41 protein-coding genes (1 of these 41 running past the window's edge) are annotated in these 57,671 nt (G+C 67.1%); 15 read left to right on the top strand and 26 right to left on the bottom strand.

Features of this window, described 5'->3' with window-relative positions; all coding sequences use genetic code 11:
- The 7 genes from urtB to LFM09_RS33850 all read left to right on the top strand — a co-directional run.
- On the top strand, window positions 1–79 hold the 3' portion of the coding sequence (gene urtB / locus LFM09_RS33880) for an urea ABC transporter permease subunit UrtB (RefSeq protein ID WP_382379873.1). Its footprint begins 806 nt before the window's first position; only the last 79 of its 885 coding nucleotides appear in the window; its start codon lies off the left edge, out of view; the stop codon is at window positions 77–79.
- Window positions 76–1,188 carry an urea ABC transporter permease subunit UrtC gene (gene urtC, locus LFM09_RS33875; protein ID WP_112267866.1) on the top strand — a complete coding sequence of 371 codons (1,113 nt, stop codon included), beginning with the start codon at window positions 76–78 and terminating at the stop codon, window positions 1,186–1,188. Before urtB ends, urtC begins: the two co-directional genes overlap by 4 nt.
- Window positions 1,185–1,961 carry an urea ABC transporter ATP-binding protein UrtD gene (gene urtD, locus LFM09_RS33870; RefSeq protein ID WP_414100663.1) on the top strand — a complete coding sequence of 259 codons (777 nt, stop codon included), beginning with the start codon at window positions 1,185–1,187 and terminating at the stop codon, window positions 1,959–1,961. Before urtC ends, urtD begins: the two co-directional genes overlap by 4 nt.
- Window positions 1,962–2,654 carry an urea ABC transporter ATP-binding subunit UrtE gene (gene urtE, locus LFM09_RS33865; protein ID WP_112267871.1) on the top strand — a complete coding sequence of 231 codons (693 nt, stop codon included), beginning with the start codon at window positions 1,962–1,964 and terminating at the stop codon, window positions 2,652–2,654.
- A 19-nt stretch (window positions 2,655–2,673) separates the two neighbouring features.
- Complete coding sequence (locus LFM09_RS33860) at window positions 2,674–3,396, top strand: GntR family transcriptional regulator (RefSeq protein ID WP_112268248.1); 723 nt, start codon at window positions 2,674–2,676, stop codon at window positions 3,394–3,396.
- 450 nt (window positions 3,397–3,846) lie between these two features.
- Window positions 3,847–4,935, top strand: a complete 1,089-nt coding sequence (locus tag LFM09_RS33855; RefSeq protein ID WP_414100662.1) for an integrase core domain-containing protein — start codon at window positions 3,847–3,849, stop codon at window positions 4,933–4,935.
- Between the two features lie 9 nt (window positions 4,936–4,944).
- Window positions 4,945–5,349 carry a hypothetical protein gene (locus LFM09_RS33850; RefSeq protein WP_414100661.1) on the top strand — a complete coding sequence of 135 codons (405 nt, stop codon included), beginning with the start codon at window positions 4,945–4,947 and terminating at the stop codon, window positions 5,347–5,349.
- Between the two features lie 187 nt (window positions 5,350–5,536).
- Here the strand turns inward: LFM09_RS33850 and LFM09_RS33845 are convergent, their stop codons facing one another.
- The 3 genes from LFM09_RS33845 to LFM09_RS33835 all read right to left on the bottom strand — a co-directional run bounded on the left by LFM09_RS33845 (window position 5,537) and on the right by LFM09_RS33835 (window position 9,744).
- A complete protein-coding gene (locus LFM09_RS33845; protein ID WP_414100660.1) occupies window positions 5,537–5,860 on the bottom strand; it encodes an AbrB/MazE/SpoVT family DNA-binding domain-containing protein in 324 nt (107 codons plus the stop codon).
- 128 nt (window positions 5,861–5,988) lie between these two features.
- A complete protein-coding gene (locus LFM09_RS33840) occupies window positions 5,989–7,113 on the bottom strand; it encodes a tyrosine-type recombinase/integrase (RefSeq protein WP_414100659.1) in 1,125 nt (374 codons plus the stop codon).
- A 432-nt stretch (window positions 7,114–7,545) separates the two neighbouring features.
- On the bottom strand, window positions 7,546–9,744 hold the full coding sequence (locus LFM09_RS33835) for a cutinase family protein (protein ID WP_414100658.1): 2,199 nt from the start codon (window positions 9,742–9,744) through the stop codon (window positions 7,546–7,548).
- Between the two features lie 788 nt (window positions 9,745–10,532).
- Between LFM09_RS33835 and LFM09_RS33830 the strand changes: the two genes are divergently transcribed.
- The 3 genes from LFM09_RS33830 (at window position 10,533) to LFM09_RS33820 (ending at window position 17,824) form a co-directional block, all read left to right on the top strand.
- A complete protein-coding gene (locus tag LFM09_RS33830) occupies window positions 10,533–13,409 on the top strand; it encodes a CHAT domain-containing protein (protein ID WP_414100657.1) in 2,877 nt (958 codons plus the stop codon).
- A gap of 281 nt (window positions 13,410–13,690) precedes the next feature.
- Window positions 13,691–14,830, top strand: coding sequence for a macro domain-containing protein (locus LFM09_RS33825; protein WP_414100656.1), 1,140 nt, complete (start codon window positions 13,691–13,693; stop codon window positions 14,828–14,830).
- Window positions 14,831–14,833: 3 nt separating this feature from the next.
- Window positions 14,834–17,824 carry a CHAT domain-containing protein gene (locus LFM09_RS33820; protein WP_414100655.1) on the top strand — a complete coding sequence of 997 codons (2,991 nt, stop codon included), beginning with the start codon at window positions 14,834–14,836 and terminating at the stop codon, window positions 17,822–17,824.
- Between the two features lie 36 nt (window positions 17,825–17,860).
- Here LFM09_RS33820 and LFM09_RS33815 read toward each other — a convergent pair whose 3' ends face one another.
- Window positions 17,861–18,766: a hypothetical protein gene (locus LFM09_RS33815; RefSeq protein ID WP_414100654.1), complete on the bottom strand. Its 906-nt coding sequence runs from the start codon at window positions 18,764–18,766 to the stop codon at window positions 17,861–17,863.
- Between LFM09_RS33815 and LFM09_RS33810 the strand changes: the two genes are divergently transcribed.
- Window positions 18,767–20,479: a CHAT domain-containing protein gene (locus tag LFM09_RS33810; RefSeq protein WP_414100653.1), complete on the top strand. Its 1,713-nt coding sequence runs from the start codon at window positions 18,767–18,769 to the stop codon at window positions 20,477–20,479.
- Between the two features lie 12 nt (window positions 20,480–20,491).
- Here the strand turns inward: LFM09_RS33810 and LFM09_RS33805 are convergent, their stop codons facing one another.
- Together LFM09_RS33805 and LFM09_RS33800 are read right to left on the bottom strand one after the other, a co-directional pair.
- Window positions 20,492–22,249, bottom strand: a complete 1,758-nt coding sequence (locus LFM09_RS33805) for a CATRA conflict system CASPASE/TPR repeat-associated protein (RefSeq protein WP_414100652.1) — start codon at window positions 22,247–22,249, stop codon at window positions 20,492–20,494.
- Entirely contained in the window at window positions 22,233–22,574 is a 342-nt protein-coding gene (locus LFM09_RS33800; RefSeq protein WP_414100651.1) for a CATRA system-associated protein, read from the bottom strand. Before LFM09_RS33800 ends, LFM09_RS33805 begins: the two co-directional genes overlap by 17 nt.
- A gap of 175 nt (window positions 22,575–22,749) precedes the next feature.
- Between LFM09_RS33800 and LFM09_RS33795 the strand changes: the two genes are divergently transcribed.
- The 3 genes from LFM09_RS33795 to LFM09_RS33785 all read left to right on the top strand — a co-directional run bounded on the left by LFM09_RS33795 (window position 22,750) and on the right by LFM09_RS33785 (window position 29,360).
- Window positions 22,750–25,647, top strand: coding sequence for a CHAT domain-containing protein (locus tag LFM09_RS33795; protein ID WP_414100650.1), 2,898 nt, complete (start codon window positions 22,750–22,752; stop codon window positions 25,645–25,647).
- Entirely contained in the window at window positions 25,617–27,518 is a 1,902-nt protein-coding gene (locus LFM09_RS33790; RefSeq protein WP_414100649.1) for a CHAT domain-containing protein, read from the top strand. Before LFM09_RS33795 ends, LFM09_RS33790 begins: the two co-directional genes overlap by 31 nt.
- A gap of 144 nt (window positions 27,519–27,662) precedes the next feature.
- Entirely contained in the window at window positions 27,663–29,360 is a 1,698-nt protein-coding gene (locus LFM09_RS33785; RefSeq protein WP_414100648.1) for a CHAT domain-containing protein, read from the top strand.
- 817 nt (window positions 29,361–30,177) lie between these two features.
- Here the strand turns inward: LFM09_RS33785 and LFM09_RS33780 are convergent.
- The 18 genes from LFM09_RS33780 to LFM09_RS33695 form a co-directional block, all read right to left on the bottom strand.
- Window positions 30,178–31,401, bottom strand: a complete 1,224-nt coding sequence (locus LFM09_RS33780; protein ID WP_414100647.1) for a TIR domain-containing protein — start codon at window positions 31,399–31,401, stop codon at window positions 30,178–30,180.
- Window positions 31,398–33,032 (bottom strand): hypothetical protein, encoded by a 1,635-nt coding sequence (locus LFM09_RS33775; protein WP_414100646.1) that lies wholly within the window; start codon window positions 33,030–33,032, stop codon window positions 31,398–31,400. The genes LFM09_RS33780 and LFM09_RS33775 overlap by 4 nt, the downstream gene beginning before the upstream one ends.
- A 150-nt stretch (window positions 33,033–33,182) precedes the next feature.
- Window positions 33,183–33,593, bottom strand: coding sequence for a hypothetical protein (locus LFM09_RS33770; protein WP_414100645.1), 411 nt, complete (start codon window positions 33,591–33,593; stop codon window positions 33,183–33,185).
- A complete protein-coding gene (locus tag LFM09_RS33765) occupies window positions 33,580–34,743 on the bottom strand; it encodes a nucleotidyltransferase (protein WP_414100644.1) in 1,164 nt (387 codons plus the stop codon). The genes LFM09_RS33770 and LFM09_RS33765 overlap by 14 nt, the downstream gene beginning before the upstream one ends.
- A complete protein-coding gene (locus LFM09_RS33760) occupies window positions 34,740–35,981 on the bottom strand; it encodes an SAVED domain-containing protein (protein WP_414100643.1) in 1,242 nt (413 codons plus the stop codon). The genes LFM09_RS33765 and LFM09_RS33760 overlap by 4 nt, the downstream gene beginning before the upstream one ends.
- Before the next feature lie 82 nt (window positions 35,982–36,063).
- Complete coding sequence (locus tag LFM09_RS33755; protein WP_414100642.1) at window positions 36,064–37,104, bottom strand: ImmA/IrrE family metallo-endopeptidase; 1,041 nt, start codon at window positions 37,102–37,104, stop codon at window positions 36,064–36,066.
- The gene (locus tag LFM09_RS33750; protein ID WP_414100641.1) at window positions 37,104–38,036 is read right to left on the bottom strand and encodes a hypothetical protein; all 933 of its coding nucleotides are present in this window, start codon (window positions 38,034–38,036) and stop codon (window positions 37,104–37,106) included. The genes LFM09_RS33755 and LFM09_RS33750 overlap by 1 nt, the downstream gene beginning before the upstream one ends.
- A gap of 90 nt (window positions 38,037–38,126) precedes the next feature.
- On the bottom strand, window positions 38,127–38,996 hold the full coding sequence (locus LFM09_RS33745; protein ID WP_414100640.1) for a hypothetical protein: 870 nt from the start codon (window positions 38,994–38,996) through the stop codon (window positions 38,127–38,129).
- A 192-nt stretch (window positions 38,997–39,188) separates the two neighbouring features.
- Window positions 39,189–40,502, bottom strand: coding sequence for a TIR domain-containing protein (locus LFM09_RS33740; RefSeq protein ID WP_414100639.1), 1,314 nt, complete (start codon window positions 40,500–40,502; stop codon window positions 39,189–39,191).
- A 32-nt stretch (window positions 40,503–40,534) separates the two neighbouring features.
- A complete protein-coding gene (locus LFM09_RS33735) occupies window positions 40,535–43,717 on the bottom strand; it encodes a hypothetical protein (RefSeq protein WP_414100637.1) in 3,183 nt (1,060 codons plus the stop codon).
- Window positions 43,714–44,343 (bottom strand): hypothetical protein, encoded by a 630-nt coding sequence (locus tag LFM09_RS33730; protein ID WP_414100636.1) that lies wholly within the window; start codon window positions 44,341–44,343, stop codon window positions 43,714–43,716. Before LFM09_RS33730 ends, LFM09_RS33735 begins: the two co-directional genes overlap by 4 nt.
- Before the next feature lie 5 nt (window positions 44,344–44,348).
- The gene (locus LFM09_RS33725; protein ID WP_414100635.1) at window positions 44,349–44,993 is read right to left on the bottom strand and encodes a hypothetical protein; all 645 of its coding nucleotides are present in this window, start codon (window positions 44,991–44,993) and stop codon (window positions 44,349–44,351) included.
- Window positions 44,986–46,353, bottom strand: coding sequence for a hypothetical protein (locus LFM09_RS33720; protein WP_414100634.1), 1,368 nt, complete (start codon window positions 46,351–46,353; stop codon window positions 44,986–44,988). Before LFM09_RS33720 ends, LFM09_RS33725 begins: the two co-directional genes overlap by 8 nt.
- A gap of 27 nt (window positions 46,354–46,380) precedes the next feature.
- Window positions 46,381–47,808 carry a Wadjet anti-phage system protein JetD domain-containing protein gene (locus LFM09_RS33715; RefSeq protein ID WP_414100633.1) on the bottom strand — a complete coding sequence of 476 codons (1,428 nt, stop codon included), beginning with the start codon at window positions 47,806–47,808 and terminating at the stop codon, window positions 46,381–46,383.
- A gap of 453 nt (window positions 47,809–48,261) precedes the next feature.
- The gene (locus tag LFM09_RS33710) at window positions 48,262–49,119 is read right to left on the bottom strand and encodes a hypothetical protein (RefSeq protein WP_414100632.1); all 858 of its coding nucleotides are present in this window, start codon (window positions 49,117–49,119) and stop codon (window positions 48,262–48,264) included.
- A 115-nt stretch (window positions 49,120–49,234) separates the two neighbouring features.
- Window positions 49,235–50,233: a tyrosine-type recombinase/integrase gene (locus tag LFM09_RS33705; protein WP_414100631.1), complete on the bottom strand. Its 999-nt coding sequence runs from the start codon at window positions 50,231–50,233 to the stop codon at window positions 49,235–49,237.
- Window positions 50,223–50,672, bottom strand: a complete 450-nt coding sequence (locus tag LFM09_RS33700; RefSeq protein ID WP_414100630.1) for a hypothetical protein — start codon at window positions 50,670–50,672, stop codon at window positions 50,223–50,225. The genes LFM09_RS33705 and LFM09_RS33700 overlap by 11 nt, the downstream gene beginning before the upstream one ends.
- 433 nt (window positions 50,673–51,105) lie before the next feature.
- The gene (locus tag LFM09_RS33695) at window positions 51,106–52,266 is read right to left on the bottom strand and encodes a DUF5677 domain-containing protein (protein ID WP_414100629.1); all 1,161 of its coding nucleotides are present in this window, start codon (window positions 52,264–52,266) and stop codon (window positions 51,106–51,108) included.
- A gap of 80 nt (window positions 52,267–52,346) precedes the next feature.
- Between LFM09_RS33695 and LFM09_RS33690 the strand changes: the two genes are divergently transcribed.
- Entirely contained in the window at window positions 52,347–55,703 is a 3,357-nt protein-coding gene (locus LFM09_RS33690) for a hypothetical protein (protein ID WP_414100628.1), read from the top strand.
- Here the strand turns inward: LFM09_RS33690 and LFM09_RS33685 are convergent.
- Window positions 55,655–56,464 (bottom strand): hypothetical protein, encoded by an 810-nt coding sequence (locus LFM09_RS33685; RefSeq protein WP_414100627.1) that lies wholly within the window; start codon window positions 56,462–56,464, stop codon window positions 55,655–55,657. The genes LFM09_RS33690 and LFM09_RS33685 overlap by 49 nt on opposite strands.
- Window positions 56,465–56,578: 114 nt before the next feature.
- Complete coding sequence (locus LFM09_RS33680; protein WP_414100626.1) at window positions 56,579–57,202, bottom strand: hypothetical protein; 624 nt, start codon at window positions 57,200–57,202, stop codon at window positions 56,579–56,581.
- Between the last annotated feature and the right edge of the window lie 469 nt (window positions 57,203–57,671).

Raw genomic sequence — 57,671 nt, 5'->3', positions numbered from 1 at the left:
GGTGCTGGCGCTCATCGTGGCGTTCCTCCAGGCACGCCCCCAGGGCATCTTCGTCGTGCGGACCCGGAGTCTCGTATGAACCTCAAGTCGTTCCTCACCAACAGGTGGGCGGTGGCGGCCGGGTTCGCCGTCGCGGCGGTCCTGCTGCTCGTCGTGGCACCGGCGCTGCTCTCGTCGTTCCGGCTCGGGTTGCTGGGCAAGTACCTCTGCTACGCCATGGTCGCGGTCGGCATCGGCCTGGCGTGGGGGCGTGGCGGGATGCTCGTGCTCGGGCAGGGCGTGTTCTTCGGGCTCGGCGCCTACATCATGGCGATGCACCTGAAACTGGCCGACGCCCCGCCGAGCACCGGCGTGCCCGACTTCATGGCGCTGATCTCCTCGGACGGAGTGCCCGTCTGGTGGGAGCCGTTCCGGTCCGGCGTGGTCACGCTCATCGCGATCGTGGTGGTGCCGACGGCGGTAGCGGTCCTCTTGGGACTCGCGACGTTCCGGCGCAGGGTGCGCGGCGCGTACTTCGCGATCCTGTCGCAGGCGCTCGCGGCGGCGTTCGCGATCCTGCTGATCGGCAACCCGCGCAGCACCGGTGGATCGACGGGTCTCAACAACTTCAAGGGGTTCTTCGGGTTCTCGCTGCGCGACCCGGCGAACCGGATGACCCTCTACGTCATCGCCGTGGTCGCCCTGCTCGCGATGGTCGCGGTGGCGCGCCAGCTGATGGTGAGCCGCTACGGCGAGCTGCTCGTGGCGTGCCGTGACGCGGAGGAACGGGTGCGGTTCCTCGGGTACGACCCGGCGGCGATCAAGACGTTCGCCTACGCCGTCGCCGCGGTGATGGCGGGGGTGGCCGGGGCGTTGTTCGTGCCGATCGTGGGCATCGTGTCGCCCAACGACGTCGGCATCGTCCCGTCGATCGGGCTGCTCATCGGTGTCGCGATCGGCGGCCGCACGACGTTGCTCGGACCGGTGCTCGGCGCGATCGCCGTGGCCTGGGCCGAGACGTCGCTGTCGGAACGCTTCCCGTCGGGCTGGACCTACGCGCAGGGCCTGCTGTTCATGCTGGTCGTGGCGTTCCTGCCAGGCGGGCTCGCGTCGCTGCGGCCGATCGTGCGCGGATGGCGGGAACGGCTGCGGCCCTCCCACACCGCCGATTCGGCTCCTGTCCCGTCGCTCTCGGGGAGCTCGCGATGAACGCCGACTACCTGGAACTGACCAACCTGACCGTGAGCTTCGACGGGTTCGTGGCGGTGGACCGCGTGAACATGTCGGTGCTGCCGGGCGACCTGCGCTTCCTCATCGGTCCCAACGGTGCGGGCAAGACCACGCTGATCGACGCGGTGTCCGGACTGGTGCCCGCCACCGGCGCGGCGCGGTGGGCGGGCGAGAACCTCGTCGGCCGCAAGGTGCACCGCATCGCCCGGCTCGGCGTGGGCCGCACGTTCCAGACCGCCACCGTGTTCGAGGAGCTCACGGTGGCGCAGAACCTCGACATCGCGGCCGGTGCGCGTCGTGGCCCGCTCACGCTGGCCCGGCGCCGTACGAGTCTGCCCGAGGTAGTCGTCAAGGCGATGGAAACTATCGGACTCACCGACCTCGCGGACGCCCTCGCCGGCACGTTGTCGCACGGTCAGAAGCAGTGGCTGGAGATCGGCATGGTGTTGGTGCAGGACGCCCGGCTGATCATGCTCGACGAGCCGGTGGCCGGTATGAGCGCTGAGGAGAAGGACGAGACGGGGCGGCTGCTGCAACGCATCGCCGCCGATCTGACCGTCGTCGTGGTCGAGCACGACATGGACTTCATGCGGGCCTTCGCCACGTCCGTGACCGTGCTGCACGCCGGGAAGGTGCTCGCGGAGGGGTCGGTCGCGCAGGTGCAGGCCGATCCGCGGGTGCAGGAGGTCTACCTCGGTCCTGGCGAGCACTCGAAGGCCGTGGCCGAGGCCGTGCTGGGGGAGGGGGCGTAGATGCTGCAGCTCGTCGACGTGGAGGTCGCCTACGGGCGGACCTCCGTGGTGCACGGCGTCACCGTCGAGGTACCGGCCGGTGGTGTCACAGCGATCATGGGCCACAACGGCGCGGGCAAGACCACGCTGTTGCGGGCGGCGGTCGGCACCCTGCCCGCACGGTCCGGGCGGGTGCTCCTCGACGGAGAGGACGTCACCGCGCTCGCGCCGCACAAACGGGTCGCGCGCGGTCTGGGGTACGTGCCGCAGGGACAGCAGTCGTTCGGGCAGATGACCACGATGGAGAACCTGCGCGTGGTCGCCGACGGGCGCCCGCGCGGCGGGGCGTTGATCGACGAGGCCCTCGACCTCTTCCCGGCGCTGCGGGGGCTGCTCGGCCGCCGCGCGGGCCTGCTCTCCGGCGGGCAGCGCCAGCAGCTCGCGATCGCCCGCGCACTGGTCGCCCAGCCGCGGGTGCTGATCCTCGACGAACCCACCGAGGGCATCCAGCCGTCGGTGGTCGCCGAGATCGAGGAGATCATCCTCGGCCTGACCAGGCGCGGAGACCTGTCCGTGCTGCTGGTGGAACAGCATGTGGGCTTCGCGTTGTCGGCCGCGCACTCGTACTACGTGCTCGCGTCCGGCCAGGTCACCTCGTCTGGTTCCGGTGGAGAGACAGCGCTCACCGACGTTCGCGCTGCGATGGCTATCTGAGAGCAGCTACACAGTGTCCATGAACGAGATCAACGCCCATGCCCCGACCTCGCTCCGTGAGCGCGTCTACCTGGAACTGCGCGACGAGGTGCTGGGCGGGCGGATCGGTCCCACCGAACGGCTGACCGAACCACGCCTGTCCAAGCGGTTCGGGGTGTCGCGCACGCCGGTTCGCGACGCCCTGACCCGGCTCGTGGGCGACGGCCTGCTCGCCCGTGAGGAGTGGGGTTACTCGGTCGTCGTGCCGAGCATGGCCCGCGTCCGCGACATCTACGAGGTGCGCATCGCGGTCGAGCTGCGCGGGATCAGCCGCAGCATCGAGAACCCGCAGGTGCGGCACGACGTCGACGCGCTGGGCACCGAACTGGAGCACTGGTACGCGCTGAGGGCCGCCCCGCCTGAGCCGTCACCGGAGTTCGTGCTCGAGGACGAACGCTTCCACACCGCGCTGCTCGCCTCGTCCGGCAACGCCGAGCTCGTCGCGGTGCTGGCGGACGTGACCCGCCGCATCCGGCGCGTCCGCATGTACGACTTCATGATCACCGGCCGCATCGAAACCTCGATCGACGAGCACATCGAGATCGCCGAACGGGTGGCCGAGGGCCATCTGGAGACCGCGCACCGCCTGCTGCACGAGCACATCGGGGCCTCGCTGGAGATCGTCGTCGAACGCGCCACCCGCTCGCTCGCCGCGATGAACGCCCTCGCCGGCCCCACTCCCATCTACCTCGGGTCGCCCTGACGAAAGGTCCGCCGGTGTTCGACACCCGACGCCGACGCCCCGCACATGCAGGCCGCCGACCACGCCGTGCGGCTGGGGCCGACTCCTACCAGCGCGCCGATGAGGTGCTGGTGGCGAGCGGGCGGGCGCGATCCACCCTGTGGGGGTGCCAAAACTCCGCACTCATACGCTGAACTGCGGTGATCAGGTTCTGTCGTCCCGAGGGCATGATCGTGGGCGCTGCGACTGCTGCACCTCGAGATTGGATTGGGCTGATCGCGCGGAGCCGGCCGTGGTGACGCGGCGGTCACCGGTGTGGTTGCGGGAGCACCAGTTGGTGTCTCTGGCACCGTGCTGCGCCTCCCACTCCCGCTTCTACTGGGGCCTGAAGCTCTATCTGGTCACCTGTGCCGCCCGGAAAGTCATCGCTGCTCTGAGTAGCGAGGTCTTCCCGGCTGCGAGCATGCCTGGGTGATCGTTTCGCTGTTGTACAGGGTGGTCTGCAAGTTGCTGTCCGTTCCGGCGGTGCTGTTTCCCAGTGAGTCAGCCAAGGATGCGGAGCTTCTCGTGCTGTGGCACGAGAACGTCGTGCTTCGTCGGCAGTTGACCGGTCCGGTTCGTTACGAGCCCGCGGACCGGTTCTGGTTCGCCGCGCTGTCGAGACTGGTGCATCGTTCGCGCTGGCAGGAGGTCTTTCCAGTTACTCCTGGCACGTTGCTCTGCTGGCACCGCAGGTTCATCGCTTCGAAGTGGGACTACACATCACGTCGGCGAACGGGTCGTCCCTCCACCCAGGCGGTGATCAGGGCGCTCGTACTCCGGCTTGCCAGAGAGAATCCGCGGCGGGGACATCGGCGGATTCATGGTGAGCTGGTTCGGCTTGGTCATCGCCTGGGTGCCTCGACGGTCTGGGAGATCTTGCGCCGCGCGGGCATCGATCCGGCGCCGCGGCGATGCGGCCCGACCTGGCGGGAGTTTTTGACCGCGCAGGCCGAGGGCATCATCGCGGCGGACTTCTTCCACATCGACACCGTGCTCGGCACACGTCTGTACGCGCTGGCGTTCCTCGAACACGGCACCAGGCGCCTGCACATCACCGGTGTCACCGCGCATCCGACGCGGGGCTGGACGGTGCAACAGGCGGGGAACCTGGCTGGCCAACTCGGAACGCGCATGGAATCTCTGCGCTTTCTGCTGCGTGACCGCGACGGCAAATACGGCGACGCGTTCGACGCCGTCTTCGAGGCAGAGGAACTTCGCGTGATTGCGACTGCACCGCGAGTTCCCCGGATGAACGCGCACTGCGAACGGATCATCGGCAGCATCCGCCGCGAGGTTCTCGACCATGTCCTCATCATGGGAGAAGCTCACGCACGTCATGTCCTCGCGGCCTACCAAGCGCACTACAACGAGCACCGGCCTCACCAGGCCCGTGCCCAGCGACCGCCAGACATCCAAGAACACCCCGCAGCGGCGCATGATCTTGATAGCCCTGGCTGCCCACCACTTCGCACGCGGATTCTCAGTGGGGTGATCAACGAGTACAGGTATGCCGTGTGAGCTGCAGCGATGACTTTTCGAGCGGTACACGGTGTCGATCCGGTCGCTTTGGTCGAGGCCATCAACGAAGCACAGGAGAAGCGCGCGGCCGCTCAAGCTGAGCCGAGCGGGACACAGAAGCCTGCTGCGCGAGTCGCCGCCGACCTCTACGCCGCGATTGATTCGCTCGGCGACGTGAAGAAAGTGACCAGGCTCGGAGAGCCGGAAGAACTGCAAAGACTGTACGAGAAGTTGAACGTAGAAATCGTCTACAACGCCAAAGAGCGGACGCTCGATGCGAGCATCCGCCCTGTTGGTAGGGATAAAGCCAGTGTCCGAGGGGGGACTTTCGCCCCCACCGTGGGGAGAATCCCCCGAAACGGTGACAGTTCACCGTTCTCTGGTGTTGCTGCTGGACTCCTGCGAGCGGGGTGAGTCTCCCCGACTGGGGAAGGTTCACCATGTCGGAGACAGTATCAGGTCCAGGGCAGTGGCAGTGCTTGTGGCACGGCGGCACTTCTGACTCTGTCGGGCTGGGGTCGGGCTGCATTGCCACTTCAGGCAGGGGTTACGCCGAGAAGGGGCAGGGGAGGGCTGGGTGCAATGAGGTGGCGCTTCACAGTTAACGCTTCCGGCGGTAATGGTTTGTTAGCATCGCTGTGACCATCGCGATCGGATGCACGAGGAGAATTGCCGAGTCCGGTATTGCGACAAGCAATAGACGATCTCCGGCGCGGATGCCGAATTGGGCTCGAGCACCTGCGGGGATGAACAGTTGTCGTCGTGAGTCGATCGCTTTCGTTGGTCGTTTGGCGGTTGTTCTCCGCACGATGATGGCATCGGCGCTCACTGAGAGGTAGGTGCGGTCATGGACGGCCCAGTTCAGAGCGGCGATGACATCGGCAGCGGGAATGCGGCCGGAGTGGTCGATCTTCGCGATGGTCATCGTTAGTGGCGAGTGTGGGCTGTTTGCGGGGATCCGCTGCAGTGGGAGTGGATCAGAGGGCACAGCCGGTCGCGCTGCCAGGGGCGGCGGCGGTAGGAACAGCGGGACGGCGGCTTCGGTCACGTCGCTCACCTCGCGGCGTTGTGAAGGGCTGGGTTGCTGATTGGCTGCTGGGGTGCCAGGGGATGTGGTTCTCCGACGAGGGCGGAGAGTGCGGCGGCGATCTCGGGTAGTTGGGCGCGGGTGTAGATGCCGGTGGTGTCGTTGTGGTGGTCGGTGTGGCCGGCGTAGGCGTGGGCGACTGCGTGGCCGAAATGGCGTTCGACCCAGGTGAGGGTGGTGTGTCGGAGCCAGTGTGTGGAGATGCCTTGGGCGGCTGCCCAGGGGAGTTGGTTTCCGACGCGGCGCCAGAGGCCGTCGTACCGTCGGCTGGTGATCGGCGTTCCGTCGCGGTAGCGGAGCAACGGTTCGGGTGATGGCCGACGGGTGCCGCGTTGCTCGCGATGCCGCAGCAGCGCTTGAATGAGGGTGGGGCTGGCTGGTTGCCAGCGGATTGTGTTGTTCTTCTCCCGCAGGCAAAGCAGGCACCAGCGGGGCTCGATGTCGTTCTCGTGGAGTGCGAGTGCTCCGCCGCGTCGGCAGGCGGTTTCGGTGTGTAGGCGCAGGATGAGTGTGTCGAGTGGAGTGTCGTCGCCGGTCGTGGCGACAACGTTGTTGATGTCGGCCAGTTCTTGGTTGGTCAGTGCCCGGCGCAACGATGGCCGTCTGCGTGGTTTCGGTATCGCGGCTGCCGGGTTGTGGTGCGGCGGGAGGATTTGGTCGCGGATGGCGTGTACGTAGATGGTGCGCATCGCTGCGAGAAGGTGTTCGCCGGTGCTGTGGCCGCCGCGGTCTGTTCGTCGGATCATGCGGAGGTCGACGATCTGGCGCATGAAGGTTTCGATGTCGGTGGCGTCGACGTGGTCGAGTGGGCGGTCACCGAAGGTTGTGATGATGTGGGTCCAGTAGGTGCCGTAGGTGCGTCGGGCGCCTGGGCCCGCGGCGTCAGCGACACGGGGGACGTACTCGGCGAAGGTAGGGACGTCGGTGGGTTCCCAGAGGAGGTCGTCGGGGGTGAGTCCGAGTTGGGCGATGAGGAACCGGGCGGCTCGGATGGTGGTGGGGTTGTTGCTCATGACGCGCCTCGAGGGCATTTGAGGGAGCCGCTCGCGAGAGGGCCCGTGCGGAGTGCAGGCGTGGCGGCGCTGCGTCACGACGGACCGCAGGACTGTTCTGCTTCGGCGGCGAGAAGCTACATCATCGTTTGGCTGGATCAGATGCGGAGATCGGCGTCGCGGGCTGTTGGTCCACCTGGCCAGATCTAGTGACGAGCATTGGGGACGATCGGGCCCTGTCGCGAGTGAGCCGTTCATGGGCTCGCCGGCCCGCCGGGCCCGCCGCGGCGCAATGCCGCGGAGGCGACCTCCTTGATCGTGGCGCGGATGTAGGTGATCGAGAAGTCAGCGTCGCTCCTGCCGAAGTGTCCGGCAGCCTGTGGTCCGTGCAGGGGCCCTGCACGTGGCCGGGTCAGCGGCGCGCTCGCTGGCAGGGGAATGCCCGCGAAGTGCTATACCTGGGCCTGCTGGCGTCCTGACTGGAGTCCTGGGAAGCGCAGGGCCAGCGGCGTTACCGGCCCTGCGTCGTTGTCAGGCCTTCCGTCGGCGACTGATCACGACCGCGCCGACGCCGAGAGCGAGGAGTACCAGTGCGGCGGCCACGAGGACTACGACGTTCGCGCCGGTGTATGAAAGGAAGCCACCTGGCTTGCTCAACGGTGGAGCCGGGGCTGGTGTGTTGGATGATGGCGTAGTGGTGGTCGTCACGGACGTGGTGGAGCTCGGGGGAGTTGTCGAGGCGGCGCCAGCCCGAATGCCGTTGCTGGTTGCGGGATCGCTTGAGCCGTATCGGCTGACGGCTTCGACCTTGAACTTGACCTCTCGATCGGTGGGAACGCCGCGGACGGTAGCGCTGCGGTCGTCTGCGGTGGTCATACCCAGCATGAATTCGTCGTCGCGGTAGATCCGATAGCCCCCGATCGGTGCGTCACCCGCGTCCGCCGGAGGCGTCCACGTCAACGTGACTGCGCTGTCTCCTGACGATGCGGCTTTCGCCGACGCCGGAACGCCGGGCGGCCTGGGGACGTGCTTGTCGGCGGCAACCTGAACCTGCGCTGTGCCGATGGCGACGTCGCCGTCAGTGGCCTTCACGGTGACGGAGGCGAGGCCGTCGTAGCCGGCGCTGTAGCTGTGAGCGGCCGTGGGGGACGGTCCTCGTTCGTCCACTGTGCCGTCGCCGTCGAAATCCCAGGCGTACTCGACGATCGCGCCTTCGGGGTCGAAGGACCCGGCGGCGGTGAAGTGGATGGTTTCGCCAATGCCTGCCGTGTAGGGGCCGCCCGCCGCGGCGACGGGTTTGAGCGAGAACGCAGTCGCCGCATCTTTGATCGCCTGGACCACCTCGTCGGCACCTGCGGCGGTGAACACCTTGCCCTTGCTGCCTTCTGCGAGCTCGGTGAAGCTGGCGACGGCCGCTGGATCGCCGCCGACCACGATCGGGTTGATCACTACCGGGTCGAGTTCGAATGCCCGAGCGAGCACCTGCGTGGAGGTGTAGCCGGTGCCAGGTTCAGGATTGTGCGCGGGTGCGTCGCCAATCGTGATGGCTAGCTTTAACGCCCCGTCGCGCCAGCCAAGGCCGAAAGCCGTCATCAGTCCCGAGTAGACGGATTCCGGGAAGTTGCCGCCGCCAGAAGCGCCGAGGGTGCTGACCGCGGTCGCGAACGCGGCGCGGTCGGCCGTGAACGGCGTGACCACCCTTGCCTGATAGGGGTCGCCGAGATCCTTGTAGTCCACCAGCGCTACCTGGGGCGAACGAGCGAGTCCGAACAACGCTGACGTCACCTGGTTGATCGACGCCTGGGCGTTGGCGATGTCGTCGCCCATGCTGCCGGTGGTGTCCACGACGAACGCGACGTCCACTTTTTCGGTCGGGCGGAGCGCGATCGGGATGACGGTGGTGACAAGGTCGCCCGCGAGATCAGGGCGGATCGAGCGGAGCTTGAGCGAGATCAAGTTCGCCGCCTCCGGCATCCACTTCCCGGGATATTCCATGTGGGCGTCGATGTTGAGACGGATGTCCAACGGGTTGAGGCTGCAGATCATGTCCCCTTTGTTGCACCACGCCGCTACCTTGTCCTTCAACGCCTCCGGCATGTACGGCATGCGGCTGCCAAGCGTGCCGCCGAGGTTCGGCCAGTTGTAGTCGCCGTGCGCCCACGCGGCCGGTCCGAGGATCCCGCTGTTGAACTTCGGATCGCCGAACAGTGCGACATAGCCGATGGACGCTTGGGCGTTCGCAGAGAGCAGTGGCAGTGCGGCGCCGACGACATCCGCGCCCTGTGAATACCCACCGAGCACAACAACCTCGCCCTGCGCCCGGCACAGCGCGGCGCGCTCGTCGAGGAACTTCACCAGTTCCTTGCGGCCGGTGGCACGGCTGTTGTTGTAGCCATCGAGAACGAGATCGGCGTCCGGATCGAAGCTGAAATCGACGCCGAACCAATGCCAGAAGTCCTTCGCCGGATAGCCACCGGCATCGACGGCGCCGTCGATGCCGAGATCGCCAAGCTCGATGAAGCTGTGTCTGACGCGGGTGCCCAGGTTGGTGTCGAGCAGCTTGCCGAACTCGGTGGCTGTCTTGTCTTTCAGTTTCTCATCGGAGCCGCGAGCGAACACTACGAGGACCTGCTGGCAGTCGGGTGCGGCGACTGTGGCTGAGGCCAGGAGGGGCGCACCGGCGACCACGAGGACGAAGGCGGCGAGCAACGCGCGTATGCGGATGGACACGACTGTGCTCCTGATGGGGATGGCGGCGGTCTGGTTCCCTTTGCTGTCCCCGACAGATACTGCGTTCGTGCGCCCGGTGGATCGCGGGACTTTCAACCCGCGTTACACGCTCCCATTCCGCGAGCGTGCGCGTTTCCTATAGCTCCACGTCAGCACCTGAGCATCGGATCTATTCCATCTACATCGGACTTCTCGCGCACATCTGCGTTCGTTGATCGTGCCACCTCACGGCACCGCGCAGGGAGGTGAACACCTTTGGGGCAGCCGACATCCACGTGCGATGACCGGCTGATCTGGCAGGACACGGCTCGACCACCGTGCATCACCTGGCTCTGAGCGGCTATGAGGTCTTCCGCTTCGTTGCCGCTGAACCGCGGTACGAAAGCGAGGTGCGGACGATGGTCGACAAGTTCCTCGGCGACTGTTCCGGATCAATGGGTCCACTTAGGACGCAACGGTGGACTGATCAACGAGTACGAACTGCGGCAGTCTCAAGTACAGGCCGGACCGTCGAGAGATCGTCGGATGGTGCCGGACCGTAACTGTGCCACCTTTTCCTGCGACACCACTCTATGTCTGGGCGCAGATCGACAAGTTGTGGATCAAAGGGAGTCGCGCTGGTGGTACATGCAGAAGGTCCGGGTGACCGCACACGGGCACTGGAAGCCCTGGCCACGGCGCTGAACAAGCTCGGCAGCCGACCTGAGTCCGCTGAGGTGTTCTCCGAACCGTTGGACGAGTTGGCTGCTGCGGTGACCCGGACCGCGTCACCCACCATGGAGCACGACTTGGACGCCCGCTACCTGCTGGGCTGGTGGCACCTCCACCGCTACCAGGTGCTGCCTGTGGACGAGAGACAGGTCGAATTGGATCGAGTGTTTGCTGTGTGGGGGCCGCTCATGATCAGTGACCCCGAACGGTTCCCTCCCAAGATCGTCCGGTACCACGAAACCTTCGTCGACCCCACCGACAAGGCGATCGACCTTTTCCGTCGTTTCGAGCGGACAGGGCACCTCCCCGAGTTGGAAGAGGCCGTCATCTTCTTCCGCGTCATCGTGACCACCACTCTCGCGGACGACCCCGACCTCGGTATGCATCTGTCCAACCTCGGCGGTGCCCTGCAGGCCCGGTTCGAGCGGACCGGTGATACGGCCAACTTGGATGAAGTGATCAAGGTTGGCCGTAGAGCGGTGGACGTCACCCCCGCCGGCCACCCCGAGTTCAGCGGACGCCTGAACAACCTCGGCAACGCGTTACGTATCCGGTTCAAGCGGACCGGGGACGCGGCCAGCCTGGACGAGGCGATCGTTGCTTTGCGCCGAGCGGTGGACGTCATCCCCGTCGGCGACGCCGACATCGGTGCGATGCTGTCCAACCTCGGTGGGGCCCTGCAGGCCCGGTTCGAGCGGTCCGGCGACGCGGCCAGCCTGGACGAGGCGATCGTTGCTTTGCGCCGAGCGGTGGACGTCATCCCCGTCGGCGACGCCGACATCGGTGCGATGCTGTCCAACCTCGGTGGGGCCCTGCAGGCCCGGTTCGAGCGGTCCGGCGACGCGGCCAGCCTGGACGAGGCGATCGTTGCTTTGCGCCGAGCGGTCGACGCCATCCACGCTGACGACGCCGACATCGGTGCGATGCTGTCCAACCTCGGTGGGGCCCTGCAGGCCCGGTTCGAGCGGTCCGGCGACGCGGCCAGCCTGGACGAGGCGATCGTTGCTTTGCGCCGAGCGGTCGACGCCATCCACGCTGACGACGCCGACATCGGTGCGATGCTGTCCAACCTCGGCTCGACCCTGCAGACTCGGTTCAAGCAGACCGGGGACGCGGCCAGCCTGGACGAGGCGATCGATGCTCTGCGCCGGGCGGTGGACGCTACCTCCGCGGACCACCCAAAACTCAGCGGGATGCTGTTCAACCTGGGCAACGCTCTGCGGACCCGATTCGAGCGTTTCGGGGGGACAGAGGTGTTGGCAGAGTGCCGTCGGCGCTATGCGCAGGCGTGGGCGGGGCGGTCAGGCCCGGTCGATGTGCGGGTGGCAGCTGCACGCCGGGCGGCGGACATGGACCTAATAGCGGGGGATGGCAAGCATGCGCTGGTGATGGCCGAACGTGGCGTTGAGTTGCTGGGATTGCTGGCACCGCGGCGGTTGCAGCGCGTGGACCGCCAACACCGCGTCACCAGCCTGGCTGGACTCGCCAGCACGGTCGCCACCGCCGCTATCGCTGCCGGGCGCCCCGACACAGCGGTCGAACTACTGGAGCAAGCCCGTGGCCTGCTCATCACCGACACCCTTGACACCCGCGGCGACCTCACCGTCCTGCACCACCACGCCCCCGACCTCGCCGCCGAGTTCACGGCGCTGCGCGACGCGCTCGACACCCTCGACCACGCCACCGCACCGCTCCCAACACCGTCATCTCCCAAACAGCGCGGCTACCTGTTGGCAGCCTGGGAACAGCTCCTGGATCGCATCCGCGCGATCCCCGACCTCGCGGACTTCCTCCTCCCGCCCTCCCTTCAACACCTCAGGAAAGCGGCCGACGAAGGACCCATCGTCTACCTCGTCACCCACCGCCACGCCAGTCATGCCCTCATCGTCACGAACAACCCACACCAGTCCGTACGCGCCCTACCCCTCTTCGACCTCACTCCCACCAACACTGCAGACCACATCGACCTCCTCCGCGAAGCTCAGCACACCGCCAACAACCCCCGCCGCAGCGCCCGCGACCGCGTCATCGCCCGCCGGCGAATCCACCAAACCCTCGGCTGGATCTGGGACACCATCGCCGAACCTGTCCTCACCCACCTCGGCCACACAGTCACCCCAGCCGACAACGAACCCTGGCCCCGCATCTGGTGGTGCCCCGTCGGCCTCGCTACCTTTCTCCCACTTCACGCCGCAGGTCATCACCTCACCACCACGGACACCGTCGCGCACAGCAACGACACCGTCTTCGATCGCGTCATCTCCTCCTACACCCCTACCGCTCGAGCTCTCCTCCACACCGCCCCCGGCACAGACGCAACCGGCGTCCCCAGCACGGTGATCATCGCCGTTCCCGACGCCGATCCCCACCCGGACATCCCAACCCAGCCAGATCTCCCCGGAGTGAAAAGGGAAGTGGCCAACCTTCGCGTACTGATCCCCACAGCCACCACACTCCCCGCACTCGGACAAGCCGCTACCCGCGACACCGTCCTCAACGGACTGTCCAACCACAACATCGCCCACTTCGCCTGCCACGGCCTCGCTGACTGGGCCAACCCCGCCCAGAGCCGACTCATCCTCCACGACCACCACACCCACCCACTCACCCTCAACCACATCACCGCACTCCGACTCACCGACGCCCGGCTCGCCTACCTCTCCGCATGCAGCACCACCAACACCAACCCCGCCCACGCCGACGAAGCCACCCACCTCACCGCGGCCTTTCAACTCGCTGGATACACCTCCGTCATTGGCACCATCTGGACCATCAACGACCACACCGCGACCGCCATCACCAGGAACTTCTACAGCCGCCTCACCGGCAAAGGCACCAAGCCACCCGACACACGGCTCGCAGCACATGCCCTCCACTGCACCATCCGCGCACTCCGAAACGCGAAACCCATGCTTCCTGACCATTGGGCCGCCCACATCCACGCCGGCCGCTAGACATCCGGTCCTCGTGCTGGTGGCCGAAGATCGGGAGCGTCGCGGTAGAAGCCGGTTAGTGAGCAAGAGGTTTCCAACAGGCTCTTGCGCAGAAACTGCTCGTCGATGACGAGACTGTGGTTGCGGTGCAGCGGGTGCGAGTGGAGGCGCCCGCCAAGGACGACGAGGTCCAGAGGAGCGGGACGCCAACGTCGGCATGAACACCCCGGCGCGAGATCGCCCCGACGGCCTACCGCAAAACACCAAGCCGGGATGGCAGAATCGACCTCCGGGGTGAGCGAATGAGCGGTGTGTTTGTCAGCTACCGGGTCCGCGAGCAACCCGGCTACGCGACCTTGGTGCATCGTGAACTGTCTACCCGGTTCGGGGCCGATCAAGTGTTCCTCGCCTCGCGTTCGATCCAGGCGGGCGAGGACTACGTCGCGTCGGTGTTCGGCACGTTGCGCCAATGCGCGGTCCTGCTTGCCATCATGGGTCCACAGTGGAGCGAGCTGCTGGGCGATCCGGAGCAGGACTGGGTGTACCGCGAGATCCACTGCGCGTTCGAGGTGGGCCTTCGGGTGATCCCGGTCCTGGTGGAGGATGCGGAACTGCCACCGTCCAAGGATCTTCCGCAAGGCATCGCCGCATTGGCCCGGTGCCAGAGCGTGCGGCTCAGGCACTATTCCATCGGCAGTGACATGAGCCATCTCGTCCGCGTTCTGCGGCCGTCGGTTCCCGCGCTGCCCGGCTCGGCGGCCGGACGCGCGCGAGCGAGGCTGCCAAGCGAGGTGAGCCGGGTCTTCAAGCACCCCGGTACAACGGTCCGAGTGGTGACCGGCGATCTGTTCGATCAGCCTGGGCAGCTGGTCGTCGGGTTCACCAGCACGTTCGACACCGACACGACCGACGACCTCGTGATCAGCGCGAGTGCGGTGCAGGGCCAGTTGCTGCACAAGTTCTACGGAGGTTCCAGGGAGGAGCTCGACCGGGAACTGGACCAGGCCTTGAGCACCCACACGCCCACCGCGGTGGAATCAGCCTCCGCCAAGCGGTTCGGCAAGCTCGCGAGATACCCGGTCGGCACGGTCGTGGTGCTGCGTTCGCACGGCAGGAGGGTGTTCTGCCCGGCATACAGCGAGATGGGCAACGACCTGGTGGCACGGTCCACAGTGGATCTTCTGTGGGCCAGCCTGCGGAAGCTGTGGGACGCGGTGGCCGAACACGGCAAACTCGAACCGCTGGCGATGCCGGTGGTCGGTTCGGAGCTCGCGAGAATCAACCCGCTCGACCGGGAAAACCTCCTCAAGATGATCCTCATGTCCTACGTGACCAGGTCCAGGGAAGCGGTGTTCTGCAGGGAGTTCACGGTCGTCGTCCACCCGAAGGACGCCGGTGAGATCAACATGCCTCAGGTCGCCGCGTACTTGCGCAGGTTGTGACACGTGGCCAGCGAGGAGATCCCGGCGGCTCTTGCAGTCGCCTCGGCCGCGGTGGTGGCCGCGGAGCCCGGTAGTGAGCACTGGGCTCGCGCGGTCGACGAGCTTGCCGAGGAGTTCGTGGCGGTAGGGGATCGGGACCGCGCGATCGAGGCACGCCGGCTGGGTGCCGCCGGACTGCCGGAGGAACTGCGCACAACGCTCGGCGCCGCACTGCTCACCAATCTCGGGGCCGACCTCATGGCGCGCTACGAGGACCGGGGAGAGATCTCCGACCTGCGGGAAGCTGTCGTACTCGCCGAGTTGGTTCTCGGCGCCGCGGAAGGCTCCGACCGGTTGGTCGCGGCTGTCAACCTGGCCGTGTGCCACATTCTCCTGGCCAGGCGTCCCGGCGAGAGCGAGACGCGTCCGCCTGCCTTGCACGCGCTCGCGGATGAGCTCGCGATCGCCGGACCTGATCATTCGTTGCGCGAGGTCGCGGTCGCGGTGCTCGCATCGGGGCACGTGGAGGCATGGCAACAGGATGCCGACCTGGAGCTGCTCAACCGCGGAGTGCTGGCCGTGACGGCAGCGTGCCCGGAGGGGGGCGGCATCGAGGTGGCCCAGCTGCTCATGAAGTTCGCCGAAGCGACGTCGAGCGGGAGCCACCTCGACTCGGCGGAGCGACGAGCCCGCGCGGCATTGTCTGACGCACCGGCACACGACCGAAGCAGCCTGCACCGGCTGCTGGCGTTGGTGCTGCTCGCACGGCACGGCTCGGGGAGTGACCCGTCCGTGCTGCCGGAAGCGCTGGCGGAGAGCGAAGCGGCGGTGCTGGCGGCCGAGGAGTCCGGCGTCCGGAACCAGGTTGCCAACGCGTTGTCGGTGCGTGCGGCGGCACGTGCGGAAACCGTTCGTCGCGGCGGCCGCTCCGCCACCCTGGACGGCGCCATCGACGATGCCCGTGCGGTGCTCGAGGTCATGGGGCGGGACAACGCGGTGGCCGAGTACATCAATCATCTCGGACTTCTTTTGTCGGAACGGTTCGACCTAGTGGGAGACAGTCGCGATCTGAAGGAGTCGATCGAGCTTGTGGACGAGGCGCTCGAATCGGGCCCGCCCGTGGGTGACTTCGTGGTGATCGCCACGAACCAGGCGACGTCGCTGCTGTCGAGGTATGAGCTTGACGGAGTCGACGCTGATCTCGATCGCGGCATCGAGCTCATTGAGCGGGCCATTGCCGCGACAAACGAGGAGTCCGCAGGACTGGCGGCGCGGCACCACACTGCGGGCCACTTGCTGGCTGCGCGTGCCCACCACCGGGGTGGTCAGGACGACTGGGTGGCTGCCGACGAGCACGCTGCGGCCGCGGTCAGGTTCGCGGGCGAGTCGAGTGACCGCGCGAACTACCTCAACAGTTGGGGCCTCGTCGCCACCGAGCTCTGGCGGCGGACTGGTGAACTACAAGATCTCGACCGGGCGATCGAGTACTTCCAGGAGGCCTCAGAGGTCATCGCCGCATCGTCTGCCACCGACCTGGAACGGTTGGGTTTGGTGCCCGCGATCGTGAAGTTCAACCTGGGGTGCAGGCTTGCCGACCGGTTCGACGTCGGCCTCACGTCCGGGCACGAGGACCTGGTGCTCCTGCAACGGGCGGCTGACCTGTTGGACGATGCCGTGGCCGCCGAATACCCGCACTTGACCGTCGAGGCGGGGCGACGCCTTGGTGACATCGCCCGGCGGGCGCAGCTGTGGTCTGAAGGAGAGCACGCGTTCAGGCTGGCGTTGGAGGCGGCCGGTGAGCTCGCCGTGCTGCGGCCGTCGCGGCCGGACAAGGAACGCGCCCGTTCCGGTGTCCAGGGGCTGGGCGCTCTGGCGGCGTTGTGCGCGGTCCGGGCGGGAGACGCGGCCGCCGCGGCCGTCCACCTCGAACAGGCGTCGGCCACCCTCATCGCCGAGGCGGTCGGCGCGCTTCAGGAGACCGCGACGTTCCAGGGCATCGTCGAATCCGCGAGCCTGATGGGGCGCCATGTCCTCCTGCTCGGGGTGACGAACGGGGAAGGCGTCGCGGTGCTCGTCGGCCCGGATGGCAGCACCCGGCACACCGAGCTGCCCGAGCTGACGGAGTCGGGGGTGGCGGCGCGACTCGACGAGTTCCGGAAAGTCGTCGACGAGACCTCGGCCGTCGGCGACGACCCTGTCGGGCATCGCCGTGATGCGGCCGACGTGTTGTCGGCGTGGACCGTCGGCGTGCTGCTCAGCCGGATTACGCCGCTGCTCGGGCACGTCGAACGCCTGGCGGTGCTTCCGTTGGGGAGCTTGGCGTGGTTGCCCATCACGACCGCGGGGCGGCCAGGAGAAGTGGCCCTGCTCTCACATCTGGAGCCGCTGCTCCTGATCCGCGCGACGATCACCCGGAAATCGGCTGTTCGCGCCGAAGGTCCGGCACGTGTGGTGGTCTGGGCAGACAGCGGACCGCCCGACCGGCTGATCCCAGGGGTGGTTCGGGAAGCACTCCGAGTCGCACGACGTCATCCGAGCGCCGAGGTGTGGATCGACGGCGGAGAGACCACGACCGGCGCGGGCCCCGCCGACCTGCTCATGGCCGACATCGCGCACCTCGCGTGCCATTGCGACGTCGATGTCGATCAACCGATGCGGACGGTACTGCGCCTCGACCCGCCCATCCGGGTCGGCGAAGACCTGGTCAGGTCCGAGGACGCCCGCGCGCACGTGGTGCTGAGCGCGTGCGACGCCGCCCGTACCGGTGCGACGCTGCCGGACGAGGCGCTGAGCGCCGCCACCGCGTTCTTGCTCGCGGGAGCCGGTGCCGTGACGGCGCCGTTGTGGCCGGTCGCCGACGGAGCTGCTCCCGCGTTCATGTCGGAGTACCACGCGCTGCTGGCCCAGGGGGTCGCCCCGGCCCGCGCGCTGACCGAGGTGCAGCGGCGTTGGGCGGCGAGCCGGCCTCGGTTCGTCTTCGGGCCGTGGGTGGTCACCGCGTGGCCGGCGGCGTGACGGGTCACTCGCTGGGTTGATCTTGCTGTTTCACGGTCATAGGCGCCCGTACCGTTGAGCCCTGACACTGCGACACGGCTGAGGTGCCCTTTGCTCGCCCATCCGAACCGGCTGGCCGTCCGGCTGTGGTGGGCGATGATGCGGTTTCAGCGGTACGAGCAGCCGCCTCACGACGTGGCGGAGCTGGACGCCGCGATCGGCTGCCTGCGCGAGTGCCTCGATCTGGTGGGTGCGGGCGAAGTCGAGGACTTGGGCAAGGTGCGCCTCCGCCTGGGAACGGCATTGTGCAGGCGTTGGGAGTCCCAGGGGGACGATCGGTTCGCTGAGGGCGTCGATCTGCTCGTGCGGGCCGTCGACGATCTTCGCAGTAACTTCGCGGAGCGGGTGGTCGCCTTGCGCAACCTGGCAGGGATGGCGCCGGCGAGGTACGCGACCACCGGGGATCAGCGCTGGCTCCGCCTCGGACTGGATGCCGCTCGCGAGGCCCGACAGCATGGTGGTAGCTCCGAGGATGTCGCGTCGAGCGCGGAAAACCTCGCGGTGATCTTGTTTCAGAGGTTCGCGCACAGCCAGGACGTCCTGGTTCTGAGGGAAGGGATGGCTGCTTTCCAGGAAGCCGTCCGGATGACCGAGGGCGAAGGTCTCGTTCTGGCGCGGCGCATCCGCGGCCTTGCCGGTGCTTTCACCTCGCTCTACGAGGTCGAGAAGGATCGCGAACACCTGGCTCTCGCGGAGAAACTGTTGCGGATCGCGGTGCGCATGGTGCCAGCAGATCATCCCGAGATGCCGACGATGCTCGATCAGCTGGCTTGCGCGTTGCGCGCGTCCTTCCGAGAACAGCAGGATGTCGCAGGGATGGAAGAAGCGGTCGAGGTGTCGGCGGCCGCCGTGGCGGCCGCACCTCGGACCGGCAGCGATCGACTCATGTTCCAGCTCACGCACGTGAGCGCGCTCCTTGAGCTGTACTCCACCACGAACGCCTCACCGCTGCTGGCAGCCGCGGACCAGATCAGCACCGAGCTGCTCGCCGCGGTTCCCGAGCGCCACGTGGCTAGGGCGACGGTGTTGCGGATCCGGGGAACGGTGGAGTTGCGGCTCGGTGATGCCGAGAAGGCGATGCAGCTTCTCGAGGCGTCTGCGCGCACACCGGACGTCCTCCCTCGCAGGCTCCGAGCCGCGCGACACGCCGCGTACGAGGCTGGGCGGGCCGGGGAGTGGCAGCGGGCGGCGGCGATGCTCGCGGACGCGGTGTCGCTGCTGCCGCAGCTGGCTTCCCGGCACCTGACGCGGCTGGACCAGGAACGCCTGCTCGCCGGGTGTGTCGGTTTGGCTCGAGAGGCCTGTGCGTACGCGATCCAGGCCGGCGATCCTGTCGCCGCGCTGCTCGTGCTCGAACACGGTCGCGGAATCCTCCTCCGGCAACTGCTGGAGGACAGGGACGACCTGTCCGAGCTGAGGCGGGTTCGCCCCGACCTGGCCGCGAGGATCGACGCGTGCCGCGCGGTGTTCGCCTCCGCCGATCCCGCCAGTCGCGACGCCGTACACGCGGCGGCTGAGGAGTGGGAGCGCGTCGAGGCCGAGTTGCGGGAACTTCCGGGGTTCGGAGGGGTCTTCGCTGGGCCGGACTTCGCCGAGCTGCGCGCTGCCGCCGCCGATGGGCCGGTGGTCGTGGTCAACGTGGCGGCGTTGCGCACGGATGCCCTGGTGCTCACGGGGGAGGGCGTCGAGGTGGTCGAGCTGTCCGAAGCCGGTGCGGCGGTTGCACAGGAGTGGTTCCGGACGCTGATCACGACCGTTCAGGACGGCAGGGGAGAGCTCGTCCCCGACGTGCTGGCGTGGTTGTGGGATGCGATCGCCCAACCCGTGCTCGACCGGCTGGGCCTCGGTCCGCACCAGGAGGGGAAGCCGTGGCCCCGGATCTGGTGGTCGCCGACCGGGCCGCTGGTCTTCTTGCCGCTGGCGCACGCAGGTCGGCACGGTACGGACGGTGAGGCGGTGATGGACAGGGTGGTGTCGTCCAACACCCCTTCGGTCCGGGCGTTGATACGCGCCAGGAGCCGGCCGGTGGCATCCGGCGAGTCGCGGCTGGCGGTGATCGCGGTGTCCGAGCCGCCGGAGTTCGACCCGCTTCCCGCCGCACGGCGCGAGGTGGACCGGGTTGTCGCCCAGGCCTCATCGCCGCCAACAGTGCTGATCAACTCCGCACGTGCGGAGGTGATGGAGGCGCTCGCGACGCACGAGCGCATTCATCTCGTGTGCCACGTGGACCAGAGCGTCCGGATGCCGACGGCGGCCTGTCTTGTGCTCGCGGACCACGAGGAGAACCCGTTGACGCTGCGTGACATCGCTCAGCTCGACCTCGAACATGCCGAGTTGGCGTATCTGTCCGCGTGCGCATCCGGGCGCGGTGGCATCGCGCTAACGGAGGAGGCGATCGATCTGGCGGCAGCGTTCCAGGCGGCGGGTTACCGGCACGTGGTGGCGACGTTGTGGCCCATCGGGGACGCTGCCGCGTGCGCCTTCAGCGGTGCCGTGTACGGGGTGATCAAAGCCGAAGGTGTGGACGGGACGGCACAAGCGGTGCACCGAACCGCCAGGGCGCTGAGGAAGAAGCCTCCGATCATGTGGGCCGCGTTCCTGCACACCGGGCCCTGAGCCGCTCGTGCCTCACGGATCAGGAGAAGGTGGTGTTCTGCTGAACGCGCTGAGGTCGCTGAACCGACCGGTGCGGTAGAGGTCGATGGCGCGGTCGTTCACCGGGCAGCCGGCCACCTCGAGTCGGCGTGCCAGCTTCAGGATCGTGTAGGGGCGTCCGTCGAACCTGATGACGTTGACGCCGCCCATGTCGCCGATCGGCCGCAGCGCTCCTGCTTCGAGCACGATCGTCCGCTCGGGAGCGACCATGAGCGACATGCCCATCTCCAGGATGACGTTGGGCCTGGCCTGGAGGTTGAGCGCCGTCTCGGACTCGGGGTCGCGGCTGCCCGCCAGCGCGGGATGAAGCTGAACGGCGTCGTCCGGCGTCATCAGCACCACGATGGCCTGCGCGATCGTCGGCGCGAGCCGCACGACGTCCATGATCGACGGGGAGGTGCTGCCGGTGGCCGCGACGAGGTCTTCCCAGTCGAACGGGCGAAGGTCGAAGGCCTGCAGGATCGAGTAGACAATCTCCTTCATCTCGGTGTCGCGCCCGTGCACCACGAACACGTTCCGCGACTTGTCCTCGGGCTGCGTGGTAGACCGGGACCGCGGTGTGATCGAGCGCGTGCTCGGCACGGCTCCGCTTCGGGTGAGCTCGTCGGCGACGAGCTCGCGGTGCCGCCTGGTCCGGTCGAGCCGGGCGCGTTGTGCGTCGTGTTCGGCGGACGAGTCCCGGACGAGTGAGCGTGCCAGCTCGGCGTCGTTGGCGATGATCGGGCACGAACCGTCGTTCCTGCCCCACGCCTTCTCCATCTGCTCGAGGCTGTCGCGGCTCGTGGTGGTCACCTGCCTGAGCCGGTCCACGAGCTCGTCGAGCACGAGCTCGCCTCGCTGGAGCTGACGGAGGTGCTCCTGCGACACGCGAAGTTCGTTTTCGCTGCCAGCGCTGAACAACCTGGTGAGCACCGCGGAGACCTCGTTCGTGGCGCTGATCGGGCCCGGCCGGTCAGACCGCCCTCGCCAGGTCTCCAGCACTTGCGACTGGTAACGCAACAGCGAGGCGTGCAGCAGATACTCCGCGAACGACGGCAGGTCCGCCGACCCGTTGTCAGACCAGACCCACGTACCCAGCTCTCGGTCCGCGTCCGGTCGGGCGACGACGAGCAGCTCCCGCGTGCCGGTGAGCTGGCCCTGGTGGGTGTCCCACACCGCGAAGCCGCCCGGTGACGTGGTGCCGCCGTGTTCCCAGCCTCGCCGGCGGGTCTCGTCGTGTGGCAGCAGAGCCGTCAGCGACGTGGCGAGCTTCTCGGTGGCGCCTTCCCACCTGCTGCGCTTGGACTGCGTGCGCCCCAACAGCAGTACGACCTCGCCGAGCACCACCTCGTTGTTGTAGCGGGAGACGCGTGACCACAGTTGCGCGAACTCTCGCCACCCGAGCACCGGAGTGTTGCCAACGCTCCGTGCGAGCCTGCCCGTGCGCTCCGGACGCGGCTGGATCATCATCACGGAGACGACCAGCACGTGACCTGCCCGGCGCAGCACACACTGCCGGTCTCGGTGGCCCGGACGTTCCTGAGCGGCGAGCAGTACGCCGCCCGGCAGCTCTTCCAACCGCTCCGGCAACTGGTCGGGGCACGCCAGTCCGGCGATCGGCGAGGTGGTGCCGAGCTGGGTGCGGCACTCGGTCCACAGCCGGCGCAGCTCCTGGTAGGACTCCTGCTTCAACGGACCGTTCTCGAACACGAAGAGATGAGCGACGAACTCCTCGTCAACGACCGGCGCCATGGTCCTCGTCCGCTTCGGGAGCCTCCAAGCCCTCATCGAGGTCGTGCACTATGTCCTTCGCAACGTGCCTGAGCCGGTCCGGTGCGGGCTCCGTGGGAGGTCCACCGATGGGTTGGATCCGCAGCGGCGCCGCGAGTTCGAGGTCGGTCACCAGTTTCTCGACCTCGGCGGCGTTTCCTGCCTGCAACGCCAGCCGCAGCCGCTCGACCAGAGCTTCGACCAGTGGCCACTGATCCCTCGGCAGCTTCCACTGGACCGCGTCACCGAGGATGTCCTGGACGTCGGAGCGGAGGTCGCTGGAAATGCCGCTGTGGGCGCTCGTCATCGCGTCAGCTTAGGAGATGTCGACGCCGGTGGTGGGGACCTCCGCCCGGCCGGGTGAACGTTCCGTCCGAGGGAGCTACGATCCGCAGTTCGCACTGGGCTCTGTGGTGATTGTCAGGTGTGGCAGGAGAAGTAGCGTTGTCGAAGGTGATGAGCGGGTTTCCGGTCGGGATGGCATGACGGTGCCGGACGAGTGGACGCAGGCCAACGCGGCGGGCCGTGAGCTCACCGCCTACCAGAACGGTGACGGCGCGGCGCTCGCGAGAGCCGTCGCCCTGGTTCGTGCGGCAGAACCATCGGCGTCCGATCCGGACGTTCTGCGGTTGTTGAGCAAGGTCCTGCTGTTCGGGGCGTCCGAAACACCTTCCCAGGCGACATGGGAGGAAGCGGAGCGAGTCGGGCGGAGTGCGGTCGACGCCGCGGAACCTCGTCATCCCGCTCTCGCGTTGGCGCTGGGGACGCTTGCGACGCTGAAGTACGAGTGGTTCGGCGTGTGCCACAACAGAAGCGCCATCGAGGAAGCCGTCGCGCTCGGCTTACGAGCGGTCGAGGTGGGGGCGGAGGAGTACGACGACCATCTGTCGATCGTGCAGAACCTGTTGGTGCACACGAAGACGCTGGCCGATTTCGGCGTGCCCGTACCTGACCGCCCGCTGCTGGTGGCGGAGACCGTCCTCGCTGACCTGCCCGCTCGTCATCCAGGATGGCCTCCGATCACGGCCGGTTACGCGGTGCTCCTCTGCGAAGTGGCGATGCGCGCGTCCTCGGCGACCGGGTTGGACACCGCGATCTCCAGACTGCGTGGGGTGATCACCGGGACGGGGGAACCGCAGCGCGTGCTGGCGGGACGTCGCGCCAACCTCGCGACGATGCTGGGCTGGCGTTACCTCCTGGGACACGAGGTCCGCCATCTCGACGAGGCCGTGGAGGAGTACCGCGAAGCCCAGGCGCAATGGCCCGGCCAGGAGATCATGACAGGGCTCGGCGAGACGTTGATGAGCAGGTTCGCCCGCCAACCCGCACAGGACGACCTCGACCAGGCCCTGCGGACGTTGAGACAGGCCGTTGCCGAGGAGGGCGCTGGTCGCGGCCGTGCGCTGGCCGGACTCAGCTCGGCGATGCAGGAGAAGCATCGGCTGACGGGAGAACCGGACCACTTCTTCGAGGCGGTGGACCTCGCTCGCCGTGCTGTAGGTGCCGCCGATCACCCTGACCTGCCCGAACGACTGGTCGATCTGGTCGTGCTGCTGGGCTCGACGAGCGCCGCGAGCGCCGTGATGGCCGCGGAGGCGGTGACTGAAGGGCGGAGGGCGGTGGCGATGTTGAAGGACGGTGACATCCTGCTTCCGCGCGCCAGGTCCGCGCTGGGCATCGCCTTGCTGGGCCACCACGAGCACACTCGCGAGCCACGTGAACTCGGTGAAGCCGTGAACCAGCTGAGGGAAGCGGTGAAGGGCACTGATCCACGAGATCCGGCGCACGCTCTGTACCGCGCCAACCTCGGACTCGCGCTGCACACCCGGTTCACCGCTCGCGGCAGGCGATCTGACCGGCGTGCGGCGCTGGCCGAATACCGGGAGGCCGCGGCGACGGCGGCTGAGCCTGAAGTGAGGCAGACCGCGGCGCGCAACCAGGGTTACCTGGCCGCCGAGACGCGCAGGCCGGCGGAGGCTGCCGCGGCACTCGCCCATGCCGTCCGTCTGCAGGCCCAAGCCGTGCCGGAGCGACTCGCCCGTTCCGACGTCCAGCGCCTGTTGGTCGGCACCGGCGACCTGGCTGAGGACGCGGCCGCGATGGCCGTGGTGCGGTACCAGGACGACCGCGCGGCCGGCCTGCTGGAGCTGGGCCGAGGTGTGCTCCTGAACCGGACGTTGAGCCTGCGCACCGATCTCGGCGCAGTGCGCCAGGTTTCGGCAGAGCTGGCCGGCGCGTTCGAACGAGCGTCTGACCATGTCGAGGCGACTGCGCTGAGCGGAAAGGTCGAGGAGCGCGCTCGCGCGTTGGCCGGCTATCGCGACGTGCTGGAGGAGATCCGGGCGCAGCCGGGACTGCGTCGCTTCCTGGCGCCACCGCGCACCGCGGAGCTCACCCGCACCGCGCGGCAGGGCCCGGTCGTACTGGTCAACGTGAGCTCGTATCGGTGCGACGCGCTGGTCCTGCTGCGCGACGGCGTAGCGTGTATCCCGTTGCCGCGACTGAACCTTCACGAGGTACGCGAGCAGGTGAGATCGGTGTGTTCGGGTGTTCCCGCCGATGCCGACCTTGTGGGTACGTTGGACTGGTTGTGGCACGCGGTGGCTGGACCGGTGCTCACAAGGCTGGCACCAGTGTTGAACGTCGGCGACCGTCTGTGGTGGGTGCCGACGGGCGTGCTGTCGTTGCTGCCCTTGCACGCGGCGACCAGTGCGCGGACCGGCGAGTCGGCGCTGGATCGAGTCGTTTCGTCTTACGCGCCAACGGCTTCCGCTATCAGACACGCCAGACGGCCTGGTACCTCGTCCTCCCTGCCGATGGTGATCTCCGCGAGATACGCGGACGACCCGTTGCCGCGCTCGGTGCAGGAAGCCGCGGAGGTCGCGGCGAGGTGGGGGACGTCCCCGCTGGACGCGACGGATCTGCCCGGTGCCGAGGTGCTTTCCGCTTTGGCATCGGCGGGACGCGCGCACATCGCGTTGCACGCGGTGTCCGATCCGCTGGATCCGTCGGCCAGCAGGCTTCTCCTTCCTCATGGACAGGTCGACGTGACCGATGTGCTCAGGATGAAGCTGGGCGATTCCGCGTTCTGCTACCTGTCGGCCTGTGAGACCTCCAGCACGACCACCGAGCTCGCGAACGAGGCCATCCATCTCACGTCTGCGTTCTTCCTGGCCGGCTTCCGTTCCGTGGTGGGCACGTTCTGGCCGATGGGTGACGTGGTGTCCGGACGTGCAGCCGTGCGGTTTCACGACCAGATCGGTCCGGCGCCGGCCGCGGCGGACATCGCGTTGGCGGTGCACCGGAGTGCGCTCGACCTCCGGCGCCGTTACCCACGCGCGCCACGGGCTTGGGCGGCGCTGCAGCACGTCGGAGCCTAGAAGCGGTGTCCAGGAACCCGAAGATCTTCCGTCCGGAAGACCTGGCCGCGCTGGTCGCTGACGTGGTGCTGCGGTTGGTGGAGCACGACAACGTCGAGGACGATGCCCTGCGCGCTGCGGACGAGCTCGCGGAGACGCTGCGCGACGGGGTGCAACGGGGCCTGGCCGAGCGGCGGAATCAGTACTGGTACTGGGTCGCCGCAGTGGAATCGGCGCTCGCGACGGTGAGGGGAGCCGACAGGAGAAGTGCGAGACACAGGGGGACCGCCTTCCGGGCGCTCCGCCTTGCCAGGCTGTTGGCGCCGGAAGGGACCCTGCTGCCGGTTCGTGGTTGGACGAACGCGAGCTTCGAGGAGTTCTGGAAGGTCAGTCTCGCTGTGCAGGCACTCGCCGTCATCCTGCTCTGCGCACCTCGGTCCGCGCCCGCGGAGGTGCGGGCTGATCTGCGCCAGATCCTCTCGATCGCGACAAGTCACGGCGCCGCCCGTCTGGTTGCGGCGACCAAGCGCGCGGCGGGCAGACTGAATGTCGAACTGCCCGCGGAGCCTGTGTCGAAGGGGAGTCCGGACAGTGTGCGCGGTAAGCATCCCGCCGAGGTCGCGAGTTCGATGATCGCCGCCGGCCGGCCCGACCTTTGCGAACCGATGCTCAAGCGCGACGTTCTCGCGGAGATCGAGGAAACGTGCGGCTCCGACGGATCGCCGGCGCGGCGATCGGCCGAACTCCTCGAAGCTGTCGCGGTGGCTGACGCGTGGCCGTTCATGTTCGGTGGCCCGCCCGAGGGTTGGGGTGCCGTCCGTGGCGATCTGCTGTTCGATTCGCTGTTCTACCGAGCAGCGGCCATCGGTGCGGGACGGCGAACCGGCGAAGCACCCTGGACAGATCTGTCCGCCCTCGTTTCCGGAATCAACGTGCTGTGGCTGCGCGAGCTGGAACCGGACTTCTCCGTGATCGCCGGAGTGTCCTGCACGACCGGCGGCGGGTGGCGCTCGTCGTTGGCACAGCTTGATCAGCACGCTCGCGGTCTGTTGCGCGACATGGCTTCCGGACGCATCAAGGACCTTCGAACGGAGGACTTCCAGAGGGTCGGGCAGGTGTTGCTGGAACCGTTGCTCGGCACCTCATCGGAACTGCGGGCGCTTACCGTGATGTTGTCTCCCCGGTTGCGCTGCGTTCCGCTGGACGCTCTCAGACCTGGAGGGCGCGAGCTCATCGCTGACACCGTGGTGTCGGTGGTCCCGAGCTTGGTGTCGATGGCGACGAGACCAGCACGCGAGTACGAGATGGGAGATCGGCTGCGGGTGTTCGGCCTGTTCGACCCAAGCCTGTCCGGCGCCGTCGCGGAGATCGAGGTGTTGCGCGATCTCGTGAGCCGTGGAAAGGCGGACGGCGTCGGGTTCACCGGCCCGGTCCGGCTGAGAAGCGCGATAGCGGCCGACCCCTGCGATCTGCTCACAGTGGCAACACACGGAACAATTCGTTGTGGTGTGCCGGTGCTGGAACCACCAGCTGGGCGATTGGGACTTCCCGAACTGCTGGAGTGGTCCCTTCCCGCGGTGGTGAACCTTGGAGCTTGCCGATCCGCTGAGCCCTCTGGTGCCGCTGTGCCCCTTGACTGGGTCACGGCCGCGCTGCGCCGCGGAGCCCGGTCGGTCATCGCCGCCCGTTGGTCTGTGCCGGATCGGAGCACTTCCCGGATCATCAGCAGGTTCTACGTCAATCTGGCTGACCGGCGGTTCGGGCACGTCGCGTCGGCGTTTCGGAATGCTGTGCTGGTGGAGCGAAAGCGACGGCCTCACCCGTGGTTCTGGGCGGGTCTCGGACTGTTCGGGGACGAGTTGACCGGCGTCCACACCGGAGCGTGGCCGTGATCGTCAGCGGCCTGTGTGGATGTGTCCGGCCCAGTGGTCGGGAAGCTGGGGCTTGGTGTCGCGCTGAGCGCGGGTGGCGTGGTGGAGGGCGTGGGCCGCGTGACCTGGGTGTCGATCATCCACAGTGGACCGTGAGGAGATTTGATGGGGTGGCTGGACGCGTGGCGGACCAGATCGCTCAATGCCAGGTACCGCGTACTGGTGGAGCGGGCGGAGCGCGACGGTGTGAACACGGTGCAGCACGAGGCGTGGCAACTGATCACGGACTGCCTGCCCAGGATGATGACGAGCACGCGCGCCGCGGTCGTCGCGTCGGCGACGATCAGGCTGTCGCTGCCCTCAGAAGCCGGCGCCCGGAACTGGCATCGGACGATGGCGCTCGGCTGGGTCAGCGCCGCCGCTGTTGCCGCTCTGGACCTGCACAGCGGCTTCAACCCGCGGCTGATGGGCGGGTTGGCGCGTGACCTCTTCAGACAGGCGGAGATCTATCACTTCGCTGCCCACCGTGCGAACGTGCCCGCCGTGGGGGCGGTGCTCGCCGAGACACTGTGCTCGCTGCGGCTCGGCGAACGGATGCTCTCGCGGTCGATCGCCGTCTCGGGCGAACGAGGTGAACTGCCGAAGGAAGCGACTTCCCTGCGCCAGAGGCTGGCGGGCGTGCCAGTTGTGGAACTGACCGAACTGCCGGCGTTCACCGGCAACGTGGACGACCTCGCCGACTGGTTCGACAGGTGCTTGCGTGAAGCCTTTCGCGAAGGCGGCGAGGAGGCCGGTCTGGGCCTCGTCCGAGTATGGGGTGTCAACGTTCTCATGGAAGCGGTCCGAACGTGCGGCCGTTCGGTTCTGTACGTGAGTGGCGGGATCGACGCCGGCGTCGCCACCCTCGTCGACGCGGCTGCGCTGGACGACCCGGCCCGGCCGGTGACCACGAGCATCGACTTGCCGGGAGCAGGCCTGATCAACATCGGACAACAGGCGGTCGGGCTGTTCACCGCGACTTCCGGGCGACGCACGGGCACGCTGGACGGTTCCGCGTTCGACAAGCACGTCACCGAGTCGCTGAACTGGGTCGGCGAGACCATCTGGCTGCCGATCCTCGAGAAGTGGCCCCAGCTGCGCACCCAGCCCGTCGCGGTCGTTCCTTTGGGGGAGTGCGGAATGCTGCCGTTCTACACGGCGATCGTCGACGGGCGACCGGCGTGCACCTTGCTCGACCTCACCATCGCGCCGTCGGGTCGTTCCCTCGTGCTGGCGGGTGAGTCGTCCGCTGCACGTGGCGAGGCGTTCGTGGCCGCCGATCCGTCCTCAGGGGCCGCCGAACTGCGCTACGTGGCTCACGAGGCCGCTGCGGTCGCAGACGTTCTTGATGCGCGGCCGTTCGTCGTGGGGCAACCCGGATCTGCGGAAACCGACGTGGTCGCGCGCATCCGGGACAGCGCCGTGGTGCACCTCGCATGCCACGGTGTCGTCCGTCCGGACGAACCTGTCAGCTCGTCGATCGTGCTCGGCGAGCACATCGCGGTCGGGACAATGCTGGAGGAGGACCTGCGCCACGGCTCCCTCGTCGTGCTGTCGGCCTGCGATCTCGCAGGCATCGGCACTGGTCTCCCGGGAGAACAACTCGGCTTTCCAGCCGTCTTGCTGGCGGGAGGTGCTCGTACGGTCGTGGCGGCGTTGTGGCCTGTACCGGATACCCGTCGCACGGTTCGGATGATGACCCGCTTCCACCAGGAGGCCCTGACAACCAGCCCGACGAAGGCGCTCGCTGCTGCGATCGGACACGCGCACAAGTCTGGTGTCCCACCGACGCTGTGGGCGGCTTTCGCCTGCTACGGGGCGTGATCTCGGGTCACGCCCATAGCCAGCCTGGTTGTGAATCGGCGACGTTCTGGCGCAGGCGGGCTGCGCGTTCATGATCGCTCGGGCGGGCAGGTAGGTGTTCGGCCAACTCTGGTGTCTCGTGCGGTCTTGGTGAGGTGCGCGGGCCACTGCACCGCGGACCGCCGCCGTCCTGGTCGCCTTGCTCGCGGAGAGCGGTCGCAGGGCCTCGGACGTGAGTTGGTGGTCAGGAACAGGCTCCGTGCCGAAACGTGCGGCAAGCCGCCGAACAGCGTCGGAGGGCGCGGTGTCGGTGCCCAAGCCCGCCGCAGCGGCCGTCTGCCACATCTGCTCCCAGAGGTCCTCCTCGATCGCAGCGGGGGAGCGCTGCTCGACGATGGAACGCCAATGGTCAGTGGGGGCACGAGTGGAAGCGGCGAGTGCGGACGCGCAGTTGTCGAGCAGTAGTTGCTCGACTCGACCCTGGACTACCGCGGCGGGATCATCGAGGTCTGCGGTGTCCAGCGGTTCCGTCGAGAGGGCCGCCGTGAGCAACGGTTCTGACTGTTGACCGCCAAGAACTTTGGCGGTGCGAAGTGCCGTCGGAACGCCAGCGCAACAGGACATCCGAGCAGCTCTGGAACCTGTGCGATGAGCAGTACGACGATCCGTAGGGTCAGGCTATGCCGTGAGCTCGGTGTCGTGAGCTCGGCGATTAACTCCACATTGGACATTGCTGCCGCGTGCCAGCGCATCCGCAGCCAGCATCAGATCTACGAAGAGGACCGTCACCTCGTTGTTAACGCAGATTGCCGCGTTCCTGCGGAGGCTGTGACATCCGTCAGTCCTCAGGTGGCGTGCGGTCGTACGCTTCCAACTCGGCGAAACGCTGCGGCGACAGCCAGTCAGTGCCGCTGGTGTCCACCGGGCACCCGGCCTGCCCGAGCCGGCCGACGAGCTTGCTGATGGACTCGGCGGACCCGTTGAACCGGATGACGTTCAACCCGTCGAGGTCGGCGATGCGGCGCAGCTGCCCTAGTTCGACGATCACGGTCTTGTTCCGGAAGGCGCTGAGTGCCATCCCGAGCTCGATCAGGACGTTAGGCCGCGCCTGCATGACCTGGGCCGTCTCGTCACGCGGCTCCTTGGGGCCGCGCAGGTCCGGGTGGAGGGTGACGATGTCGTCCGGGGTCAGCAACACCACCACCGCCTGCGCATTGCCTGGCGTCAGTCCGTTCGCGACGACTGCGTTGAGGAACGGAAGCGCGCTGCCGGTGGCGGCGACCAGTGGCTCCCATTCCTGCGGTTCCAGCCGCACCGCGCGGAACAGGTCGAACATCCGGCTCCGCACCGCTTCGTCGCGGCCGTGCACGACGAAGATCTTCCGGCTCACGTCGGTCACCGTTTTCTCGCCCTCGTCGTTCTGTCGTGTCAACTTGTCCGCCTGAACCTCCACCGCCGCGAGCGACGGGCCGCCGAACACGAGCCGCACGGATCGGCTGTGTTCTGGACGCGTAATTCTGATGCCGCCTTCGGTGTAGGCGGCGAAGCCCGCACGATGCAGGCGTTCGATGACGTCGTGGAGTTGCGCGACGGTGAGGTCCTCGCGCATGTCCGGTGGCAAGGCGCTGTGCAGTTCGCGCACGTCGCGCAGTTGATCGCCGGACTTGAGCAACTGCGCGTGCAGCACCAGCTCACTTGGGTCGAGCTCGACCGATCGCACCGAGAAGAGCAGAGACGCGACCGCGGCCAGCACTGCCACCGGGACAGAGCCGACGTCCATCAGCCACATCGCGGAGGTCGCGATGACACCGGTGAGAACCGCACGCGCGGCGGCGGGCTTGAGGTCGATGTGCCACGAGCCCGTGCGGATCTCGAACGCGGGACCCGGACCCGCGTGTTGCCGGACCAGAACCCGGATCGCGATGGTGAGATCACGGGGGTTCACGAGGAGCGCGTTGGCCAGTTCGGTGACCAGCGCGGCGTCGATCGTGACGAGGCCGACGTCTGCGGCGGAGTGCTCTGCCGGGCTGAAGAGCAGTGCGTTGAGGTCTGTGGTGTTCACTCGGCGGCGTCCTGTCCGAGTACGGACCAGGCGCCCAGCACGTGGTTGACCGCCACGTTCCACGCTCCCCAGTCCTGCCGGATCATGTCGTCGCCGATCGTCAACAGGTCTCCATGTCGCCGGCGGAGCTGTTCGAACAGCAGGGCGACCGCTTCACGGGTGCCGATGTGCAGGAACCGGCAGTTCGGCGCCCTGTCGACGGCGAACGCGAGCAGCCACAGCGCACCGTCCTCTGCCCCTTCGAGCGGGAGCAGTCCCATCGCGACTCCGGCGCCTTGCCGAATCCAGTCGGCGACGTGCCAGGCAACGGGAAGGTCCATCAACACGAACACCGGCTCCGCGCCGTGCAGCAAGGCGGCTACTCGGTCGTCGGTGAGCGTGAAGTGAGTGGTGATCGCCAGCAGCGGCACGGCTTCCAGGAGGCCCTGTGCGTGTTGGGGTGTGCAGCCGTCCGGTAGCAGCCCGAAGATGGTTCCTTCGCCCTCCGGCGTCCGTACCGGCACCATCAGTGCTGTCAACGGTTCTGGTGGCGGCATGCCCTCCAGGAACGCGAACTGCCTCGTCGCGATCTTCCTGCTCAGCCAGACTCCGCACACGTGCGGGTCTCCGTCGACATCCCACGAGTAGAAGCTGGGCAGCGAGGCGAGCGTTGCCTCAGCGCTGACGATGCCGGCGGGCCAGGGTGCGCGCAGCCTGATGTTCTGGCGGTCAAACTCAAGGCCGTCGTCGCTGATTGGCCGTCGTTCTGCGACGATGCTCAGTCGCTGGGCGAGTTCGGCGTCCACCTCGGCCACCGCGCCTTTCAGCGCCTCGGTCCAGGGCTTCTGCTCGGTCCACGGCACGGTGGCCAGGCCGAGGTCGTCAAGAACGCCAGCCGCGTAGTCGTAGCACCGGCGTAGCAGGACGTCTTCTTCGAACTCGCGCAGGTCGTCCAGTTCGTCATCGTCCGGCAGGTGACGCCAGTCCGGGTCGCCCTCACCGATTCCGCGCTCGGGAAACTCTGCCGCGAGGTCGCGGAAGAGGTCAGCGAACCCGCCGGGGCCGCCTGCTCGTTCGAAGGCGGCCAGCCGGTCGTCCGGGCAGCCGGTCCTGCTCGGCAGGCGGTGCGGCATGCGCCCAAAGCCATTGTCGACGAGCTCGAGCAACTCGGCGGGGGCCATGCAGACGCGTAGGGTGGCCGCCGCCGCCGTCTCGCGAACCCGCCAGGGCAGGACGGATGGCCCGGCGAGTGCGTGACCGCGGGTCAGGTGTGCGGTGTAGGCGACGTTGCCCGACAACAGTTTCCGGGCGCGTTCCACACCGGTGACCGATGCGGACAGAGTCGTGGCGAAGGTCTCGTGGGTCGCGGTCGAGTACTCGACCATGCTCTCGAAGAGTTCGTCGAGGGTGCTGGCGCGGTAGCCACGGCGGGCCAGCAGCGCCCCCATGGCGGCGACCAGGCCGAACGGGCTGCTGGCCTGGAACTCGTGGTGCAGCCCTTCGTGCGTCCCGACCATCAGCTGCTCGTCCCCGTTACCGATGTTACGCAGGACCAGGGTCCACGTTCCCATGCCGTCGTACCCGCCTAGCAGGCCTTCCCTCAGCGTGTCGGCCAAACCGTCGCGGTCGCAGCGGTACGCGACGCGGTGCATTGCTTCCTCCTCGCGGGCCTCGTGTCCGCGGACATCATGATGCCGGTGCGGTGGAGGATCTTGGGGCACCACGGAGGGAACGGCACGGCGTGTCCGGTGCGAGTGATCGGACGCTCCGGACGGCGAACTTCTGGTTGACGCTCAGTCGAGCTACGTGGCGGTCGGAGTGCCGTGCCCGCCGCCGTGCCAGGTCCCGGTGACCAGCCAGATCTCGTAGTAGAGCAACCACTCGCTGGTCCAGGGCACGATCGTGTCGGCCAGCAGCATCGTCGGGCGCCACTGCCCCGGCAGGTGCAGGCACAGCCTGTCGCCGGGGTAGGTGTGGGGGAGCGACGTGGCGCCGTCGCGGAGCGCCAACGCCGGATGCAAGACAGCGACGTCCGGAGCTGTTCCGTGACGGTAGTTCAGCCGCACCCGGTATCGGCGGGAGGCGCTGGTCGGCTGGAGTTCGAACGTCGCGGTGAGGGAGTCGGCCCTGAGGACGATGTTCGCGGCAGGCAGGAGTGCACGCAGCGCGAACGCCTGCCTGCCCACTCCTGCCTGCCGTTCAGGAATCCTCACGACCGAAGAACGTGTGAGTCGGGCTCCGGCGCCCGAGCCCGACTCCCAGCGCCCCGGTGCTGGCCGCGATGGTGAGCCGCCCGGTGTCGCGGAGACCGGTCGTGGTGGCGGCCCATCGGGCGGCCGACTTCCGCAGCACCTCCTGGCCGAAGGACGCGCTCAGACGGTCGACCAGGACGTCGATTCCCGCGTCACGCGTGTCGTGGGCGAGCTTGACATCCCTGCGAACCTTCTTGTGCCAGGCCATGAACTTGAGGCGCCGGTGTGCGGTATCCGGCTCGTTCCATTTGTCGCAGAAGTTCTCCTTCTCGTGCGCTGGGTTGAGGACCTCCCACCGGCCGTTCACCTGATCGATGTGATCAGGCATGCGCTCGACCACGTCGAGAAGGGCGTGGCCGAGGTTTTCCCCGCCGCGGTAGGCGCTCGCCGCGAGCGTGGTGACCAGGACGGACGGGGGCCGGTCGTCGACGTCGTCGGCGAACGCCAGATAGGCGTGCCACTTCAGGACCTGGACCAGGCGTTGCAAGGTGGAGCGCACGGCCCAGTCGGGTACGGCGGCGACGTTCGCGGCCCGGGCCTTCAGCTCGAGCTTGCGGCGCATCTCCTCGGACCTGTTGCGGAACCAGATCGCGTAGTCCTTGGGATTGCCGTGCTGCCACGGGCGGAGCTTCGTGTCGGTCAGCAGGATCCCGTTGCGCGACCTCTTCAGGCCGAGGTCCGGGATCGCCGGCAGGACGTCCAGATGGAACCCCACGCCGTCGTACGCGAGGGTCCAGCACCGCCGCTTCTCGAAGTAGTCGTCGGGAGCGTAGGGAGACGCTTCCGACGTGCACAGGTCGTAGTACTCCTCGAGCATCGCGCCGACCTGCTTCTTGAGAACGGCCTGCGTGATGCTCTCCTTCTCGATGTCGTGGTGGCACACCAGGTCGATGTCGTACTCGCTGGCCGACGTCGGCGGGCGGATCACGGTCCCGGTGATGAACGACCCCTGTGGGTAGATGCTCCACTCCGGGCCGCCGGACGTCGCGAGGTGCGTTCCGACGTGCTCGTAGCGCGTCACGGCCGCGTCGCGGATGTCGTCGGGGATGTCCAGGATGTCGACGGCGCCTGCGAGCAACGCGGACAGGACGTCCATGGGGTCGTTGGTCATCGGGGGTCACCCTTCTGCTCGTCCGCACAGGCGGTCGAGATCGTGAACTGGTAGGTGTCGAAGTCCTGCATCCGGTCGAAGATCCGCAGCGGCGGATGGGCGACCCGCATGAGGTGCCGGCCCATGCTGACCGCGGCGGCGGCCGGAACGGCGGGGAAGACTGCGATGTCGCGGGCTCCCGGGTGTTCGACCTCGATGGTCGCCAGCAGCTCGCGCCACGTCTGGCTGAACAGGTCCAATGTGGACTCATTGCTGATCAGGGTCGGTGCCGGGGTGATCCCGTCTGGTTTCAGCTCGTAGAGGGTGCAGGAGTCGCCGACCGCTTCGCCCAGCCGTTCGGGATCGACTGTTCCCGACACCGAGAGGATGACGGCGACCTTTGTCCTGTCGGTGCCGATCCGCACCCGGTCGAACCTGAACTCGACCTCGGGCGCGTCCGGGCTCCAGCCCCACCCTTCAGAGCCGTCACGACGTTTGGGGTAGAGCTGCGTGGGCAAGGTCTCGTCCAGCATCGTGCCGAGCAGGATCAGCACCGGGATCCTGGCCAGCGCGAACACGGACAGGTGCGTGACCTGCCCCTTGCGGACCTGGGTGCGCAGGTGTTCCAGCCGGTCTTCGAGATGGGCCTTGGCAGCCGTCCAGTAGTGCGGGCTTCCGGGATCTTCACCGGGTACGGCTCGGAGGTCCACCTCGAACTCGTCGGCGCCGCGTAGTGTCCAGTCGGGGAAGCGGTCGCGTTCCAGGAGGGCGGCGATGACTCGGGTGTCGTCGAGCTCGACGGGACGGCCGTGCAGGTTGCCCACGACGCGGAGGACGGTCGTCTTCCGCTCTTCCTTGAGTGCGGTGACCTTGCGGATGCGTTGCTCGTGCGTCCGCTTCATCGCGCGCAGGGTCGTGGGGTCGTAGGTGTCCCACAACGACTTGTCGTCGATGACCTTGTGCTGGTCGTGGCAGAGCAGCATCAGGTTGTCGGCGAGGTTGCGCTGGTCGGCGTGGAGAGGATCGCCACCGCGTGGGGATCCCGGCGCGGTCGACCAGCCGACGATGTGCGCGAGCTGCCCGACCATCACGGCCTGGCCCGTGTACTCCTCGTCCAGGAGATAGCTGTTGCAGATCGTGCAGCGGCCGCCCGCCGCCACCCAGACGCGCCGGGCGATGCGTTCTGGGATCGTGCGGGACAGCCCGTCGGGTCCGATCGCGGACGTCGCGGATGCCTTGCCGCTGGCTCGTTTGGCCACGGTGCCGCCCACCTCCTGGTGAAGCCGTGCTGATCGGCTTCACCGGGGTCTGACGTCACATCTCGCGTTCTGTCCGGAAAGGTCAGTCGCAGTCGCGGCACACGGTGCCGGTACCCACGAATCTGGACGGGTGCAGCGCGAGGTTGCACTTCGAGCAGGTCTTGGTGTTGGCGGCTCTCGCCACCGTGCACCCGCAGTGCTCGTTCTTGCACTTGGGCTGCCTGCATTTCGGGCAGGGCGGCTCGAAGTTGAGAAAGAGCTCGCCGCAGGTCTCACAGGTCCACCAGGTACCGGGACGGAGCCCGGACGTACCCGGCCGCGGCGGCGCGAAGTCCTGCCAGCCGACGTTGTCCGACCCGATGATCGCGACCAGGTACTCGTCGTCGAACCACGCGGCCTGGCCGTAGACGGTGTCGCTCCGGCCACCGCCCCGATAGCTGACGTACGTTTCGTCCCGAGTGATCACGCCGGACCGGCGGGTCAGCGCGGCTTCGATCAGAGGCGTGTCGGACTGGTCGGACTTGCGCGCGGGTGGGATGAGTCCGCGCGGCGCGGCGAACAGCACGGTGCCCATGCGATCGAGGAGAACGATCGCCCCCGCGCCCTGCAGGTGCCTGGCAGCCCACACGCAACAGGCTTCCCGTGACGCCGACGAGTGCATGGCGAAGAGATCGACGACGTCCTGCGCCACTGGGCCGCGGGGCCCGAGCGTCGGAAGGAGCTGGTCATCCGGAAGGAGCACGTGCGCTGCGAAGGCATCGCACGCCTGCTCCTGGAACAGCTCCGGGTCGCTGTACTCGAAGGTGGTCGCGCCGAGGTCGACGTCCGTCTGCTGCAGGTGGTGGCCGAGCTCGTGGAGTGCCGTGAACCCCCGGCGCCGTACGGAAGCTGCTCGGGCGACGACGAGCGTCGGCGGATCCGGCTCGTAGCTTCCCGCTACGGAGCAACGGTCTGCGCCGGACTCCTCGGCAACCAGAGCCACCGCGAGGTCCGACCAGGTCTGCAGCTCTCCCAGCGGGTCGCCGCGCAACCGTTCGAGCGCACAGGGATGGTTGTGCTCGACCAAAGCGGCCATGGCCTGCACGTGCGGCTCCAGCTCTTTCGTGAACCGGCCGCGTGTCATCAGCCCGCGCTCCCTTCCTGCTCCTCCCGTTGAAAGTACTGCGTCAAACGTGCTCGCCAGTCCACTGGCCCTGATCCGGTTTCGCGTGCAGCGCGCGCGAAAAACGCGTAGCTGCCTTCCAACCGACCGGTCGCCTCGTCCTGCTCGTGCTGTTCGGCACGTCGTTGCCACGCGTGTCGCCAGCGAGGGTGGTCTGCCTCCGCGACGAAATCCCTCGGTAGCGCGAGAACGGCGGCCTCGATGGCACCGGGGTCGATCCCTGTCACCTCGGCCACGGTGGCAGCCGCGTCCGGCGTCAACGGCTTCTTGCCGTTCAGCACGGTCATGACGTCGGCCTGCGTGTATCCCAACGGCTGCAAGGCCGTGACGAGTTGCCTCAGGTCCAGGCTCTGGCCGAGCAATGCCCGCAACGTGGTGTGCTTCTCACCCGATACATGGACGGGGAGGGCCGGGACGTCGCGGAGCGCAGTCAGGTCGTCCGCCAACTCGGCCCACATCATCTCCCGTGACGCGAACGCGGGCTCGGCGGACGTGTCCACAACGGTGCCGCGGATGCTGGCGACGAGGTCGTCCTGCCACCTGTCGACGGGCTGGTCGAGCACCCGCAACGGGAACCGCCCCGAAAGGCTGATCCACGCGACCGCGTCCAGACCGAAGGCCGTCGACGTCGCATCGACAACGACCGTGCGGCCGGGTGCTGCCGGCAGGTCCAGGGTGACTGGCACAGCAGCGACCGTGAGATCTTCCACGTCCGTGATGAGCAGGAGCGCGCTGACGTCGTCCCAGCAGGCGCGCCACACTTGCCCCGCGTCCACCTCCAGATCACCCGGTGCTCCGAACCGTTCGGCGAGTCCTTCCCGCGAGAGCGCTTCAGGGACGCGAACCTGTTCGGCGAGCTGCAACAGACGCTGAAGTGCGGTCGGCTCACTCATGGTGTCCTCCCCGTCGAATCGACCTGGTGGGTCGCCACGGGAGTCTGACGTCACTCCTCGCCGGCCGTCCGGGCAATCGTGCGGCACCCATCACTGCTCAGCCACCCCTCCGCACAACCGGATCAGTTCCAGCACCACCTGTTCGGCGTCGTCCCCGTCGCCGGCGAGCTCGACGATCTTCTTCTTGAGGTTCGCGGCGTACAGGTAGGCCTGCGAACGCCCGACGTCGAGGAAGTACTGGATGGCCAACAGGTTCATCAGGTGCGGGACGAGCTTCCGTTCGTCCGGTGAAAGCACACCGCAGATCTCCGCGGCCTTCGCCGCCGCGTCGAGCTCGGCGTCGGCCGTGATCACGTACTCCTCCGGGGTGGGCGCGTCATTGGCGGGGGACGAAGCGGAAAGATCGTCCAGCGGAACGTCGATCGGATCGAGAACACCGCCGAACCGGCGCAGGAACACGTCCACGAGCTGCCCGATCTCCAGGCTGCCCGCCGCAGTCTCGAGCACCGCCCGCAAGATGGCGGTCATCGACGCTCCGTCGGTGACCGGAGCCCGTCGGGTCGCGCTCGACCACTTGCGCACCTTGACATCCTGCACGGCCCAGGCCGCAGCGACCAGAACGGCCGGATCATTCGACCAGGGTTCGCCCGTGGTCCCGCGGAGACGCCATCGACCGGCGCCTGGCTGCTTGTCGGGAACCTGCTCGAAGTCGCCCTCCGCGGCCAGCACCTTCTCGATCGACCGCCGCAGGTGGCCGACGTCGGTCTGCCTGGCCCGGTCGATCAACCAGTTCCTGATCGCCCGGCGCAGCAGCTTCGCGAACGAGGCGTCGTTGCCGGCCTGGACGGCGAGCGTGACCGTAACCGCCTGCAGCCGGTCCACCAAGAAGTCCTGGGCGAGGTCTTCCGGTTCGTGGGCCGCGGAAGCCAGCGCAGGGAACCTGCGTGCCTCCTCACCCACCAGCTTCTGGACGAGAGCGAGGCACTGGACACCGAAGTGCCCCAGCTCGCGAAGTTCTCTGAAGGCGGAGATGACGTACCTCCTCGCTGGTCGGCCAGCGACATGGGCGTCACCGGTAGCAATCAGATCGGACGCGCGTGGACGATGCGTTATCGCTGGGGCGTTGTGTTCATCCAATTGGGCTATCCGCGGTCAGAAAGCAGCGTCGATCTGCACCTTGAAGTCGTCGTACCCGCTCACGTCGTCGAGCGTCCTCAAGGTGAAGGTCTTGGTCTCCTTGGCCGCGAGGTCGTTCAGCGCGCCGTTTCCAGTTCCCAGGATCCTGCGGTCGGCGTCGTAGAAGGTGACCTTGATGATGAGGTGCTTGGTGGTGCCACCGTCGTTGTAGGCCTCGCCGTGGACCGTGTGGTCCGGCGCGACGGTGAAGTTGTCCAGCTCGATGCCGCCGCTGCGCCGCGGCCTGGGACGCGCCGACGCAGGTGCCGATGCCCGCCCCTCCGCCGCTGATGCCGGCGGTGTGAGGTCACCCGCAGCCAGCCAGTCGGTCGCGTCGGTGTCCACCGCGCAGCCGACATCTTTCAGCCGCTGGGCCAGGAGCTTGCGCTGCACCGGGTCGTTGTTCAGCTTCACCACGAAGTGGCCGTCGAGGTTCGCGAACCTGCGCCCCTTGCCCAGCTCGACCAGGATCGTGCGTTCGGGTGCCACCAGCATCGCCATGCCGGTCTGGTAGATGACGTCAGGCCGCGCCTGGCCCATCGGCTCAAGCTCTGGGTCGTGCTCGTCCTCCGCGTACTCGCGCCTGAGCTGGACGGTGTCGTCCGGCGTCGCGAGGACGACGATGGCGCAGCCCTTGCTCATCACGGCCGTGATCACGTCGGTGATCCTCGGCGAGCCCTGGCGGACCTCGGCCAGCACCTGGGTCCACTCCATCGGCTCGAGTTTCAGCGCTCGCAGGAAGTCGAACAGGCCCCGCCGGGCCTTCTCGTTCACGCCGTGGATCACGAAGACGGTGCGATCCCTGTCCGGCGACGGCATCCATTCCTCCTGCTGCTGGAGCTGATCAGGTCGTGGTACGTCCCGGGCCCGCATCGCGAGTCGGCCACGCGCCTCCATCAACAGCCGCTTCTGGGCTCTGAGGGGAGCCTGGAACCGATCCGCGTACGGGTGCTGCCAGTAGCCGAGCAGCCCGCTGAACTCGCTGGGCCGCTTGCCCCCACCGCCGAAGACCTTCAGCCTCGGCTTGACGGGCTCGTGGAGGAATTGCCTGATGCGGTACTGCAGCTTGCCGGGGCTGCCCTCGTACTCGAAGCGGAACTTCTCCCGAAGGTCGTCCGGCAGCAGCAACAGGCAGGTCGTGAACCACTCGTCGTAGGTGTCGCCGAGCTCCTTGGCGATGCGGGCTCCAGCCGCGAAGTCGTCGATCTGCACCCGCGCCGCCTGCTGGTCGAGCGCAGGGATCTGGTCGATGAGCTCGTCCAGCCTCGACAACTGGTCCTGTACCTCCATCCGCGTGAGTCTATCGAGGACGGTTCGCTGGCCTACACGAGTGGCCGTCCCGCTAGGAGCGATTCCGCGGTGAGCTCGACGCGTTCGGTGTTGCTGTCGAAGCCGAACATCCGGGTGGGCAGGTTCAGCGCCTCCGCCCTGGACGGGTAGCAGAAGTAGAGGATCTCGCGGCAGAACGCGGCGGCGTCGGGCATCACGGCGTCTTGGCAGGTGCCGAGCACGGTGATGCCGTACTTCTCCGCGACCGACGCGACCGCGGCGAGCACGTCCCGGCGGTGTTCCTCGCCGAGTGAGTCGCCGAGCTCGTCGAGGATGAGCACGCGGCCGCGCGGGTTCGGGCTCGCCAGCAACGCCGCCAGCACCAGGTGAATGCTGAAGAGCTTCTCCTGCGCCGAGTTGGTGGCGTTGTTGTAGGGCAACATCCGGCCGTTCGGCGAGCGTCGCCACTTGGGCACGACCGACCAGATCCACGGGTCCTCGGGCCCGGCGGGGCGGTCGACCTCGAAATGCAGCTCGGCGCCGTAGCCGTCGGGAGCAGACCGGTTGAGCTTGTCCAGCGCCTCACTGATCGCGACGAGGTTCGCCTCGATCCGGCGTTCGAGACTGTCCTGCACGTTGGAGAGGCTCTCCTCCATGGTGGACAGCGTGGACTCGGCGTAGTTCATCTCGCGTTCGCGATCCGCACGTGCCGAGGTGATCTGCTCGGTCGCGAGCATGTCGCGCTCGACGAGCTGAGTGAGCCAGTCGTGCAGGGCGGCCGCCACCCCCGCATACCCGTTGTCCCTTCCGCTGGACTCACTTTTCCCGAGTTTCTCCTTGCGTTGCAACGACTCGGAGATCATCGGCGTTGGTGATCCTTCGCCCGTGTGGCGGTTCACGCGCAGGTCGGCGAGGATCTCGACCAGGTAGTCGTTGGCCCTGTTGCTGAGTGTGTTCTGGTCGAGTTTCTCCATTGGCGCCGTTGCGTCGCGCGCACCAGGAGGGCGGCACACTCGGGTGTCCGAGTCGTAGTCGTACGGGTCGTCCGACCAGTTGAGCAGGACCCGTGCGGCGGCTTCGTCGGCGCCGAACTCCGTGAACCAGTAGGAGAGTTGCATCGCGTCGAGCAACCTCCGCAGGTCGGCCTGCTCGATCTTGGACGCGGTGATGCCCTCCTCGCACTTTCTCCTGGCCGCTTCGGCCAGGACCAGCGCGGACCGCGCGTTCCGCAGGTCCGCAGCCGCGGCCATGTGCGCGGCGAGCGCCGGTTCCTTGGCGTTCATTCGCCTCTCGACCTCGTCCTGTGCCGCCGGCAGCAGCTCGGTTTCGATGCGATGCTTCTCGGCGGCGAGTTCTCGGTGCTCGGCCGCAGCGCGCGCTGAGGCAAGGGCCGTCTCGGACTCCCGTTCGACCCGCTCGGCGATCCCGGTCGCGTTCTCCGCCGTTGCCCTGGCCACCTCGGCTTCGGCGAGCTGGTCCCGCAGCGACCGGATGATGTGGGCACGTCCGGTGGTGGGGCGGGGAAATCCCGCGAGTACGGTGACGCCGAGCAGCGGGTCCCGCATCGCGCTGACGCCGTCGATCTCGACCGGGTGCGTCCGGTCGGCCAGCTCCGTCAGGAACGCCAGTGCCTGGTTCGGCGCGGTCACCAGTCCGGTCGGCATCGACGGACCGCTCACCGCGGGACCGGCGACCACGATGGCACCCGGCACGCCGGCAAGCGCCGCGATCGCCTCGCGTGTCTGCTTGCCCTCCGTGACGCACACGGCTGCCCGCCAGGGATGCAGTCGAGGTTCCCAGACCGCGCGGTGGTCGGCGGCGACCTCGATGGCGTCCATCAGCCCGACGGCCTCGACGCCTTGTCCGGCGAGCGCAGCGAGTGCCGCGGCCGCGGAGCCGGAGGCACCGAGCTCTGCCCGTTCGAGCTCTTCGCGCAGCCCCTCGACCTTCTCACGCGCCTTGGTCTCCACGACAACGGCGGCCGTGTGCGCCTCCCGGTGTCTGCGCAGCTGGTCTTCAGCTTCCGGAACGCTCAGCTTTGCGTCCCGTGCGCCTCGCCGCTCCAGCTCGTTCATGCGTTCGAGATGGATCGCGATCTTCGTGGTCAACCTCGTTTCGGCGCGCTGGGCGTCGGCGACGCCGGTTTCCGCGAGCTGGAAAGCCTCTTCAGCCGTTCTCGCCTTCTCCTTGAGCGCGCGGAGATCCTGGAGTTCCTTCTCCTTCGCCCGCAGCTCGGTCAGCCGTGCGAGTTCCCGCTTCAGGTCGTCGTCGATCCCGGCGATCTGGGCCTTCAGCCAGTCCTCGCGGGCGAGTCCGTCGAGCAGACCGCGGGCGAGGTGCTTGCGCCACAACAGATCGCCCTGCCCCAGCTTGGCCCGGACAGTCTCCCTGGTCCGCACGCCGTCGAGGATCTCCTCCTCCGCCGCGAACTTCTCCGCGTTGCCGAGCTTCGTAGCCTCCACGAGCGCGATCTGGTCCGCGAGCTTGCGGCGCTGGTCCTTCTCCAGCTCCAGCGCCTCGCTGCGGCCGGTCAGCCGGATCAGTGCGGCGCCGATGTCCTCCGGCTTGAACGCGCCGGTGTCCATCTTCAACAGCGACGGGCCGCTGCGCTGGTTCCCGCGCGAGGCGACGTAGGCCAGGCAGCGAGGGCTCCGGCCGTACAGCTTCTCCACGTATGATCCGGCACCGTACTCGGGCGCGGGCAAGGACTCCCAGATGGCCTTCGCCTGCTCGTGGCGTTCGTTCTGGGTCCCCGTGTCGACCAGTTGGACGCCGGGCTGGTGGCGGACCCGGACGTACTTCGGAGTCGAGGAGATCTTCATCCAGACGGTGTGCGCGGTGCCTGCGACGTCGTCGGGTTCGGCGAAGACACCTACGATGAAACCGTGTAGGGCGGCCGGATAGCGGGTCGCCGTCACGCCGGCGGTGTTCGGTTCGAACAACAACTGCGCGACCGTTGCCGCGCCCCCGCTCGCCGCCCTCCACTCCGGGTCACCGAGCAGCAGGGACACCGCCGCGTTGAAGCTCGTCTTGCCCGACTCGTTCGAGTCGCGCGGGCCTCGGCCGGTCACCGCCACGAAGGAGGAGGGCACGATCGCCACCGGATGCGTGGTGTGCCGGGCGATGTCGAACAGCTGCACGGCGACAAGCTGGCGCTCGCCGATGATGCCGAGCACGTCGCCCATCCCCGTGTCCGGTTCGCCGTGCTGGGTAAACAACGTTGGGACGGTGGTCATTTCTCATCCTTCGCGGGCGGCTTGTGCTGGTTGCCGTTCCCACGGCGTTTGAGCAACACACGGGCATAGGGGCTCTCGGACGCGGCGAGGATCACCATGTCCTCCCACAGCGCCGCCGTCCGGCGTGGTGTGAGGCGGTGCAGGGCGGGGCCGGGAGTGATCCCCCGCGAGCCCCGGTTGACGAGGCCGGCCGCCTGCAACCGGCGCAAGGACTGCTTGATCATGGACTTCGTGAGGTGGCGGCTCTGCGCGAGCTCGTCTGTGGAGGTCGGACGTGTTCCCCTGCCGTCGGCCCACGTTTCGCCGGAGGCCGCGCCTCGGGCACGTGGTACGGCGACGCACCGCAACAGCACCAGCGTCAGCACAGCTCGATCAACGGGCTTCAGCACACCGATGCCCTCGCGTACGAGCACGTCGGCGACGTTGTCGTCGTACCCGCTCGTCCAGCCGTCACGCACCTTGTTGAGGACGCGGCCGCACTGCTCGAGCCGTTCGACCACGGCGGCGCGCAGAGCGGGTTCGGTCAGCGCGGGCAGCGCTGACTCGGGGACTATGCCGTGGGCGATCTCCAAGGCGCCGATGGCGGAATGGACCAGGCTTTCCTCCTCATCGGACAGTCGACGCATCCCGCTCACCACTCCCACTCCTCCTCCGGGTTGGGAGGCGGAACGTCTTCGGGAAGTTCCACCGACTCGTCGTCCACGGCGCTGTGCTCGCTGGCGGCAGGTCCTTCCGGCCGGGGAAGCCGATCGTGGAACCGGCGCATGGCTTCCACGAAGGCGGGCGGCAGGGCAGCGACCGCCGGGCCGAGGTACAGGGCCGAGCGACCCTCCTGGACGAGCAGCGCGGGCATGAGCTCGTGGTACAGCGAGCCCTTCACGTGGGGGAGGGGAAGGGCCATGTCGGCGGCGAGATCGAGCAGCTGGGCGTTGGTGAACGGCTCGCCGGGATGGGGGTGCAGGGTGCGGTCGGCCCAGGCGAGCCCCAGACAGCAGGCCCAGGTGAGCTGTGCCGTGGCGGTCAGCCTGCGGACCGGGTAAGCGCTGCTGTCCTCGGGAGACGGCGTCGTGTGGGGCGACCACCCGAGTGCCGTCAAGCGCGCTCTTCCTCTTTCGGGGCTGCCGGGTGGCGGCGCGCATCGCACCAGCTCCCGTCCAGCGTTCTTCGCCCTGACACGCATGGAGTCCAGCTGCGCCACGGATATGTCGTCCACCGGCCTCGCGCCGCTCGCCCTGACCGCCGCGAGCAGGACCTCGGGATCGCGCAGGTCACTCACTTCGGGGTTCCTCCTCGTCTGGCTCCGACACCACCACGAACGCGATGGGCACGCTGCCCGGACCGTCAGCTGTGTCGCCGGCGAGCCGTCTCAGGATCACCGGGTGGATGTAGGTGACCGAGCCGTCCGTGTCGATCATGAGCAACTGGCCGAGTTCGATGACGAACGGCTGATCCGGGTCGGACGAGAGGGCCAGCAGCTCCATCAGCCGGACCGCCGCCGCGTCCCACCTCAAACTGCGCAACACGCCGGTGAGCTCTATCTGGTTGGCGCCCTGCAGGTGTTGCTCGGCCCGCACTGTCTTTTCCCTGACCGACTTCTCGTGACGTGCCCGCATCACACCGATTGGGTCGTCCTCGGCACCTTCCGTGGGAACCGGTGGACGTGCCCGGAGCCGTGCTCGCGGCCGGTAGTCCTCGATCGCCTCCAGCAGGGATCCAGGGTCGGTCCAGGGCATTGGCGGATCGACGACGAGGCCGGCGCCGACGGTGGCGAGCTCTTCAAGTGTGGCTTCGCGGGCCGCGGTGAGGTACGTCTCAGCGGGCAGCACGGTGAAGTCCAGGCTGGCCCCGCCCTGGTCGAGCACACGGGCGACCGCGGCGTACACCTGCTCGCGGTAGACGAGCTCGGCCTCGACGAGCCGGAAAGCCAGGTCACCCAGCTCGTGGTCGCCGCGGAACTGCTTGCTGACGAGCAGGTTCAGCGTGTGGACGTCCCGCTCGACCCGAGCGGGGTTGTGGTTGCGGTGCTCGGCGATCAGCTCGTGGATCGGGGCCGTGCCGACCAGCCGGGCGAGTTTCGCCGCGTAGACCATGAGCAGCTGGCGGCACCGGTTCAGGTAGCGGACGAGCGTGCCGCGGTCCGAGTTCGCGCGCGTGACGAGGCTCCGCGTGCGGTCGAGGAGCAACAGCATCTCGTCGACGCCACCGCGCTTGCCGAGACGCTCGACCGCCAGCAGGCCGGCCATTCCGGACGGCTCCAGCACGTAACGCTGCTGATGCTTCTTCGGCAAGGACGGGGTGATCAGTCCCATCTCGATGAACAGGGTGAACCGCGAGTCAAAGAGCGCTTGGTCATAGGGGCCAAGGCGGGCCAGCGCGTATTCCGCCTCCGCCTTCGTCAGCCCGTTGAGTCCGGCGTTGTCGGCGAACACTTCGGCGAGGTCGCGGGCCATCTGCAGCGCACGCGGATCCCGGATGACCGCGGACCTGTCGTTGGCGATCGAGGCGAAGAACGACCGCAGGCGCTCGAGCAACGCTTCGTCCGGCGGTGTGTCGTCAGGGCCTTCCGGCTCGCCCCCGGGAAGCGGGAACAGGGAAAACTCGTCGTCCGGCTCGTCCGGCTCGTCCGGGTCGTCCATCGCAACCATGGCGGTCCAGGTCTCCGATCAGATCGAGTCGAGGAGCGCCGGCAGGATGGGAAGGACCCGTTCGTGGAGCACCTGTTGTTCGACGGCGCGGCCGGTGTCCTTGATGTGGCGCGCGATCTCGGCCAGCTCGCCGGACAGCAGCGGCTCGAGCTTCGCCGCGAGCTCGCGGTCATAGCGCTCGGCCTTTGCCTGTTCCTCGCGACCAGCTCGCCTTCTCGGCTGTCCCGCGGTCAGCAGCTCAAGGGTCATCGCGACCGGTCGCACGGGCTCTTCGACCGCCTTGTCGAGCATCGTGAAGATCTCGAGCCCCGACGCGTCGAGGTCCATCCAGGCCGCCACTTTGCGCCCAGGCAACCGGTTGATGAGCTCGGCGGCGTTCACGACGGCTTTGCCCTTGCCCCAGACGCACAGCCAGGATCGGGTGATCTTGTCGTTCGCGCTGACCTTCTTGAACGTCTCCGCGTTCTCGATGACGAGGATGCCGTCGGCGGAGCACTCGACCCTGCCGACCAACCACATGCCGTCACGCGGCAAGCCGATCCACGGGCGCGCCCTCGCGGCGTCCGCGATCGCGTTGCCGTGCTGCCACAACAGCGGACCGCAAAGCCGGATCTCCACGTCGGCCCCGTCGACGGCCAACTCGAACCTCTGCCCGACCAGCTGGCTGAACACCAGCATCCGAGCAGCCGACCAGGTGACGTGGGTATCGCCCCACGCCCGGCCTGCCAGCTCGGCGGCGCCGGGTACGTGACGGAAGCTCAACCACTTGCAGGCGGCGCGAAGCGCGGCTTCGTACGTGGGCCAGCTCTTCGCGGTCGTCGCCGTACCCTCAGGCACGACGAGCCCGGTGCCGGGAGGGACGCGGACCAGCACCGCGCGTTCGATCATCAGCCTCTCGCGGGCACGGGCACGGCGTTTGGTCATCGGCGCCGGGTGATCCCTCGCCTCGTCGAGGAGGGACAGCAGCTCGGCCCGCACCTCGTCAGGATCGCGGCGGGGCCGCAGTTCGGCGAGTTCGTCGGGAGCCTGTTCCCGCCACGCATGGGACAGTCTCCAGCCTTCCGGCTGCCCCAGCTTAATCCGGTCCTGGTCGACCTCGCACCGGAGCACGATGCCGCCCGCGCGGATCAGCTGGTCGACGACTACGTCGGTGCGTTGTCCGAAGCGTCCGGTCACGGTGGACCAGCGCCGGGTCTCCCTGGACAGAACCCAGATCAGGTCTTGTTTGGACACCGAGTCCGGCGGCGAGAAGAGAAGGGTCGGCTCGGCGGCGAGAACGTCGACGCGAGTCGGTTGCGTGCGCCCTTTGCGATCACGGGGAACCCGCGTTTCCCCCTTCCTACGAACGGGAACCGTCACCGCTCTCATTCCGTGGGGCATGCCGTTCAGCTCCACGGGGGTACGGCCCGCCAACCCGCCGAGCAGCGGAAGATAGTTCTCGTACATGAAGATTCCTGGAGTCCGTCATCGCGGCGGATCGGCGTCGGCCGGCAGACTGAACCGCAGCTGCTTGTCCCGCGCTGCTGATCATCGCGAGCGGATGAAACAGTAACAGAGGGTGCACTGGAGTTTCTTGTCAGAAAGTGGCCAACTTATTCCTGTCCGACCAGGAATGAGGAAAGGTTTGACTTGATTTGTCTGAACCATTTCGACGCGGTTCGAGGCGCGTCTGCAGCTCGAACCAATGACCGGTGAATTTGGCGGAGAAGCCGGCATGGCCGTGAGAACCGCAAGTACGACCCACTACCACGTGCGCACCGATGGTTCCGGCCCCAGTCGTCGCCACAGAGCTGGCGTTCGTCGGAAGCAGATCGGCGGCCGCTGGCCGAGACGAGCACGGCTGACGCCGGAAGCCAGTTCAGGGGTCCGCCAGGTCGGCCGGTGGCCCATTCGAGGCCCTCAATGTGCGGTCCTGGCGATCGCAGAGTGCAAATGCTGGCTGGAGGTCAGAGGCTGTCTGGTGTGGGCGTCAGCGGTGGTACAGAGTCGCGCATGTAGCCGATGCCCGCAGTCACGATGTAGTTCGCCGAACGCGCGTCCAGCTTCCAGGGATGTCGCAGTAGCAGCCGTCGCAGGTTGCTGCTGTCCGTGATCTGTGCCGGCCGCGCGGGAAGGCGGACGAACCATTGTCCGTCCGCCCCCCCAGTGCGGGTCTGAAGCGTCATCCACTGCGGTGGTGAAGCGGTCGACTAGTTGTGGCCACGTCGGCGTGCCCCACCAGTGGCGGCATGCGAGTCCGCCGTGCGCCGCTGCACGTTCGAATGCGAAGCGGGTGCTGCGTTCTTCAGCGAGGACGGCGACAGCGCCCAGCGTGTCGGCGGCGTGGTCGGTGAACTCGTCGAGTCCGTCGCCGGCGATGTCTGCGAGGGTGAGTCCGATGGGTAGTTTGCGTTTGGGGTCGGTGAGCCAGCGGTAGAGCTTGCGGAGAAGCCATTCCACGGTGTCGACGTCGACGGTGTTCAGGTCGGCGGTGGGGGAGTGGGCGTCGATGCTGCAGTCGGTGCGCCAGCGTCGGAGCATGTCGCGGACCCGGCGTGTCGTGTGGGAGTTGATGCGCAGCATGTCGCCGTCACTGAGCGGGCCGTCACCTGCGTGCCAGTCCTCTACAGGACTGTTGCGCCACGCGCCGTTGACCAGCCCGACAGCGGCCATGTCGAGCACTGCGCCCGCCTGATCGGGATCGATGCCGACCTGGTGGCGCAGCATTTCCCTTACCAGGTGCTCTTCTTGCTCGGCGGTGATTTCGTCGGGCCTCATTGTGTCCTTGGTCGTGTCCGTCGGCATGTCCTGGGCTGTCGCTGACTGTAACGACTGTGCCAATGGTCTCGGCACCACCCACACGAGCGACAGGTTCCCTCTGTATTGATCATCGTCAACGTGCCAGCGGATGTGGTTCGCCGGTCAGCGCGGACAACGCCGTGGCGACTTCGCTTGGTACGCCTTTGATGTAGGTGAGGGTGGAGCAGCCTTTGGTGTCGGTGTGGCCGGCGTAGGCGCGTGCGATGCCGTAGCCGTAGTTGCGTTCGACCCAGGTGAGTGTGGTGTGGCGCAGCCAGTGTGTGGACACGCCGAGCTTCGCAGCCCAGGGGAGTGCTGTTCGAACGCGCGACCAGAGGTGGTCGTAGCGTCGGCTCGTCAACGGCGAGTGGTTCGCGTACCGCAGCAGCTGGTCGGTTGGTGACACCGCACCGCGGCACCGGGCGTGGGTGAGCAGCGCTGAGCACAACGTGCGGCTGATGGGCTGCATGCGCACGGTTCCGCCCTTCTCCCGCAGCCGCAACGAACACAACGTCTCGTCGAGATCGTTCATGGAGAGAGCGAGCGCGCCACCCCGGCGGCAGGCGGTCTCCACGTGCAGGCGCAGTAGCAGGGCGTCGAGCACGACGTCGTTGCCGCCGTTGTAGGCGGCGTCGTAGATCTCGGCGAGTTCGCCGGTGGTGAGTGCGCGGCGGAGGTTGGGCAGCCGACGGGGGAGCGGTGCACGATTGGCAGGGTTGGCTCCGCTGCTGATGAGGCCGTCAGCCACGGCGAGCCGATACAGGAATCGCATCGCGCGGATGCATCCCTCGCCAGCATGTCGGCCGTGGCGGTTGTTGGATCGGCGAAGGGCGGAGCCGGTTGACTCCTGTTGCAGCGCCAGGATGTCGCTGGTCCGCAGCTCGTCGAGCCGCCAGTCGCCGTGCAGCAACTCGGCGCGATTCCAGTAGGTGGCGTACTTGTCTCGCTGTGCTGGCGTGGCGGCCGCGACGACGCGCGGCAGATACCCACTGATCGTGGGAACCGCACGCGGCGACGCCACATCGGACCAGCGGAGACCGAGCTCCTGGAGCAGGTTCTGTGCCAGACGCAGCTTCTCCGCGTCACTCGACATGCGAATCACCCGCCGCAGACTCGCGGTAAAGACCTGCGAGAAGTGAGGTGACAACGGTGATGGGATGGACGAGCAGTGTGTTGGTGCTCAGAGACGCGACGAGAACAATGCGGTCGCCACTGTGGATCCCGAGCATGGTTCGGGTGGCTGCAGGCAGAAAGACATTGCCGCGGATGTCGACGCGGAATCGTCCAGCGGGCGAGCGGTACAACTCGGCGCCGTGCCGGATCAGCCGGACGTCATGCCGGTCGCCAGGCTGCCAGCCCAACGCGTCGAGCAGGACGCGGTCGCCAGCACGACCTGAGTGGTCGACTTTCACCGTCCCCAACAGCAGGTCCGAGCGCTCACGGCCTTGTTTGACGGGAGCATGCACCTGCCTGGACAGGTGCCGTGCGGGCAGTTCCGGTGGCAACAGCGGCGGTACTGGATGTTCAGTCACGCGGGATCACCACCCGCGGCCGAAATTCCAGCGACAGTGGTGCCAACTGCGGCCGCGTAGACACGCGACCCCGGGAAAGAGGGGAAGTCACCCCGCTGCTCGGGTCCGGTGGAAATCCCAGCGGAACGAGAAATCCCACGCTCGGTGGCTGGTTGCTCACCTTGCGTGGGACTATGAAGCTGGGATTCCAGCCGTTCTGGTGTCCGAGGGGGGATTGAACCCCCACCGCGGGGAAATTTCCCCAAAACGGGGGAGACACACCGGCGTCCCGTCATGCCTCCGACTACCTGCAACCGGGGAGAGTTCCCCCAACTGGGGAATCTGCTCCATGGTTGCAGAAGGTACCAGACCGGCGGATGTTGCATGATTCCAGCTGGTTGCGGACCTCTCGGACTGAACTCGCCTGGTCGCCAAACGTCGGGTGATGCTGCGACTATTTCGAAAAGATCAGGCGCCACCCGACCCAAAGGTGACGTCTCCATGGAGTCCAGCGATGCACCTGCTGTTCCATCTTCTCCACGAACGTTTCTGCGTCTTCGAACAGCTGGGATCCGTCAGCGATCAGATGTTCCAACGCCTTGCAACCAAGAAGCTCAATCGGAGAAACCTCGTCTGTGCTGTGCAGCAACGTCCGGACGCACAGTTCCAGCGATGCCAGCGCCCAGACGGCGGGCTCGGCAAACCCGAACAACATCGGTCCGGTCTGCTTGTACAGCGTCTGCCCCTGCTCGAAGACGTTGAGCAACGACCCTCTCGCATCGGCGTGGATCTCGTGACTGGCCCAGCTGTAGTGACCTCGAAGGTGGGCGACGTTGACGAGCTTCTCCAACTCGGCGAAGTTGGGACGTCTCAGTCCGTTGAGTCCTGTGGCCCAGCCGTAAGACTCCTTGTACTCGGTCCCGAACCTGTCGAGGAGTTCCTGTCGAGATTGATCGAGTTGGGCGATCTCCTCTGCGGGGAGAGGATCGGTTCCCAGTTCGGCGCAGTGGAGTTGGTAAGTCCTCGCGTCCTTGGCTGTCAGGACCGCCTCGTGAAGGTAGAAGCGTTCAGCCAGATCTGCGTGGTCGTCGGTCTCTCCGAACTCTGAGAGGACGCGCATGATCACAGCGATCTCATGCAGGGTGCGGCAGCGAGCGAGCGCGGCCATGGGAAAGCCACCGGCGAGCGCGTGATGCACCTCGAAGGCTGTCCGGCATGCCCGAGCGTGCAGGCCGGTTAGCACCTCGAAGTGAAAATCCTGTCGCTCCTCGGCTTCGCGGGCCAGCCGCTTGTCGAACCGCTCCCCAGCCTCGTGAACGGCGACACAGATGGCGAGATAGAGATCAAGCGGACGTCCCCAATACGCCTGGAGTGCGCGCTGGAACAGCTTGTGTCCCCGACGGCGGCGTCGCAACATTCGTGGCGCAGTTCGCCGGATGTCTGCGGCCACCACAGGGGCAGTTCGGTCCATCGCCTGGATCCAGGCTTTCGCTGAAGCTTCTGTGGCCTCGTCCTCTGCTAGGCCGGCTTTCGTGAATCGGCGAGTTCCTTCGACAAGCATCGTGAAGGTGTCATGGTCGAAGTCGTCGCGTCCCCCGCGCCTGAGGAGCCTCATGGGGGCATGCTACGGCTGACATGCGGCGGTCTGGTCTAAGCGATACTGCCTCTAGTGGTCGAATGGTGGGGGAGGGGAATGTGTCGCTGCTCGGAGCCGTGCTCGTCAAGCTCGCGGAGACGGTGGTGAAGTTCGCCGTCGAAGCCGGCACTGGTAGCAAGGTCGCGGGCGAGTTGGGCGGCGGGACCGTGGGTGTGCTCGGCGGGCGCGCTGCCAGCCTGTCCGACGACCGGAAGGTCCGTCGCGCACTTTCCCAGGTGGCACAACGGTTAGGCGACGAACTGTACGTCGCGTACGGACACGAGTACAGGAACATCTCCGAGAACGATCGAGCTGCTGCGGCTACTGCCGTGGTGGAGGTACTTGAGCGGTGCGGCGACCAGCAGAGTCTCGTTGCGCGCAATAACGCGGATTCAGGTCGTCTGGCAACTGCCCTTCGAAACGGCGCCGACGAGATCTTGCGGCGGACAGCGCTCGGCGGGGACGGCGAGGAGTACTTCGATCAGCTGCTCCAAGCGGCATGCGTTCAGGTTGTAGCGTTGACGACCCGTCGCCAGGAGTTTCTAGTCGCAGCCGGCACGGAGACGCTCTCGAGACTGACCACGCTGGACCTCACCGTGTTGCAGGAGTTCGCCAAACTCAACGCCCGGCTGGATCCGTTGCTTGCGTCGCGGCCTGAAACAGGGCCGTCCGGTTCCGTTGTGCAGAACTCCGTCGACGGCTCGGTCTCTGGACCGGTTGTCCAGGCGGGCCACGTGTCCGGCAATCTGAACATCACTTATTGGGGTGACCGATCACCGACGGAACTGATTGCCTCGGATCTCGGAACGGCTGCTTGGCGGCCCATTCGTTTCGGCGGACTCTGGGAGCTCGCGACGGCGCTGAGCGGCAGTCCTCTCGGCCCTGGAGCCGCTGACGTCTGCCCGCGGTTTCATGAGGTCGTTGAGGTGCAGACCGCGCTTGAGGCCACCTGCGCGGCAATCCTGGTGGGAAGAAGCGGCAGCGGTAAGTCGGTCACCGCGTTCCAGGTCGTCGCCGATCGGGTCCGTGAGGGATGGAAATCCCTGCGGCTCCGCGACTCGGCACGACACGTCGACGGCAGCCTGCTCGTGGACGAACTGCTTGCCGTCGAAGGCCCTCTCATCGCGTTGATCGACGATGCGCAATCCGTTCCGGGTGACACCTTGCGTGAAATTCTCGAGGCTGCAGAGCCAGATCGCTGCGTTCTGGTCGTGAGCACGGAGGAGGTGCGAGGGCCTGCGCCTGTGGTGCGGATGGTGGAGAAGCGTGCCGTAGCAACGCTTCACGCGGAGTTGTCGAAAGATCTTGCCTCACTGACTCGGCAGGTGAGTCGCGTCGACCCGAACGTGGGAGAGAGGTTTCATGACGAGTCGGTAGTTCCTCGTCTCCGCGCCGCGGCGAACCAGGGTACGCCTTGGCAGTTCTGCTTCGTGTTGTCCGGTAGGTGGCGTCGCGTTGCGGGAGCGATCGCACGAGTGCGTGATCGAGAGGATGCCCACCTTGCGCTGGTTGTCATCGCTGTCGAGCAGATTGCGACCGCAGACGCGGGTACGTCGGTGGCAGCTCTTTGTGAGAAGGCGGTCCTTGTAGGACGTGACGAGGCATGGGTAGTTCGAGCCCTCGAGGTTCTGCGCGCAGAACAGTTGATCTACGATGAGGACGGCTACTACAGGTGCGCGCATGTACAGGCTGCATGGAACGCTCTGCGGTATCTACTTGATCCTTATCCACACGAGGCGCCACCATACGTACGACCGAAGGTACTCCCGATAGTGGATGTGGGGGACCGACCGGTGACGGCACAACCAGCGCTTCGCAAGTCGACTCCGGCTCCACCTCCACCGAAGGATGATGTGGAGCGAGACCGCCGCGTCATCGCCGCTGTCGTCGAGGCTGCGATCGCAGATCCGACGACCAGTCTCGCCGGACTTGCCTGGCTCACCAGTTGGCACGGGTTTGGCTGGGATCACATGTGGATCCTGCGGTCGCACGGCGCTGCGAGCGACGCAACGATCGCGCAGTTGATCGATCGGCTCATAGCCGTGGACGTGCGAGGCACCGACATCGGCCTCCGCGCTCATGTCTTGTGCTATCTCGGGCGTTGGCAGGACGGCCTTGCACAGACGCGCCAAGTCACTTCAATGGCTGCGGTGCTCAAGCAGTGGGTCGACGAGATGACGGCTAAGGACGCTTCAGGCGTGAGGGAGTTGTTCAACTGGCTTGGCGCGGAACGTAGCGACTTCACTACGGAGCTTCTGCGGGACATTGACGTGCGCAGCTTGACCTCCAGGTGGGTCGCCGACGACATGACATCGGCCGCGATCTTTGGAGAGGCGGTCGACAGGATCTGGTACGCCGGTGGTCCTGCGCTGCATGCGTCCATAGCCGAGGCACTCGACGCCGGTGCCCTGCTCGACCTGTTCAAGGACAACAAGAGCGAGGCTTGGGCAGGCTGTCAAATGGCTAAGACGATCGCGTGGCTTGATCCACCGCTTAGCCTGCGGCTGGCAGAGGTGTTCCTTCCAAAGGTCGCCGCCGCGATCAACGCCGATCCCGTGGAGTCCTGGCCTGACGGCGTGTACGACTTTCTGTGGCACGTACTCGGGTTCGGACCGAGCTTCCTACGCTACCGAAAGCCAACGAGGCACAGTAGGAGAGTGGCAGTCAAACTCGTCTCGCAGCTCGACGCCATGGTGCTGGCTCGCGCGATCAGTTCGTCCATGCCCCGAGGATGGCAAGCACTCTCGGAACTGATGACGTTCGTCTGGGAAGCAGACCTACCTGCCTTCGAGAAGATCGTTGCTGCCGTGGACATGTCAGAGCTTGCCGAAGCTATCGAGCCGTACTTCGGCCAAAACGACATGCACATGTTGCAGATCGTTATGGTGATGGCAGAAGCCAGGCCGCAGGAGACCGAGCGGATGATCGAGTCGATGCTGGCAGACTCGGAGTCGTTGGTGGCATTGCACGCAGTCCTCGCTCCACAGGCGACAATCGAGGCGTTGAACCGCGGTGTGCCGCTCGACCTTGATGCCTCAGCTGGTCGTTGGAAGCTCGCTGCCGATGCCCTAACCGCACTCCAAGGCTGTGACAACTACACGGCGGAACAGGTCTTGGTTGCCAACTACGAATCGATCAAACAGGGGTTGCTGCTGGAATGTCACGGGTCGGATCACGAGGGGCTGTCCGAGTTTCTGCAGGTCTGTGACCACCTGTCTGCCGAGTCGCTGGACAAGGCCCTCACCGAGATCATTGACGAGGCGGAGGCCCACTGGCAGAGGGAACTGAGACGGCGAGGCTCCGTGCGCGTGCCGGTGTTGGAGCTGGTTCGGCGTGCAGCGCGTCTTCGTCCAGACCATGCGGCGATTCAACGACTTGAACGCCGTTTCCCATCGTTGAGACCGTCAGCTGGATGAACCTGGGTTGTGCAGCCATACAGCGGCAGCGAGATGCGTGATCTGGCTGACAGTCCATCCCCGTCCAGCCCCTGCGTGGCGTTCAGTTGACGCTGAACTTGAGCGGCCGTCAGCCGCGGCGCATCTCGAACCAAGCCGCTACTACCGCAGCGATGACGCGCTGCCACGGTCGCCGGCGGGGCGGAGCGCTCGGTTTGGCCAGGGCAGTTCTGACGGCGTCTGCGTCGCGGGCAACCGCTTGACCGTTTGTCAGCAGTGCCACCACTGCGAACGCTCGAAGTGGCCAGCGCCGCGTGGAGAGCGTCGACGGTGTCCGGATCGAAGTCGAGCAGCATCAGCCGATCCCGTTCGAACCAGGACTCGAAGCCGACCAAGGTGCCGGTCGTCGCGGTCCACCACTGGCCGATGTAGTGGCATTGCCCCTTGTAAGAGGGGAAGCGTCGCACCGGCAGGCAAGACTCGAACGGCACCGACCACGCCTCGGTCAGGGACAACCGCTGCTCGCCGGCCTCGGTCACAAACGCGACCTCGAACTCCGAATTCAGCGTCGGTGGAGCGCCTCCGGGGACAAGATCGAAGTTCGGTACCGTGGCATTATCCCGGCAGGTTTGCAGCACACCAACACGGCTCCTGGACAATCCACAGAGTATCCAGTGGAATCGGCGTTGACCTGGGCTGATGGGAGCGCGCTGCCCAAGCGGGCGATTGGCGAGGAAGATGATCTCCTGGCGCCAACTAGGGGTCCGAACACCGATCTTCACGCGGACAGGACATTACCTGAGGTGTCTTGTCCGGCTGAACTTTGCGGGAGTGCGTCGCGCTGGGCTGTGGTTCGAAAGGTAGGCTCGGAAGGTGGCCGCGCGTATTGTCCGGACCTAGTTTTCGGGTTCAGTGGGTCCGTCGGGAACGCTTGAACCCTCGGTTGGTTCGTGGCCGAAGAGCTGCAAGCAGCGGATTCCTAGTGTCGTGATGCCGTGCGCGTCGATGTTCGCCATGCCGTCCCAGGTCCCGTCGCCCAAAGTTCGCAAGGCGCCGTGGCGAACGAGCGCGGCCAGCACCCCGTCAAGAAAACTGTCGTAGTCGGGCAACGCCAGTGCCACATGGGTCCGTTCCCAACCACGGGGCCCGCCAGGGTTGGACCACATCGACTCCGGAGGCACCGGTTGCTTAGCGATCAGCTTCAGCACCACGACGTGCGGTGCCTCCAGGTCGTTCACCATCGAGGCCAGCAGCCTCGCTTCGTCAAGGTGGCTGTCACTGCGCAGGCCATCGGCGAGGATCTGGCCGAGGGCCTGGATCTTGTCCTCCATCGAGGTCCTCGCCGCTGCTTCCAAGACCTGGGCGAGCAGTTCGAGACGAGCGTCATAACCAACTGCACGCTCCACCAGGATGTCGAGGCCAACGTCCATCAGGTCGGCCGCGTGCTTGAGCGACCGCGCCGCGCGGTCCCCGCGACGCTCTCCTGCCTGGGTCCAGACCTGTTGCAAGTACTTGAGCACTGGTGCGCTGCCGCCCACCAGCGTCGCCCCGATGGGGTTCGCGCCAAGTGCGACACTCGCCAACGTGGCGAGCGCTCCGAGCGCAGCGTCTTGACCTACCCCCCGAAACCGCCTTGCCCGATCTATCGCGCTTCGTCATCGTCACTCCTGCCCAGTTTCGACTGGTGGTCGTGGTGTCTAGTTTGCGGATGCGGGCAGGTAATGACGGCGCGGCGATCCGCGTCGGCGACGCCGCAACTGGTCGCGCAGATGCCCGGTGCTTCGCCCGCAGGCGACAGCTGGGTCGGCGAGTTCGACCCGACTGGAGCATGCGGGTGCGCGGAATCCTGCGGCGGCGCACCGCCAGCGCCTCTAGTCGGCTACGTCACGCTCCCGCCATAACGCAGCGGGCCGGATACTCGATGCGAGCATCCGGCCCGCTGTTAAGGATGAAGCCGGTGACCGTGGACCGAGTTGAACACTCGGTCCA

This window comes from Lentzea alba, assembly GCF_047445655.1.
In the GTDB taxonomy this organism is placed as follows: Bacteria; Actinomycetota; Actinomycetes; order Mycobacteriales; family Pseudonocardiaceae; genus Lentzea; species Lentzea alba_A.
The sequence above is the reverse complement of the archived record's forward strand: the minus strand, read 5'-3'. Positions and strand labels throughout refer to the sequence as shown.

Excerpts from the sequence above, each read along its gene's own strand:
- LFM09_RS33765 (WP_414100644.1), bottom strand. The coding sequence starts at position 34,743 with ATGACCAACGACCCCATGGACGTCCTGTCCGCGTTGCTCGCAGGCGCC.
- LFM09_RS33795 (WP_414100650.1), top strand. The coding sequence starts at position 22,750 with ATGACGGTGCCGGACGAGTGGACGCAGGCCAACGCGGCGGGCCGTGAG.
- LFM09_RS33860 (WP_112268248.1), top strand. The coding sequence starts at position 2,674 with ATGAACGAGATCAACGCCCATGCCCCGACCTCGCTCCGTGAGCGCGTC.
- urtC (WP_112267866.1), top strand. The coding sequence starts at position 76 with ATGAACCTCAAGTCGTTCCTCACCAACAGGTGGGCGGTGGCGGCCGGG.
- LFM09_RS33695 (WP_414100629.1), bottom strand. The coding sequence starts at position 52,266 with ATGAGGCTCCTCAGGCGCGGGGGACGCGACGACTTCGACCATGACACC.
- LFM09_RS33785 (WP_414100648.1), top strand. The coding sequence starts at position 27,663 with ATGGGGTGGCTGGACGCGTGGCGGACCAGATCGCTCAATGCCAGGTAC.
- LFM09_RS33750 (WP_414100641.1), bottom strand. The coding sequence starts at position 38,036 with ATGAGTGAGCCGACCGCACTTCAGCGTCTGTTGCAGCTCGCCGAACAG.
- LFM09_RS33825 (WP_414100656.1), top strand. The coding sequence starts at position 13,691 with ATGAGCGGTGTGTTTGTCAGCTACCGGGTCCGCGAGCAACCCGGCTAC.
- LFM09_RS33735 (WP_414100637.1), bottom strand. The coding sequence starts at position 43,717 with ATGACCACCGTCCCAACGTTGTTTACCCAGCACGGCGAACCGGACACG.
- LFM09_RS33800 (WP_414100651.1), bottom strand. The coding sequence starts at position 22,574 with ATGACGAGCGCCCACAGCGGCATTTCCAGCGACCTCCGCTCCGACGTC.
- urtD (WP_414100663.1), top strand. The coding sequence starts at position 1,185 with ATGAACGCCGACTACCTGGAACTGACCAACCTGACCGTGAGCTTCGAC.
- LFM09_RS33805 (WP_414100652.1), bottom strand. The coding sequence starts at position 22,249 with ATGGCGCCGGTCGTTGACGAGGAGTTCGTCGCTCATCTCTTCGTGTTC.
- LFM09_RS33850 (WP_414100661.1), top strand. The coding sequence starts at position 4,945 with ATGACTTTTCGAGCGGTACACGGTGTCGATCCGGTCGCTTTGGTCGAG.
- LFM09_RS33715 (WP_414100633.1), bottom strand. The coding sequence starts at position 47,808 with ATGTACGAGAACTATCTTCCGCTGCTCGGCGGGTTGGCGGGCCGTACC.
- urtE (WP_112267871.1), top strand. The coding sequence starts at position 1,962 with ATGCTGCAGCTCGTCGACGTGGAGGTCGCCTACGGGCGGACCTCCGTG.
- LFM09_RS33775 (WP_414100646.1), bottom strand. The coding sequence starts at position 33,032 with ATGCACCGCGTCGCGTACCGCTGCGACCGCGACGGTTTGGCCGACACG.
- LFM09_RS33705 (WP_414100631.1), bottom strand. The coding sequence starts at position 50,233 with ATGTCGAGTGACGCGGAGAAGCTGCGTCTGGCACAGAACCTGCTCCAG.
- LFM09_RS33845 (WP_414100660.1), bottom strand. The coding sequence starts at position 5,860 with ATGACCATCGCGAAGATCGACCACTCCGGCCGCATTCCCGCTGCCGAT.
- LFM09_RS33720 (WP_414100634.1), bottom strand. The coding sequence starts at position 46,353 with ATGGACGACCCGGACGAGCCGGACGAGCCGGACGACGAGTTTTCCCTG.
- LFM09_RS33730 (WP_414100636.1), bottom strand. The coding sequence starts at position 44,343 with ATGCGTCGACTGTCCGATGAGGAGGAAAGCCTGGTCCATTCCGCCATC.
- LFM09_RS33755 (WP_414100642.1), bottom strand. The coding sequence starts at position 37,104 with ATGACACGCGGCCGGTTCACGAAAGAGCTGGAGCCGCACGTGCAGGCC.
- LFM09_RS33710 (WP_414100632.1), bottom strand. The coding sequence starts at position 49,119 with ATGAGGCCCGACGAAATCACCGCCGAGCAAGAAGAGCACCTGGTAAGG.
- LFM09_RS33740 (WP_414100639.1), bottom strand. The coding sequence starts at position 40,502 with ATGGAGGTACAGGACCAGTTGTCGAGGCTGGACGAGCTCATCGACCAG.